Source organism: Verrucomicrobiota bacterium (assembly GCA_039192515.1).
Taxonomy (GTDB): domain Bacteria; phylum Verrucomicrobiota; class Verrucomicrobiia; order Methylacidiphilales; family JBCCWR01; genus JBCCWR01.
Genome location: JBCCXA010000006.1, coordinates 1 through 57,671, shown reverse-complemented (window position 1 = coordinate 57,671; position 57,671 = coordinate 1). Strand labels below are relative to the sequence as shown.

The window sequence follows — 57,671 nt, the reverse complement described above, 5'->3', positions numbered from 1 at the left end:
GATTGATTGAAGCAGCCTCTGTCAATTCATTCACCAGCACTGCTTTAGGGTAATAACCTTTTAAAGTTCCTTGCCAATCAGCCCAGCCCATCGCTTTTGTTTCTCCTCGCTTCCAAATACCAGCCTGTTGTGAGAAACCTTCTCTTCGCAAATCAAAAAACACTTCTCCAGTAACCTCATCAATTCTTAAAAGTAACTCAGGTTTCTTTTTTTCATAGAACTCTCCGTGCACCATCAGCAATAGAGCTGGATTATTAGCTTCTTCAGAAAGCGTTATTGGTTTGCCATCTTTCATTTTGAAATCTGGCCAAAAATCCATCACTTGAATTTCACCTCTCACCTCTGGTGCAGGGATGCTATTTCCCAGTACCTCACTCAGTTTATGCAAGTGTTTGTCTCCAAACTCATCAACATAACTCAGAACCAAATCTTGATTATCCTCACCCTTTTCTAAGAAAAAAGTGTAACCGCTCGATTTACCCAAGGTATTATGAACAATGGGTTGATGAGGCATGCTCGCTATTACCATGTGAGTTTCCCTAAAGACCTCACCTTCAGGCAATTTATCCTTAGGAAACTCCTCTACCCATGCAATTCTAGCCAATCCAAACAAGTCGTATACCCGAGACTCTTGAGGAGAACTCATTAACGGAATTGATAAAGTTTGACCCATCATGCCGCTAAAAAGCTCGAGCTGAATACCCGAGGCAAACGCTTGCTCAGAAGCAACTATCTTTTGAACCGGAATCAATTTCTCAGAGTAACGATCAACGAAAAGAGTCAATCCTTCTTGTTCCGGGACTTCTAACTGCCTGACACGATCTTCACTTGGCGGTATCACTCTAACCTCAAAAGGTGTAGAAAAAATTTCTTTAGAATCAGCCCCTTCAAATAACATAACCATTTCATCTAAAACCAGTCGTTGCTTAGGTGGTTGACCTTTATGCAAATTCACATTCGCATCATAACCCAAAATCATACCGATCATGGAACCTATCAAAAGAATCACTATTCCAGCATGAGTAATCACAAAGCCCGTATGTTTTCTTTGCCATGGCCATCGTGTAGCAGCTGCACAAATTAAATTCACACAAAGAAAGACCAACCAGAAGATAAATAAAGGCGACTTATAAATAAGCGCTTGAGTCATGCGAGTGTCATACTTTGACTCGTAGAATGTGGCGAACGCACATGCGACAGCAATAATTCCAAGCAAAAGAAGTGCAAATTTTAGCGAACCCAAAATATGAACCCATCGCCAAGTGATAGATACCTGCTGCCTCTCTTTAATAAGCTTTTTGCGCTCTACCGCCGAAATAGTAGATTGGCTCAACTCGACTTCGCCTTTCTTAAGATATAGAAATAAGAACGGCAGAAGACGAACATACCAAGCAACATACCCGAGCTCATCGCTAGATAGGTGAGAATGAAATACATTTGGTGATTTGCAATGTTTGTGAGACTCATCAAGACCATTGGAAAGAACATTCCAACTAACATCCCCAAGCAACATATCAATAAATGCCCCCAAGGGCTGGATTCCTTAACACCTTGCTCTATTCTAACCTGACTATCGGTGATCACCAAGACAGGAAAACTCAACAGAACCATAAGTCCCTGCATCCAACTTGGTTGAAACAAAAAGCTAGCGACACCTTCCGTTTTTGTGCATCCGCATAAACAAAGCCCATCCTGAATAACAGGCCCAAAGCCAGAGTCGACAACCCACCCCAACAACATTCCTAGATTCCCTAGAGACAGCATTCCTAGATACAAACCTAGAGTTGATTTCTTAGACCAGGCAGACATGCCTTGAGATAAAACAAAACCCAACAACAGTGCCCCCAAAGACACCATGATTGCTACCTGCCATGAAAATCGCCCCATCCAAGCTAAGAGAGGGCCTTGTAAAAACATACCCAAAGCGCATGCACCTATCAACCATCTAGGCAGTATAAAGGTTGCTGGGGCCTTACTAGATTGAGAGACAGACAAACTTTTTCTACTCCTCTTTTCTGCAAGAAACTCCTTCGCGATTTCATCCTTTGTTTGATCCATCAACCTTTGTCCAAATCTGATAGCTCTCCAAGTAACCAAGAAACTAGAACCCATCATTAGTAGAGCTGCCCATATCGGCTGTATCATTCCAGCCATAGCTAGTGCTATACCTATTGCATTATAGCAAAAAGCAAAAAGAATATTCTGCCGAATCCCTCTCCTAACCTGACGTGCCATACCCAAAAGATGAGGAATTGCCGTAAGATCTGCACCGAAAAGTTGAGCATCTGCAACTTCACGCGTTAACTTAGCTCCGGATGCCATAGCGAGGCTTGCCGATGCCTTAGACATGGCAGCTGAATCATTCACCCCATCCCCTACGAACAATACTTTCTCGTCTTTATTTTCCCATTCCTCTATCAGCTTAACTTTATCTTCAGGTAGCAGCCCTGACCGCACACCTTCCAAATTCTGCAGGCCGAGGCGATCTACACTTTCTTGTTTATCTCCGGTTAGAATGTCGAGCGGCACGCCATAACTCGCTAATTCAGAAATCGCCAACTTTGCAGACTCTCTTAACCCCTCACGAAATAGAGCAAGACCAACTAACTGTCCATTCGCCTTGATGTAAATTTTTTGAGAAGCCCCTTGGTCATCGGCTTTGAGCAGGTTTTGTAGTTGCTCAATTTTAGAGTCATCCTTTTTATTCAATAACCCCTTATTCCCTATCTGTATCAAGCGGCCACTAACTTCAGCTTCTACACCTATCCCAGAAACTGTTCTGACATCACCAACTTCGACTTCTTTATCTCCCTTAACCACCCAAGCGCAGAAAGCTTTGGCAATCGGATGTGAACTTCTTGCTTCAACCATCGCAATCTCTCCCTGCAAAACTTCCCGGTCGACCTCAGGTAAAGTGACAAAGTCTACCAAAGCAAGATTCTCTTCACTTAATGTTCCTGTCTTATCAAACACAACGCGCTTCACCTGCGAAAGCTTCTCGATGAAATCTCCATTCACAGCTGCCACTCCTCGAGCAGCAAATGCATTCAATGCACTCCAAATGGCAATAGGCGTTGCCAAGCCCATCGCACAGGGACAGGCTACTACTAATACCGCGAGTGCATAAAAAAGTGCTGGCTGCCAACCCACCGCTAATGTCCAGCCTACAAATGTTGTTACTGAAAGGATCAGGACAATAGGTAAAAACCAACTGACTAAACGATCTGCTTCGCGCTGAAGCGAACTTGGAGCCGCCGATGACTCTCTTATGACCTGCAATAATGAATCCAATTTACGCTCTTTGCCGCTTGCTTGAGCCTGTATAACTAGAGGCTCATCCAACACTTCCGCCCCAGCTAAGACCTTATCTCCCTCACGCTTGACAACTGGAAAAGGCTCTCCGGTAAGCGGTGTTTCTCTTACAAAGGCGGTCCCCTTTACGACTTGGCCATCCACAGGCACGCCCTCACCCACCGGTACCATCACGCGGTCACCCTTTTCCACCTCACTCACCGCTACCTGCTTTGACTCACCACAACAAGTCAATTTCAAGCACATTTCAAAATCTTTGGCTAAAGCTTCCGCAGCACCTATCGCTGATTTTTGACGACGACGCCCTAGGACAGAACCTAGCGTATAAATAGCTACCAGAACCGCAACCACTTCATAATAGATATCCCCTGTATCAGTAAATGAAGCCTGAACAGAAGCTGCAAAAGCCCCAAAGATTCCTATTAAAAACAATTGCTCTGTAACAATCTTGCCTCGTTTCATTTTGGCAAACGCTTCAGTCGCAATCGGCAGACCAGCCAAAAGAAAAACCATGATGGATGACACTGCAAGAGCCAGGTGCAAGACAATCCTGGACATGCCTTCTGGTGGCGTCTCATTTACCGCAATGCCAATAAACATCGCCTGCATCGCTATAAAAGCCGCTATACCCAGCTTAAACCACTGGACTACTTCTTTTTTTGAAGAAGCGTCACTTGCACATGCATTCTGACAACAAGAAGACATCCAAGAAAAATAGTAAGCTAAAGTAGGACAAACTCAAGTTTATCTCAGCACTCATAAACTCATAAGTGCCTCACCCTTTTCTTCCCAAGCCTCAGAGACTTTATTGAGTTCAATTTGCACCTCATACATTTCTTCGTTTACTCGCTTAGCACGATCGGGTGCCGGATTTTGTAGTTCATCCAGCAACTCTTTCTGGCGGCTTTCTAGATGCAAAATTCTCTCCTCTAGCCGAGCAACTTCTTTTTCTAGATCTTTCTTAATCTTAGACCTAGCCTGACGCTCTTCAGCTTCTTTGCGTTTTTGCTCTTTGGTTTTACGAACTGGCCGGGGTGTATTCTTAGATTTCTCAGGCAATGCAATAGTTTGATTACCACGGTGATCTTCAAGTTTCTCACCAGCCGTTAATGCCACCTTTTCAGACTCAGCCTGAGTCTTCTCTAAATAGTAATCATACCCGCCCGCAAAAGGTGTCACCTTTCCAGCATGGACTTGCCAGACAGTCTCCGCCATCGACTTAATAAAATACACATCGTGACTAATAAAAACGAGGGTTCCCTGATACTGCTTTAAAGCGGAGATAAGTGCCTCAATACTTGCCATATCCAAATGAGTAGTGGGCTCATCCATGAGCAGAAAATTGGGAGGTGCCAGCAGCAGTTTTACTAAGCCTAAGCGACTCTTTTCTCCTCCGCTTAAAACACTTACGGGTTTAAAGACATCATCCCCCTGAAACAAGAAGCTTCCTAAAATGGTGCGCGCGACTTGCTCTGTGACTGGATGCTCCATGGCAGTTGCTTCCTCTAGAACCGTTCGACTTGAATCCAACATCTCCACGCGATTTTGAGAGAAATAACCTACCGTTACATTGTGTCCTACTTTTCGCTCCCCTTTCTCAAAATCCAAGGCACCAGCCATGATTTTCAGCAAGGTAGACTTGCCCGCACCATTAGGCCCTACTAGAACGGTTCTTTGATCTCGTTCTACCTCAGCATTTAAACCTTCATATACCCGAGTTTGCCCATAGGCTTGATAAATGTCCTTGAGTTCCATGACTCGCTGGCCACTACGCTTAGGCTGTGGAAATCGGAAGCCCCTCATAACACGGTCCTCTGCTTCAGGAGCTTCCAACTTATCCATGCGAGCAATTTGCTTTAATTTAGCCTGAGCCTGTGAAGCCTTACTGGCCTTGGCGCGAAAACGATCAGCAAATTGCTGAAGGCGCTCCATTTCTTTTTGCTGGTTCTTATAAGCGGCTAATTGCTGAACAGCTAAAGCATCTTTTTGCTCGAGGTAGTTATCATAATTACCTCGATATTTTTGTAATTTCCTAGCACGCACTTCAACAATGCTTCCCACCAGGCAATTAAGAAATTCACGATCGTGAGAAATCATCAAGATCCCCCCAGGATAAAGCTTCAAATAATTCTGAAACCACATCACCGTTTCCAGATCTAAGTGGTTTGTCGGCTCATCTAACATTAACAAGGTCGGCTCCATTACAAGCAATTTTGCTAGATGGGCTCTCATAACCCATCCTCCACTCAGCTCACGAGCAGGTCTTTCGAAATCGCTATCACGAAAAGCTAACCCCTTCAAAATGCGCTTTGCTTTAGGCTCTAGTTGATACCCCCCGTACTCTACATATTTTTCTTGAGCGATATGATATGTCTCATCCTCTTCTGTACCCTCAGCCTCATGCTTTTTTACGATGCTATAGAGCTCAGCCATTTCCTCATTAATAGACATGGCCAATTCCATAACAGTTTCATTGGCCACGGGAGCCGTTTCTTGCGGCAAGAAACCCACAGTCACTCCGCGTTCAACATTTACAGAACCATTATCAGGTGACTCATCACCCAAAATGATAGAAAATAAAGTGGATTTTCCAGCTCCGTTTGGACCCACTAAGCCGATGCGATCTCCCCTATTCACTTGCAAAGAAGCATCAATATAGAGATCCCTCCCTGCAAAGGATTTAGAAATATTTCCTAGTGTTAACATAAATAAATAACGTGACACCATGCCACAGAATAGGCCATAGGCAAGAGCTTCCACTCTATCTCATTTACAATTTCCTATGAGCTGGCATTTTGTTGCTCTGTTTACTTCATGAAAAACAACGCTAACCTCATACTTCTAGCAAAAAGACTGTGCTTGTACCTCTTCACGGCTCTAGGGTTAGTATGCCTCTTGCTCAGTTGCTCACGTCAACCAGATATCTATAAGTCCGCGGCATTAGTCGAAATCATACAAAACAAACAAAGGACACCTAAACCACTTAATCTGGAAATTGACCGCATTTCTTCTAAGCAAGTGCTACAGCCCGTTATAGAACAAACGGGGTTTATTTACTATAAAGCAAAGCAATTAGGCATTGATGCCCAGACATTTAAGAAAGATGCTTACACCGCACTCATAAAGGACCTTGAGCTGACCATTGATGAAAGAAATGACCAAATCTCTATAGCTATTTACAACGAAAGCCCTACCATGGCGGCTCAATTAGCCAATGCTATTGCTGTGTCATATAAAAGCCTACATTTACAACTCGCTAAAACTAAGTCTAAAGAGTATCTAAAACCTTACGAAGACAAATTGAACGAACACAGAGAGAAGTTTTTAACCGACAAAAAGAAGGTAGCCACGCTCAGCGCTAGCCTAAATCACAAAGTAGGAAAATCCACAAGGGCTGAAGCGATCAAAGAAGTAATGGCTTATGACTCTGCTATTTCCGAACTCAAAACAAGTAGAGCCATTTTTGAGCAATCCGAGTTACGCTTTCAAGAACTACTTAAGAAGACCGAAGACACCCTTGGTGGCGGTCCAATCCTAATCGTTGAGGAAGCTCAAATCCCTCTAGAAAGCGTCAAGAAGACTACCCACTAATTTATCCGTTCGCAGACTACCAGACATTCAATATGAGCGGTTCTGGGAAACATGTCAATTGGCTGCAACCATAGCGGCATCCAGAAACCTTGCATTTTTCTTAGGTCTCTCGCCAAGGTGCTTGGATTACATGACAAATAAATGAGTTGCTGAAAATCAAGTCTAAGCAACTTCTCAATGAGTTCATCACTAAGCCCTTCTCGAGGCGGATCAAGAAAACACCCTACAGGATGTTGATCGCAGATTCGAAATGCCTTCTCAAGATACTGCTCGCAGCTTCCTTCCAGTAATTTTACTCTTCTTGACACACGTTTTTGCGCATCCAAGACTGCACGCACATCTGATTCTATTGTGACGAGATCTTCTACTTCATCCTGTAACACTTCGGAGAAAAAACCTACTCCAGAATACCCTTCCACCATCGACTTCATCCGATGATCAACAGCCCCTCTCACTAAATCTCTTAGCCTTTTCAATAAAAATTGGTTGGTTTGAAAAAAACCGAGTTCCGGGATATTGGACCCTCTTAGCGAATAATGCTCACGATTACCGGGGCGACCTCTTAAATAGGCCAGTTTTTCATTCACTTCATCACTTGCGATTTGACACTTATCAATATCTACAACATCTCTAGAATCTTTTCCATGAAAGCCTATTCGCCAATCTTGTTGATGAACGGTCACGCGGTTTCGATAACCGTAAGGGGAATCAGCCCTTATAAATGGCAAGAACCTAATATGAGAAACTTCTCCAATTCTTTTTAAAAGATCTCTTATCTGCTTAGATTTAATCTCTAGCTCAGCTTCGTACGTAATATGTTGATAATCACATCCCCCGCACAAACCAAAGTACTCACAAACCGGTTCCTCACGATCTTCTGATGCATTTAGCATCTCCATAACAAAGCCGCGATAGAAATGCTTTTTACTCTGAGTTATCTTTATAAGAACACGGTCTCCAACTGCCACAAAGGGAACGAAGATAACCATACCCTCATAACGAGCTACCCCTTCACCTCCAAAGCCCAAATCTATCACCTCTGCTTCAACCACAGACCCTACTCGCAACTCCAATTTTTGCATCAAACTCTCTCTAATTAAGTTCCTCTAATTTTACTGATTTTGACTTTGGACAAAAGAGATTTGCACACTTGCCCGAATTTAGATATTTCGGCATCACGAGACTAAATCTTCTTCTAAAATAAAATTTTGAGGCAGGGTTTAGCTACGATGCGGCAGGGGGCTTGGGAGCTGGGTTAGCTTCTTGAGGTAGCGTGTAACACCGAATGACTGTCTGTTCGCCACACGAACATGTAAATAGCAAATCACATTCCCCATCTTCTCTCTGCACAATTTCTACTTTTGGGTCACATACATTCTCAGTATTGCTAGAAGATCTAAATCTGGGCTTCTTTTTGTGCTGGCCTACTGGCACCATTTTCTTAGAACTAGCGTCCCCCGTGCGTATAACTTTAACAGGCTTTGATCGATCAAAGTCCGAGTTAGCAGCAAGTATCTCACTCCAGTCCATCTGTTATATGCCTTTCTTCTGGTCTTACGATGATTGAGATTCTACGATTCTCCTCATCGTCAGGCCTTGATTCATTAATTGGTTTGCGGTCTGAATAACCAGCAACACGCCAAAATTGCTCAGCATCAACTCCTCCCTCTTCTAATGCTCTTTGCGCTGTAACCGCACGAGCTGAGGATAAATCCCATCCTATTTGACCTTTTTTCTCCAACTGTTCGTCAAAGCCTTTTTGAACATGACCCTCTACCTCTACTTTAAAAGGATAGCGCTCGATCTCCCATGCCACAGTATTCAGCACCCAACTGCCAAAGTTCGTTAAATCTGCGGTCTGAGGATAAAAAAATGGCTTCCTAGATCTATCTAATGCCGTAATACGAATACCATCCGCTAAAAAGTCAAACCGGATCATGTCATCACCTGGCTCTGCACTATTATTAAATTGAATCTGCAGTTTTTCAGTCGCCCTTTTTAGCTGTTGCAGTGCTACTAAGTCATTATGGGCTTGCTGAGAACTTCTTACGGCAAACGGTTTCATATCTGATTGCTGCATAATCCCTTCACTGCCTTGCTCAGTAATCTCACCTCTAAAATACCTCTGCACTTGCTCTCTAGTCACATCGTCACTAGAGATTAGCCATAGAACTAAGAATAAGGCCATCATGGCCGTCACAAAGTCTGCGTAAGCTACTTTCCATGATCCACCTCCTCCCATTTTTGCTTATCCTTTTTTATTCAAGGCTTTCAGTTGCTCCTCTAGAACGTCGCCAGTTAATTGCCGGTCAGCAGGTATTGCTCGCCTCCCAGACTCTGCAGCCATAATGGGCGGCGCACCCGTTGCATAACTTGTGATAATATTAGAAAGCACTTCGTAATAATGCTTTTCATCGTCGTTATTAAATTCAATTGCTGATATGAGAGGCTGGATAAATCCATAACTAATAAAAATTCCTAAAAAGGTTCCTACTAACGCATGTGCGACTTTTACACCAATCGTCGTCTTATCCCCAGAGATATGGGACATGGTGATAATGATTCCTAATACCGCCGCAACAATTCCTATCCCAGGCATCGCATCAGCTGCTTTGGTCGCTACATGGAGCGGATGCTCACTTCGAACAGCAATGCGTTCCATCTCCTCATGAAGTAAATGCTTTACTTGGTCTCCTTTGATACGACCATCGATTATTGGCTTCAGCGCATCCTGGGCAAATGCTACTGCTTCCGCATTATTTAAAAAGGTAGGATATTTTTGGAATACCGCGCTACCTTTCGGATTTACCACATGATCTTCAATGCCGATCACGCCTTGTTCCCGAGCAATCATAAAAAGCTCATAAAAAGCTGAGATAACATCTACAAAAGCTTTTTGGTTATATGGAGACCCCTTGAATGCCGTCATAATTTGACTAAATAGCAGCTTCAAATAAGCCATCGGACACGCAGCAAATAAAAAACCCAAAGAAACCCCAATAATAATGATATACTCGCCAATGACAATCAGATGCGTGGGATTTCCACCTGAGTAAACAAACCCTCCCAAGGTACACCCTAAAACAATCACCCAACCTACAATGACTTGCATAACACCAATCCTATCGCTTAGTATTCACTTCCCCGCCCCTTAGCACCATCATTGCTATTACATTGCCGTCCCTGGAAACTTAACGCTTGCGAACACGCATGAACGCAGCTCGCAGGCGGTTTACCGCCAACGTATGCACCTGTGAAACTCTCGACTCGGTAAGACCGAGGATCTCTGCAATCTCTTTCAATCGAAGGTCCTCTAGATAGTAGAGCGTTAGCACTTGCATTTGCTGCATCGGCAACGTATTCAAAAGCTGTTTTAGAAGATCTTTATCTTCTTCATGCAAAACGATTTCAGAGGCAGCTTGACTTTTAGGATCTGCAACTACTTCTTCATGACATAGTGAATCCCCATCTATTCCATCGCCCACTGTATCTTGCAAAGAAAAGAAACTCACAGGCTTGACGCGGTCAACCAGATCCTCAAATTCCTTGGCTGACAAACCAATTTCTTCTCGAATCTCTTCTTCTGTTGGCTCTCTACCTAATTTCTGAGCTAACTCTTCTTGCACCTTTTGTAAGCGCCTTGACTCACGCACAACAGAACGAGGCGCCCAATTCAGTCGCCTTAGCTCATCCAAGACCGCTCCCTTAATCCTTAAAGAACAGTAAGTCTTTATACTGGTGCCTTTGGTGTGATCATAGTTATCAACTGCATTAATCAAACCAATCACCGCTGCACTTAATAAATCATCTCGAGATAAATATGACGGGAGAAACATAGACATCCTTGATACGATATGATGAGCCAAAGGTAATAAACTCTCTATAGCCTCATCTCGATTCTCAACAGCCTTATGCTCTGTCAAGGGATCCACTTTCGGTTTCTCAGTTTCTTCGACGTTACTCTTCTTTTTCTTTGCGGTTACGATCATTACTATTCTGCCTTGTTAGTTTTCTTTTTCTCCTGCTCCTTTTTCCTAGCTTCCATAAATTCCAGCCTAGCCTGAATCATCTTGTCCATTTGTGTTTCAAGCCAATAGCGAATAAAAATGGTTAAGGCGTATCTTACAATCAAAGCGAAAACTACCCCCATGATTGCTGCTCGCAGAAATGTCCAGGTGAAACCCTCATTGTTCATATACCCAATGATGAGACCTAATATGACACCTAATACGCCTGATATTTGAACACAACGAGATACTGGGATAGGTATTCTCACTAGTCCATTGCTCATGCCTATACATAGTGCATCCTCTGTTCCAACTAACTCGCCACCACTTCTCGAACTACGTAACTAATTCATTATGAAATACTTAAAAAAACAAAAAAGATTTCGGCTATAATTTTCAGAATAGAAATCGGAATTTTTTTCCGCTGATTAGTTTAACCTAATAGGTATATTGTACCAGTTTTTGGCCAACTAAGGATGTCCCTAAGAGAGGATCCGTTCTATTGCTTATACATGGCTTTATAAGGCCATTTAGCCTTTGTTCATCCTTTACTCAAGGGAAGTGCTGAGATTTTATGTCGTTTCTAATGTTATACTTCGACAACACAGGAAAAACTTTAGATGTCCCTATAATAGTTATATATTTAGCCCAAATGCGGAAAATATTGGTTGCCATGTCCGGAGGAGTTGACAGCTCCGTAGCTGCCGCCCTGCTAAAAGAGCAAGGGCATGACGTCAGCGGTGCCTACATGAAAAATTGGATCAACGAACCTAACATTATCGGGAATTGCCCTTGGCAAGAAGATATTGAAGATGCTTCTGCAGTAGCCAAAGAAATCAAGATCGATTTTGAAATTGTCAATCTGATGCAGGAATACAAAGACCGGGTTGTGAAATACCTCATAGATGGCTATGCCGAAGGTATAACCCCCAACCCCGATGTCATGTGTAATCGAGAAATGAAATTTGGCGTCCTATTAGATTATGCATTAGAAAACGGCTTTGAAGCTATTGCTACTGGCCACTACTGCCAAAAATTAGCTTCCAACGATAGCTCAGAGATATTAGAGGGAGCGGACCCGAATAAAGACCAGTCTTACTTCCTAGCTCTACTTAACCAAGAACAAATAGATCGGTCTGAGTTTCCTATCGGACATCTCATCAAGTCAGATGTAAGAAATGAAGCAAAAAGATTTCGTCTACCTAACTTTAAAAAAAAGGACAGCCAAGGTATTTGCTTTATAGGTGAAGTTAAAATGTCAGACTTTCTAGATGCGCACCTTCCGCAAAAGCCCGGTGAAATCATTAGCTTAGATGGTAAACTTCTAGGAGAACACCGTGGACTTCACTACTATACGCTCGGACAACGAAAAGGTATTAGAGTCCCCTCCAACACCCCCAATAAAGCGTATGTAGTTGTTGAGAAGCGTATCAACACCAATCAGCTTGTTATTGCACTGGAGGAACCGAATACCCCTCTCCTTTATGCTGAGGGGGCAAAAATTTGTCAGCTCTCTTTTACCAGTACACCTCTGAAGGAATCTCGAGTGATACAAGCAAGACCACGCTACCGTGCTCCTAGAGTTGATATCAAATATACACCAGAAGAAAGTGCTCATGGGATGATCGCCACCATTCAATTCTCTAGGCCTCAACGTGCACTAGCTCCAGGACAGATCTGCGCATTCTATGATGGTCAGAAACTTCTCGGCGGAGGCATTTTCCAAGAAATATTTCATGCATAACACATCTTTTCGCTTTCCTTCTGATTAAAATCACCTCAAAAAGTTGTGATGCAATGGTTTAGCCTACTGCAAAGCTTTGAGGAAATCGTCTTTCGAATTACTGCCCTTCTTGTTTTTGGCCCTAAAACACTTTTTTACACGATCTTTAAGCCTAAATATATTTATCACTATACTAGTGCTGAACTCAACAAGCCTCAAAATCAGCGCTTTGAATCCCAACTCTCTCCTATTACTTTTCTACTTCTGTTTGGCACCTTATCTACAGGGTTTGGAATAGACCTTGCATCTCAGATTAAAAAAGATCTAGCAGGCCTTTCTTACCTCTTTTCAACTGCTGGTAGTATGACCAGTCCTGAAGCAGTTGGATTACCTTGGTGGGACGAACAACCACTAGATGTAAAAGCACTCATGTCACTTATTATCAATCTAGTAGGAGCCCTTAGTTTTAGCATCATACCAGTCTGGTATAAGACTGGTTCTGTTTCCAAAAATAATTTACGGAGAACATTTGAGTACCAAGGATATATCATGGGCACCTTCTATTTTCTAGTTATGATTTGGTTTGCCCTTTTAATTCTCACTAGCGAAATGAATCTCTCCACCACTTTTAATGCTGTGACAGCTCTATTCTTACTCATATGGTTTACGTTCACACAGTTTTTCTTTCTAAGAAACGAATTAGCCGAACATTGGAGAAAGTCTATAGGTTCCTTTGCCATCTCTTCTATCCTTTTTTGCATTCTTTCCTGGATTACCCTATGGCTATTCTCGTTCCGGTTAAGTACACAAGTTCTAATCGAGAATATTGATTACTTGGACAACTTCTAATGAGAAACTTTGCTGCAATTTTTTGTTCTGTACAAATCTCCGCTAATGGCTAATGCTGAGATTTTATGGCAGCAACAAAAAAAAGCCCTTCTAGAAAACCTGGCGAACCATCACCAACAGAGGGCTCCCCACCCAAGATAACCTCCAAATCATTGCATCTCCCTGAAGGGCCATTTAAAGATCTAATCGACACTAATTTCCTCCAATACGCCTCTTATGTAATCCGTGATCGAGCTATTCCACAACTAGAGGATGGGTTGAAACCTGTGCAACGCCGCATTATGCACTCCCTCAAGGAGAACGATGACGGCAAATTCAACAAAGTCGCCAACATCGTCGGTCACTGTATGCGCTACCACCCTCATGGTGACGTCTCCATTGGAGATGCCTTAGTTGCATTAGTGAACCGTGGCTATTTAATAGAGGGACAAGGTAACTTTGGTAATATTTACACAGGAGACCGCGCAGCTGCCTCACGCTACATAGAATGTCGACTCACTGAGCTTGCTAGAAATGAAATCTTCAGTCCTAAGCTAACCACTTATGTGCCTAGCTACGATGGACGAAATAAGGAACCCGTTACATTACCCTGTAAACTACCACTTCTTCTGATGCTTGGCGCAGAAGGCATAGCTGTCGGATTATCCACTAAGATCTTACCTCATAATTTTATTGAGTTGCTCAAGGCACAAGTTGCTATCCTCCAAGACAAGCGTTTCAAGATCCTCCCTGACTTTCAACAAGGTGGCCTGATGGATGCCTCTGAATACAATAAGGGGAATGGTAAAATAAAGCTGCGAGCCGTTATTACAAAAACTGAAAAAAATAAACTTACCATCAAGGAAATCCCTTTTGGCACAACGACAGATTCATTGGTAATCTCCATTGAAGATGCCGTTCGTAAAAAGAAACTAAAGATAAGATCCATCAACGACTACACCGCAGAAAAAGTTGAGATCGTTCTCACTCTTACGCAGGGAGAAAACCAGGAGCGCACAATAGACGCACTCTATCACTTCACACAATGTGAAGTTCCTATCTCTTGCAGCCTGATGCTGATAAGCGGGGAAAAACCTGTTCAGATGACTGTTGATGAGGTGCTTCGTGCCAATACCGACCAACTCGTTGCACTTCTCAAAGCGGAATTAGAGCTTAAAGAGGGAGAGCTAGAAAACGAACTTCACTACAAATCTCTGGTTCAAATTTTCATCGAAAATCGCATCTATAAAAAAATCGAGAATTGCACAACATACGCTGCCGTTCAAAAAGCAGTCCTCCAAGGTCTAAAGCCTTTCACCCAAAAGTTTAAACGCCCTGTCACCGAAAATGACATTGAAATGCTTTTAGATTTACGGATTAAACGTATCTCTAAATTCGACTTAGAAAAAAATAAAGATGATATGGCTCGCATTGTTAATGAGATCAAGCAAGTCAGGAAAAATCTTCGACAACTCGTTAAATATGCCATTGCTTACTTACAAGATCTGATCACTAAATATGGCAAACAATATAAGCGTCGCACAAAATCAACAACAGCAGAAGAGATCGATGTTCGCGAACTAACTTCTAATCAACTCGCAGTCGTTTATGACAAAGAAAAAGGCTTTATTGGCTGCAATCTAAAGGGAGAAATTGCTTTCCGCTGTTCTCCTTTGGATAAAGTGATCATTATGTGGAATGATGGGCGCTACCAAGTTATGCCTCCACCTGAGAAACTATTTGTTGATAAAAACGTTATCTATTTTGCCCCATTCGATCGAGACCAAGTCTTTACTTTTGTTTTCGCGAACACACAAGCAACCTTCATTAAGAAATTTACCTTCGGCGGTGTCATTATGAATCGTGAATATCATTTAGCCTTGCCTAAATCTCGCGTCCTACTTTTTGAAAAGGGAGAGTTTCCTAAACTCTTTGTCAAGTTTCGCCAGACCAAAGGACTTAAAATTAAAGAACATACCTTCGCCCTCTCAGATATCCCCATTCGAACGGCTAAGTCCAAAGGCAATCAACTGACGAAAAAATCCATCACAAGCGTCAAAGCTGTTAAGAGTTAAGCTGAATGGAAGACTTATCTAGCACCTAACCATCCGCTAAGACCTAAGATTACGTTACCACCTTTGTGCTGCTCTACTTGAAAATGCCTGGTTGCCTGATAAAAATTACGAGTGCAGCCCATCTTAATACGATCATGTAATTCAATAGCTATTATCCCGACCCGGTTCATCCATTCTGATGGCTCTTGAAAAACTTCCTTCTCAGCACCTTCGACATCTATCTTCAGTAAGCTGGTAAAATCAATATCATGTTCTTGCATGAGTTCCTCCACAGTCCACCCTGACACCTCCTGTATACAGCGCTCGCCGGACTCCTCTGAAATAGGTGCCGTCTGATAGCCCCATTCGTCCAAGCCTGAATCAAAAATACTTAACTTTGTATTTTCATTCCATAAGGCCCCCTGGATAGGCACTATATTTTCATACGGCCCTACGTTCTTTTGAAGAAGCATGTAGTTAGACTGCTCAGGCTCCAAAGCCAATATTCTAGCGCTAGGATAACGAGAAGCAAAGTAGACCGAAGTAAGACCAATATTAGCCCCAGCGTCTATGATGCTCTCAACAGGTCTAAGTGTATCTATTTCATAATGCAAATGCTTAAAAACCTGATCATACACCGCAATGTCTGAAGAATGTAACCTCATATAGAGAGGGTGCTTCAAATCTGGAACATGAACTTTAAACTCTGTCCTCTGATCTAGTAATTCTTCACTCATTACACTTCAAAGATAATTACAAACTACCTAAACTTGCGAGAGCCTGCTCAAGAATCCTAAAACACCACGGTTCGATTATCATAAACTAAAACCCTATGCATTAAGTGGGAGTAGACCGCCTTGGCCAGGACTATTTTCTCCAAATCTTGTCCCTGACGAATCAAATCCTCCACAGAATCTTTATGGCTTACGGTAACCACCCCCTGCTCTATAATTGGACCAGCATCTAAATCCTTTGTCACGTAGTGACTCGTGGCTCCGATTATCTTCACCCCTCTTTCATAAGCCGCATGGTAGGGTCTAGCACCAACAAATGCAGGAAGAAATGAATGGTGAATATTAATAATTTGATTAGGAAATGTTTCCACAAACTCTTGGCCAATAATCTGCATATACCTAGCCAGCACTACAACATCTACCTGGTGCTCTTTCAATAGGGTTAGTTGCTTCTTTTCCTGCTCGACCTTATTATCCTTGGTAATTGGAATATGATAAAAAGGAATCTCAAAACCCTTGGCTACTTTTTCTAAGCCAGGATGGTTAGAAATAATAAGCGAGACATCCACCTGCCATTCTCGATCCTGACAACGAGCTAATAAGTCGTAGAGACAGTGCGAGAACTTAGACACAAATATCGCCATCCGAGATCTCTGTTCAGAATAAAAAAGGCGCCAGGACATAGCAAACTTACGCCCAATTTCTAAATCAAAACACGTCTCAATTTCTCCAGGTTTAAGGTCAAAACGCGATAATTCCCACTCAGCTCGCATAAAAAACACACCTTTCTGGCGGTCCACATGTTGGTCTAAATGAAGGATATTCCCACCATGCCGGTTGATAAAATCGGCGACAGTGGCCACTAGCCCTCTCTGGTCCCTACAATGTATCAATAAAATTGCCGACTCGTTAGCACTCACTTTTTCAGCCTATTCTTATTGCCCTAGTAATCAAGATACAAACATCAGGTGAAAAAAATTGCAGGGGGCGAACAACGCTTTGCACGTCATTGGCCCCCTGCGAGGTGTTGTTGCCTTGCTATGTTGGGTAGGTAAATCTTTTCTACTATTAAATACTATATTTTCAATAAATCGATTACTTAACTTAAGATTAATCAGGATCATCTATAATTTCAATAAAAATAACAAGAATCTGAAAATAATTAAATCTTAGATCCAGAAACACTCTCCATTTAGAGAACTTTTTTATGAAATTAACCTAGATTGTGTTATTTCTGGCAAAAGACCATGGGTTAACGAATCAACCTGATGCCTTACAACCGCATTAGCCACATCCATTGCTTATGCTCAGATTTACATAACTAGACCCTGCCTAGGAGACAACACCATAGCAATAGCATTCCTTTATCTCTTGCCTCAACTCCATTTACTATGAAAGATAAAAAATAAATATGGAGTTCGATAATCCAGATACAGCTTGGCGCAGTACTACATTCTCCTGGCTACGCCGCCAGGAATTGATCAACGTATCCAGCAACAAAAACAAGAAGAAGTATTACCCCTTTTAGCCTTCCTTCATTTTCATTATCTAGTAGTTAGAACAGTTATTTGATTAAACAAGGATAGACAAGCGATTTGTGATTATATTTTTTCGACAACGTCTAAAATATAAATTTTCAGACAAAATAGAGGATCTATAGGCCCATAAATCCTCTATTATTAAGTAAAAAAGTAACGGCTATTTAAGCTTCGTATTGCTTCTTATCCCCTACCCAATCGAGGTGGAAGAACTTACCTACTGGTTGATCAACCCGCTCGTAGGTATGCGAACCAAAATAATCGCGCTGCGCTTGCAACAGATTAGCTGGCAAGCGTTCACTGCGATAGCTATCAAAGTATGCCAGTGAGGCTGCGTAAGCTGGAATTGGTATTCCCGACAAAGCAGCTTGAGAAACAATCATTCTCCAGTTCTTCTGGGTCTTTGCGATAATATTCTTGAAATAGGGATCTAGAAGCAAATTCGGAAGACTGGAATCCTTATCAAATGCATCTTTAATACGCTGCAAAAAACGAGCGCGGATGATACATCCGCCACGCCAAATCATCGCAATATCTCCGAATTTCAAATTCCAATTCTCCTGCTCGGACTTCGCCTGCATCAAGGCAAAGCCTTGCGCATAAGAACAAATTTTAGAGGCGTAGAGAGAATCCCTAACGGCTTCGATAAACAGCTCTTTACCCATGCTCAAATCGATTTTGGTGTCAGGACCATCCAAAATTTTAGCTGCAATGACCCGCTCCTCTTTAATCGCCGAAATACAGCGTGCAAAAACAGCCTCTGACATCGTTGAAGTGGGAATTCCCTCCTCTAGCGAGGACATGATAGTCCATTTCCCTGTGCCTTTTTGTCCAGCGCGATCCATAATCACATCTACCATGGGCTGACCGGTTCCTTGGTCCTTAAAGCCTAAGATATTGCCCGTGATTTCCACTAGGAAAGAATCAAGATCCCCTGTGTTCCATTCCTTGAAAATAGACTCGATCTCTTCAACTTCGAGTTGCGCACCGTAACGCAAAATATTATAAGCCTCGCAAATCAACTGCATGTCACCATACTCAATGCCGTTATGTACCATTTTAACATAATGACCGGCGCCATCTGGTCCAATGTAAGCAGTGCAAGGCACACCACCCGTGACAGGCTTGCCTGGGGCGGCTCCTTCCAATGGTTTTCCGGTGGCAGCATCCACCTTAGCGGCAATCGCCGTCCAAATGGGCTCCAACTCTTTCCAAGAAGATTGATCTCCACCAGGCATCAACGACGGACCAAAACGAGCACCTTCTTCACCTCCAGATACTCCAGAACCAACAAATAGGAAACCCTTTTCCTTAAGATCCTTTTCCCGACGAATCGTGTCGGTCCAAAGAGCATTCCCTCCATCAATGATAATATCTCCCTTATCTAAATGCGGAAGCAAGCTCTCTATGACAGCATCAGTAGGACCACCAGCTTTCACTAAGATGATGATCTTCCTGGGACTTTTCAGTGAAGCAACAAACTTCTCTAGTGTAGGGCACCCTTCAAGACCACCCGGCGTGTCAGGGTTAGCTTCTACAAATTCCTGTGTCTTCGACGCAGTCCGATTATAGACCGAAATTTTAAAACCATGGTCGGCTATGTTTAAGGCCAAATTCTGCCCCATCACAGCTAAGCCGACCAATCCGATATCTGAATTAACACTCATACGACGAGCATTTCATAGATTTACCTAACAAATGACAATCTTAATATATCCATAGCACGTAGATTTAATCATTATGCTCTCCTGAGTTGAGAATTTCGCCTCCCTCGAGGCCATTTCATTGATTTTTGACCATTTAATGACTTTTTACCTTGCCCAGCTTGGTTTTTGAAATGATTATCTGATCCGTGGTAGAGTCATTTGGTAAGCAACTTCAAATTTTTAGTGGATCCGCAAATAAAGAGCTTGCTGCTGAAATAGCTAAGTACATCGAAATACCCCTTGGATCTGCGGACGTCTCTTCTTTCCCAGATGGTGAAAGCTTTGTCCAATACCAAGATAATATTCGAGGGAACGATATTTTCATTATTCAGCCGACATGTCCCCCAACAAATCACCACCTGATGGAGCTTTTCATCATGATTGATGCAGCCAGGCGGGCAAGCGCCCAACGCATCACTGCGGTCATGCCATTTTATGGTTATGCTAGACAAGACCGTAAAGACAAACCACGCGTCCCTATTACGGCTAAATTAATCGCTAACCTCCTTACTTCTGCTGGTGCTCACCGGGTCCTCACCATGGACCTACATGCCCAGCAGATTCAGGGCTTTTTTGACATCCCGGTAGACCACCTCTACGCAGCTCCAGTCTTTTACGACTACCTCAAGAAGAGATCTGTCGATAACTTGATCGTAGTATCTCCAGATGTGGGTGGTATGAAAATGGCACAAGCCTACTCGCAGGCTTTAGGAACAGGCCTGGCGATTATTGCGAAACGTCGTGTAAGTGCAACCGAAATCGAGTCCCAGTACGTGGTAGGTGATGTAAAAGACAAAAATGTACTCATCGTCGATGACATGACTGAAACAGCAGGCACCCTAACATCTGCTGCTAAAATTCTTCGCCAAGCAGGCGCAAAAGACATATACGCTGGTGTCTCTCACTCTATATTCAACGATTTGGCTATAGAACGCTTGAGGAACTCCGACATTGCGGAACTCATCACTACAAACTCCACGCCTATCACAAAAATCGATGGGGTACCACTGATAGTACTTAGTATCGCTGAATTATTAGGAGAAGCTATTAAGCGCATCCACTCCGGTGAATCCATTTCGGTTCTATTCAGTTAGCAAACGAATTCCTACATCCTCACAAAGATCTTCCGACTTTCTTCGGAAACTCGTTCGATTTCTACTACTAGCGTTTCTGCAGGCCAATATCCCAGATACCGTTCTGGCCATTCTACTAGGGTAACCCCATCGCAACTTGGCAACTGCTCTGGCAAATCCAAAACTGACCAATCTACCCCCTCAGATAGCCGATACAAATCCCAGTGATAGATGGGCAACCTGCCGCCGGGGTACTCATTCAACAGAGCAAAGCTAGGACTTGTCACCAACTCTCCGCTCCCCATTCCTTGAGCAAAGCCTTTTACCCATTCTGTTTTACCGGAACCTAAATCCCCCTTTAGCTGTACCACTCCACCTAGCGGCATTCCTTTCGCTATGTTTATTGCATGGTCTCGAGTCTCTTGTGGACTCTGGCTAAATAACTCTTGACTTAATTGATCCATCGCAACTCCACTACTTTATAGGAAATGGTCAAAACCCTGCATCTCTAGCCCATGTGTCTTATTCATTTTAGTTTTCAGAACCATTTGCCCAATCTCAGTGAGTCTTGTTGTAAAAGGCCAAACCGCTCGCAACTTTTCCACCTTAACCTCAGGCACAGCCAGAAGGAGCTCGTAATCCTCTCCATCGTTCACTGCCTGACTGGCATTTATACCGCGATACCTTGGCAATAGCGTGGGTTCCACTTCGTATGATAAACCGGATGCTAGAGCCATGCGTGGCAAATCCTTTCCCAAGCCATCACTCAGATCCATCATCGCAGAGGCCATCCTTTTTTCGGCTAGCCAACGTCCCTCTTTCACTCGGGGCACAAAACGCAAATGCCTTTTGGGGAATGAGCCTCCTAGCCGGCCTGTCACAAATAACCTATCACCTGCCCCAGCAGTACTACGCAAAACAGCTCTACCCTTTTTAACTTTACCTATTCCGCAAACATTGACCCATAGATCAGAGCACCGCGTTGTCTCTCCGCCTACTAGTTGCACACTATATTTATCTGCTAGCCTCCCCATCCCTCTATAAAGCCTTCTAATGTAAGATGGTTCGATCTCCTTGGGAATACCTATTGAAACCATTACACTTTGTAACTGCCCACCCATGGCAGCGAAGTCACTCAGGACCCTTCCCAGTGCTTTATAACCCACTTTAGATGGCGCGTCTTCTTGATTAAAATGCCTTCCACAAACCACAGCGTCCGTCTTTAGAAGAGCATCGAATCCTCTTTTCGAACCAGGTAGAACGGCGCAATCGTCGCCTATGTAACTCAAGGCCTCTTTACTCCAAGCTCTGACCCATCCCCGGACTGTTGCATCCTCATCCATTGAGTTAGATGGGTATGATACGCCACTCCATTGTGCCATCGGGCTTTGTTTCAATTTCCGCCATGCTTGGGGGAGCCCCCTTATTAGGCTTACCTATTGTCCCGGGATTTAAAAAACGGACGCCTTCTATCATTTCATCTCTTGGAACATGCGTGTGCCCATGCAGCAAACAATCAACGGGCTCTGAACAAGTATCAGGCGGTATATGCACTAGTAAAAATTTAAACCCCTCAATTTCTTCGGTGAGTGTGATCGGCCACTCCGAATTAAAATCGCAATTCCCCCGAACCACTTTGAGAGGTTTCTCCAGTGCAAGAATGTCATCTAATACGCCAGCATCGCACACATCTCCCAGATGCCATATGAGATCCACATCTTCTAGATGCCATATGAGATCCACATCTTCTAGATGCTCCAATATCTTATCAGGCACTTTATTGTGCGAGTCAGAAATAACGCCTATTTTCATATCTTTGATGATGAAATTACTATAAGCCTATAAGCATACTTCTATAGGTCAAATCATTGCACCTACGCTTAAAAAACGCTATGTACAGATAGATTAAATTACGCTATATAGTAATTTGAGGTAACTCTGCACCACCATGAACGAAACAGACGGATTTGAAATAGTATTTACGCCTGTAAGCTCGGCTGAGATTTCTAGCTTGCCCAAGAAGCTACAGCTTGAAATTTTGGAGCAATTCAATGTCCTACAACCGAACTTCGTAGAAGAAAGCCCTGAGACCTTCGGTCGTATGACCAAAGACACAAGATCTATCTACAGGTATCGGGCAGAGGACTACCGAATCTATTTTGAAAAAAAAGATGATGGCCTTATCATACACCGCGTCATTCACAAAAACACACTGAAGGATTTTCTCTTCCGGTCGAATGTACCCATTGCGGAGGACGAAGAACTACAAAAAAATCCAAACTTCTGGGCCATGATTGATCAACCCGGAAACTGAGAGGTCAGTCAGCATGTTTAGCCTCTCAGACTTTAAGAAACGTGTGAAAGATAAGACCTTTTGGTTAGTATTCGGAGCAAGCTTGGGGGCACACATTTTGATTGTATTTGCGCTTCAAAGCTGGATTCTCTTTTCTCACACTAAGCCTGCAGAACTTGCCCCCAATTTTATTGCCTTTTCTATACCCGAACAAAAAAATGCTACAGGAAAAGTCATCAGAGAGGCTGAGCAACTCTTTACTGTCTCAACTCGATTTGAAGTCGAAGATGTTGCAGATATTGAGCCAGGCACACCAACCTGGGAAGGTAACCCATTTTCAGTTGCAGAACCTCCCATTTCTAATGAAGCTCAGTTAGCTGTAGCAGAATCTCAGGTGGGTATTACACCGCGTAAGGATTTTTTCGGAATTGACATCCATGCCCAAAAAGTCGTCTTTGTTATCGATAGCTCAGGAAGCATGCTTGAGAAGACAGGTCCTCGCTCACGACTCACTCTGGCCTACCAAGGAATTAAAGACGCCGTTAGTGGTTTAAAACCTGAGCAACATTTTAACGTCGTGCTATTCGCTGACCACAACGCCCTTTTCAATAATAGTCTCGTGCCTGCAACTTTTCAAAACAAGGCCAAAGCCTATGCTTTTCTCAATGAAGAAGTCCATGTCGGCGGAACGACCAATCTACAAAACGCCCTCTTCTCTGCCCTACGCATGAATACAGAAGCTATTATTATTCTTTCTGATGGAGAGGCTAACACCGATCCCCAGATTGTCCTAACACAAGTCAGGCATCTTCGATATAAGTTAAACCGTCAGTTGGCCATCTATGCCATCGGTTTTTTTCTCGATCCTCAAAGCCCGGCAGAACACTTTCTTAAAAACCTTACCCATCAAAACAATGGCTCTTATAGCCGTTGGTCAAAGGAAAACCTACCTATCCTGCCCACCAAACTTTCTAGTATAGAAGTGCCTGCGCACCCTTAAAAGGATACTTATTTTCCGAGAAAAAAGTTAAGCTTTAACAATCTGTTTGCTAAGAATAATCTAATTTCTACTTGAGTTCTTACAAAAATAATATCTAATGTATTAGGTAGAATTTAGTTGGTTGCGAAGAATCATCGGGTAACTTGTTGAGATTACTATGAGTCAGATAGCTGATCGTGCTGAAGCTGCACTAAAAATAAAAGCTTCACCTAATCATTATAAGGTTTGCGAATGTTGTGGGTCTATTGTTGTCGCAAAAGCCTACATATGTCCAAACTGTAACGCCTATCGATTTGATGAATCTTCAAGCTCTGTGATTGAACAAGCAGAGTTCTTAGCCAACAGAGATCCTCTTTCTATCGAAAGCAAAGACTATATCTAAGTCTAATTAGAACGCTTATCTATCTACTAGATAAACGCATATTTTACACTTGCCGAAAATTTTCTTTGTAATATCGAGAAACGATTGGATCATTATAGATCGATGAAAATTACTTTAGGCCACAGCCCAGACCCTGATGATGCATTCATGTTTTATGCACTCGCGGAAAATAAGATCAATTCCAATCCCTATGAATTTGAACACATCCTCCAAGACATCCAAACTCTTAACGAACGAGCCCAGCGAGTAGAGCTGGATATCACTGCTGTGTCGATACATGCCTACGCTTCACTTGCCCAAGACTATGCACTTTTAGCTTCGGGAGCCTCTATGGGAGATGGGTACGGCCCTATGATCGTGGGATATGAAAAATTTAACAAAAACGAACTACTTACCAAGAGAATCGCCATTCCCGGCAAAATGACCAGTGCACACTTGGCACTCCAATTATTCCTGGATCAAAGAGATGAAACACTCGATACCATTGTTGTCCCATTTGACGAAATCTTTACGTTTATCAAGGAAGGTCAGGCTGATGTCGGGGTCATCATACACGAAGGACAACTTACTTATGGTGATGAAGGACTAGTGCCCTCTGTGGACTTAGGAGTCTGGTGGAAAGAGGAAAACCAACTTCCATTGCCACTTGGAGGTAATGCGATCCGCCGCAGTATAGGAATGGACCACATCACAGAAATCTCACGTATCCTCAAAGAAAGCATCCAATACGGGCTAGACCATCGAGATGCCGGAGTAGAACATGCTCTTCCTCTCGGCCGTGGACTAGACAAATCCAAGGCAGATCAATTCATCGGCATGTATGTCAATGATTACACCATCGACTATGGAGAAGCAGGCAGACAAGCTGTTCAGCTCTTTCTCGACTTAGGTTACTCCCGAGGTATCCTCCCCGAAAAAATAGAAGTCGAATTCGTTTAGCTGTCAAAATTAAATCCCTTAGGCTACTAAGCGCGCATGAGAGCACGGCGCTTAAATAAGAATTCAAAGAGATTGCCCTCGTGAGGCATTTCCCATTTAACAATACAAGTCGGCATAGGTCCAAAATTGAGCCTGTCTATATGCCGGGTTTGTAAAAGCTCTTTTTTCCAGTGCTCGTCATTCGTTATAGCAGTCGCGACTAAAGTGAAGCCTATGTTATCAATCATTTGAGTCTGAGGCATTTCTACAACACTCACGTATGGAAAGAGAAATTCAGTATTTCCAAGAGGATGTTCCAGGGAATCGCATCGAACAACCGTTGGCAAAAGGTAAGTCATATTTTCTAGTTCGACCTTGCGCGTTCCAGGTCCTCTAAGTTTTGTCGTCAAATCAATTGCACCAGATGTTTCCAAACCTTCATCAATGCTTTGATCAATCCACTCGGCCATAGTTGGATTGGCAAAACCAGCTAGCCCGGCTTCCGGGTCATCCAAAGACTTAGCTTCGATCTTTGCAAAAGCTTCCGCGATGGCTTGAGCAATCTCATCACCATACTTAGGCACCACGATGCATGAAGTATTGATACAACTGCGACCTCCGTTAGCAGCGACTGACTTCACCAAAACATCTAAATAATCCCGCCAATTCTCGATAAGATCCTCCCCAATTAAGATCTTAGAACGTCCTGTGCCGTGAGTCTCAACGTTTGGATTGGATGCATATTTCTTGACAGTCGCATCTCCACCAAAAACGATGGATCTTCCCGATAATTCGACGATGGCTTCACTACCCGCATGGTCCGTGGGATAAAAAGAAAAGACTTCTTTGGGAATACCAGCTTGAACCATGGATTGGATCAGACGATAAGGTGTCCATGGATCTTCACGTCCAGGCTTCAATATAACAGGCACTTTCATGGCTATAGCAGGAATCCAAAGCGCATTCACTCCAGGCGAATTACTTGGAAGAATGACAGCAAGTTCTTCACCCTCTGGATAGATGCATACTGGCACGCCAAGGTGTTCAATCTCATTATTATCAAAAATAGTGAGATCTAAGCCACGACTAAGCCCCTCAATAACACCCTCCACATGTGTGAGCACGTAGTAGACCTTTTCCATGTTAAGAAGGCATAAGCTCTTGGGTAAGCCTGTACTACCAGAGAGCAGCTCAATGTAAGCTTGCGAATCTTGAGCCCCATAGCCCTCGATCTCAATCTCGCCGTTGAGATAAATCTCACCAGCCTGTTTGGTCTTCTCCACAAGCTCTTTCGCCGTAAGACCATTGAAAAAAGTTCTAGGTTTAGCTTTGCCGCGGTTTGACAAAAGCAAGTCTCTTCTGGGAACACCTGCATTAACTTGGCTTACTTCGGCTAGTATTTCACCTGTTCTTACATCTCTGACTTCTGCAACATCTAGACTACTATAGGGAACACCGGACCTTATAGCTTGAAAATGAGGGACTTGCTTACTGGCTTTGGCAATCATATATCTCTTATTTTAATAAACCCCTTCAATGACTTTTTTGGTGGTGGCGCCAAAAGGCCTGACATCACCGACTCCATCCCAAGCGAATTCATGGCAAGGTTCACGTCTGATAGCTTCATCTCTTTCTAAAAAACGTGGCACAAAAAACTCTTTAGTCAACGTGGTCAGTTCCACTCTTCCATAATCGCCATAAGCAACAGTTTCTTTGGTCTTCTCAGGATTTACCACACGCAGAATAGCTCTAGGTTGGGGCGCATAATAAGTGAGGCTATAATTATCCTCAGGAGTCAATTTACGGCTAATGGCTAAACCCATTAAGGTATTACCGTAAGTTGGAGCAAAATTAACTTGGCCCTCCAAGACCTCTTCTATCAAAAAGCGAACATATTGAGGGGTCATAGTTGTTCCACCCGCAAAAACTCCCTTGATGCCCATCCTTGGAAGAGAAACGCGTTCCGCGATTGACTCAAGTAATTTAGGCGTCGTGAAGATAGAACCAATACTGCGCCCCTTAATAATCGTGATGGCTTGATCTACGACGTGCTCTTGGTATTTGCGTGCCATATCATAATGACCTTCACTAATCAAGCGCTTCACCCATCGAGGATCTAAGTCAACAAAGTAACAAGCGCTGCCACGCACATTAGCTAAATGCTCAATCGCTAAGCGCAAGCGTCTAGGTCCAGTAGGCCCAACCATAAGCCAAGACTCTCCTTTAGGGAAAAAATCATCTGAGTAATGATCGGAGAACTCCGAGTAATCTACTTTATAGTCATCCCATCCAACTCTCTGCTTAGGCATACCTGTGGTCCCACCTGTTTCAAAAACATTAAAGGGACGTCCTAGAAAGGCTTTAGGAACAAACTCCTCAGGCTGATGGTCGCGCAGGGTTTCATCAGAAAAGTGATCAAAGCGCATCATGTCTTCATAGGACTTAATCTCTGCAACAGGATCCCAACCCGCTTCCTTTTTCCAATTCAACCAAAAAGGACACCCCGTATCTTCTGAAAAATGCCACTTAATCATTTCTCTGACATACGCATCCAAAACTTGTTTCGCTTTTTCTAAATCCATATCTTTGATTCTCTACCTTATTTTTTGGGGAAAAACTTGCTTAACGTCACTTCACTTGGGGCCCTAGTAAAAAGGGATACAACTACTATAGTCAGGAGACATGCTAGAAAGATAAAAGCCACCGGCTGTGCCCCAAGCACTAGAAATCCTCTCTCTTTACCAAAATCCGAAGCAGCAAAAAGACCGAACCAAACTGAAGCCGTCACTAAAACCGCAGCAATAGCTGCAGTTTTGGTTACTCGCTTCCAATAGACCGCCGCCAAAACCAATGGAAACAGAGAAGCAAAACCACTAAAACACCAAACACCCAGTGAAAAAACAGCTCTCGGTTCTAGCAAGCTAAGTCCATAAGTCACTAAGACAATAAGTATCACAAAACCCCTAGCCATCCACATAATTTGTCGATCAGTAAATCTATCCTTACCAAACTTGTGCACGACCACATCTTGGGTAAACATTGTTCCCAAACAGACGAATTGAGAATCCAACGAAGACATAATAGCTGCTAAAACTCCAGCCGTCACTAGCCCACCCATAATAGGACCAGCGAATTTACCGACCATCATGCCCAATACGGCATTGCTACTTGGAGCATTTGGGAATACACCCGTCGCCCACATACCGATCAAAATACAAGGCACCCAAGTAAGCATGATAAAAATTGGATGTGCCACCAAAGTAAGATGAAAGCTCTTAGCAGACTTGGCGGTTAGCCAATGCTGAAACAAGTGGGGAAACATCCCGACTGACAATGGAATGAAACCATAACTAAAGAATTCCAATTGGGTCATTCGTCCTTCTCTCACCATGGACTCCCGAGTAGCTTGTGCACTTGCTTCAGCAAAGCCTCCTAGGCCCCGAGAAATTAGAAGAAAGGCAACCACTCCCATGATCATGAACACAATCGTTTGAAAGGTATTAGCCCAAGCAGCACTTCTCACCCCACCAATAAAGATATAAGTTAGCACTACTCCACAAATGACTAACCCTGTTAACCAAGTAGGGATGGACCCACCAGACACTTCAAATAATTCAGGAAAAGCTCCACGAGTCACGCCCTTAACGACCGCACCAGCACCCAATAAACCCACCAGCAAATAAGGTATCACCAAACCTACCAAGATTGGAAAAAGCAAATAACCCAAAGCATTACTCTCGAAGCGATCCCTAAAAAACTGAATCTGCGTCATATAATTATGGCGCTTACCAAAGGACCAGAGTTTCAAGCCCACAAAGAAAAAACATGCAGAGTGAATAAGTCCCGAATAGGAGGCTAGCTTGCCGTAGGTGCCAATTCCTATTCTGTAAGCTTCTCCCGTACTTCCAACCATAGCAAAGGCTGTCATAGTTGTGCCAAAGACAGACATCAGCAACATGAAGCCTCCTATAGATCGGCTCGCGACAAAGTAATCCGAACTCGTTCCACGAAAAAAACGGCCGCTAAAAATACCTAAGGCCAATAAAAGAGCCAAATAACCCGAGATAATCAAGACAGTTGTCTGAGCTGGTGTCATAAAATGCAAATCTGTGCTAACTACTACTGAGATTCATCCTCTCCCAAATCTGGCCAAGCAAACTTAATAGCTAGAGCCCACATGCAACCAGCCACAACAGAATACATAATATGGTAAAAAAGGCCTACAGGAAATACTCCAAAAACGAGTGTGGCATCATCCCAAAACCAAAAATCCTGATGCAAAATGAAAAGCACCACAAGACCAACATATATCATCCAACGCTTCATAAAATTCTCAGACCCTACTTGGACTTACTTCCCGACCGCATAGAGGTGAGTTTGGCTGCAAATGTAAAGCACACCATTCGCCACAATGGGACTGTTATAAATGGGTGCTCCAACATGTGTCTTTCCGAGCAACTTCATTTCTTTACCAGCCTGGAGCACAATCAAATCACCTTCTTCTGTTCCTTGATAAACTTTCCCATCTGCAACCAGTGTTGAACCCCATACACGAGCTTTGGAGTCATAAACCCACTGAGTCTCTCCAGTCTTGGCATCGAGGCAATGAATCTTACCAGCATACTCAGTAATATAAATCAATCCATCAGCAGCAGATGGAGTTGATACGGTACGTGCTACAGTCTTATTCACCCACTTCGCCTTCTCATAGGGTATAGTTCCTTCAAGACTCGGATCTATGCAGCTAATAGCACCAATCCCATCACCATGCTCTGGGTCTTGCCCAATGGCCATATAAACTAAACCTTCATAATAGATAGCGGTAGAAATACATTCACTTGGGCCGTTGAATGTTGCATAACGAATAGGCTCACCATCCTTTTCACGATATCCTGGAGGATTACAATCAAACCTCCAATACTCTTTAAAGACATCGAAATCATCCTCATCTTTTTCCGTCTCTGTGCTAAAGGAGTAGAGCCAGCCATCGCCACCACCCCAGAAAATCATGTCCTTCCCATTGACTTTCCCATAAGCGGGAGATGACCAATTACAATGCAAAATTCTTTTGCTCACACCAGATGCTTCTTCACCCAGCAGTTCTCCAGTCTTTTTATCCAATGAAATGAAGGAAGGTGCTTCCGGGGCAGGTATATTTGTATGGGACCAATCCATCCCATTTGAAGTAGCTGTAAAAACTGTGTCATCGATGATTAGCGGCGAGCAGCTGGAAACATTGTGAGGGAAAACCCCTAGATCATCACGCATGTCATAAAGCCAAATGATGTCTGCATCTTTGTCGCCTACTTGAAGAGGCTCTTTACCAGGGCCAGCCATATACTTGCCTTCATCTTTATAGGGCCCATCGTTCCCGTTCTTCATACCATCTACATCAAGACAAGCCACTTCACCTCTATTTGTAATGAGATAGGCACGATTCCCCTCAACGGCTGGGCTAGAACAAATACCAATAAACTCCCAATCACTTACCTTACCAGCACCAAGTTTGGGAACTGCTAATTGCCAAAGATACTCTCCTGTCTTTTCATCAAAACACATGACTATGCCATGATCTCCCTTAATCTTGGGATCCCTTGGCGACTCATTATTGGTTCCGACAAAAACTTTTCCTCCCGCAACACTCGGGTTACCGTAAGTTTGTGATCCTACCTTGGCTACCCACTTGACCCCTTTGGTAGTCGTAAGATCTATCTCTTCACTACCACTTTTCTTTTTACCTGCATCAAAAGTCACCGGAAGATCTTTGGCCGTAGTAGAAACCATGTTTCGCGTTTCATCCCTTCCCCACATGGGCCAATCTTCAGCGTGTAGAGATTGCGCAATCCAAAGGGCGCAAATGATTTGCATAAATAATCTCATTCTTTTTTCCTTCGCTATTTTTTACTCATTTGGTGAGAGCAAAATATTATCAATAAACACTCTCTTCTTAGCCTGAGGTGAAAAGGCAAATATTCCCGGTGCACCCTTCTTATGAGCATTTTTATGCTCTACTTCAATAGTCCAAGCTTCAGGCTCCGTCTCTCCACGCTTCCAAACTTTGCCTCTAATCATTCCCATACCATCAGCGTCAACATTTACCCTAGTTTTGAGGGTGTACCATTCGTTGGACTTCCACGCAAACGGGACAGTAACCTTAAGCCGGTCATGATTCGAGCTAACTTCCAAAGCTTTCCAGTTACCCACTAAATTAATAATATAACGCTGATTAATGAGTCCAATGTCTGACATGATTCTTCTATTACCGTCAGTCATAACGTCTGCCTGTAAATTGTAGCCAGACATATCTGGGTCCCCTATGAAAATTCGTGATCTTTGAAACAACAGCTTATCCAAAGTATTTCCAGCTATTTTGCCTTCTGGTGTATCAATAATTCGCCACTTCAGCCTTGCCGCAAGCCATGATAATGGTGGATAAGCAAACTTCTCATCCCCGCCATCTTGACTTAACTCAAATGACTCAAAATCCTCTGAATAATGAACATTAGAAAGAATCCTACCTCGGGTAACTCCTTCGGCGTTGTCTTGAACGACCTTTAAGGCCCCTGCTGACTGTTTGGCATCATTAGGTGCAATGAGTGTTCCATCCCCTTGCAAAACTGCATCCACCTCCGCCTTGACTTTAGCAGCTGGTGGAATGAATTTCTTCCATTCTCCACCGCTGATTTCTTTTTCAACTAGCAATCCAAGATTATCTAGACCACGCACTTTGAATGATTGCGTATCCCCAGGCTTCATCCGAAACTCATAGGGAACAACTTGCAAACGCTGAATAGGACCGGGCTCTGGGTCTTTGCGCATATAACTTGCTACTAGACCTGGTTTTACCTCTGCAGGACCAAAGCAATAAACGCTCTTTTTACTCTGGAGATAAAGACGCCCGCCCCATACAGAGGGCGCTGCAATACAAGGCGCGTCTAATTGGGTTTCACTCAAAATCTCAGCTTGTTCTTTTGAGACCTTGAGCACGTGAAAACTTCCGTCAAACATGGGCGCGTATATCTTACCCTCCGCATACAAGGGCGAAGCATGTATTTGGTCAGGGGCTAATTTTTCTGACCATAACCTCTCTCCTGTTTTAGCGTCAACCGCCATCAATTCCCCCGTGGCTACGGTTGTGTAAATCACTCCATCATGCACAACGGGAGAACTAGTAAAGGAACGCATGCCTTCTTCATTTCTCCATAGTTCTGCATCAGCTCCTAAAACAACTGGTGTTTGGCCCATCTCTGCAACACTCGTAGGAATCTTCAAACAGATCAGCCGCCCAATAAGTGAACTATCTAGATTCTCCTTACCATGAATGACAATTAGCTTATCCTTACCATACAAAACGGGCGAGGCATTCACGCCGCCAGTAGATACTTGAAAGCGCCAGAGCGCCTCACCGGTTCTGGCATCGGCACAGATCATATTTCCACAGCCTGTTCCCGAATAAAAAACTCGCCTCCCATCTTCAAGATCGTGAAAGACTGGTGTGGAATAAGAACTGTCGATAGGCTGGCCGCCCGGGGTAGATATCCAAATCAAATCTCCATTTCTTTTATCAAAGGCATAAAAACGGTCTCTCGCCGGCCCCTGCCTCCCCCAGGCTGCTGTGATCCCTCTAAAGATCACTCGATCACCATCAATGACGGCAGTGCCAGTTCGGCCATTGGGAAAAGTTAAGCGCCCAAACTCCTCCAGCATAGAATGTTCCCAAAGAAGCTTACCCTCCTGGTTATAGGCCATCGCCAAGCCCGCAGAACTCATCAGGTAGATGTTACCTGTCTCCTCATCTACGAGCGGGGCTCCTATAGCGTAGCGGTTGTAAATAATATCACTTAAATAATCACTAAAGCGTTTTTCCCAAATGAGCTCGCCTGTGTCTGCATCCAGACAGACTAAAGCTTCTTGGACGTCCTGGGTTTCTCCATAGAAACCAAAAATAAAAGCACGTCCATTGGCAATAACTGGCGTTCCACCCCCTTGAATAGCATATTTCCAAAGCGCAGCACTTTCCTCAATTTTATCTGGCAAGCCTGTCTCACCTGATACACCATTTTGATCTGGACCCCTCCAGCTCAGCCAACCCTGATAGGAACTCGAAGGAGACTCATCCGCACTCATCACTTGCTTCTTGTCCTTGGGAAGATCATTGCCGCACCCAACAAACACCACTCCTACTAATAAGCTTAGACTAACTCTGATTACTACTAATTGCTTGGATTTTATCATATAAGTGCTTGCTTGTTAAATTATACCTACACGTATCAATGTCAATGTTTGCTTTCCTCTGTTATGCTACGGTTGACATGCGAAAGGCAGTGCTCGTTTGATAGATTTCCCCCGCTCTCAATACGGTGCTTGGAAAATCTTTATGATTAGGTGAATCTGGAAAGTGTTGGGACTCTAGGCAAAAACCAGCATGCTTTTGATAGTTAAATCCCCCCTTACCTTTTATTGAGCCATCCAAAGCATTACCTGTATAAAACTGAAGACCTGGTTGATCTGTCCAAACTTCTAGCAGACGCTTGCTACCGGGCTCGATTACCTTGGCCGCCAGCTTCATTCCACTGCTCTGCTCGCTGAGAACAAAATTATGATCATAGCCCCCGGCCATGTTTAACTGGCCAAAGTCTTCTTTGAGATCGCTGCAGATAGGCTTTAGCGTCCTAAAATCCATAGGGGTCTTTTCTACATCAGCTAGCTTACCTGTGGGAATGAGCCCCTTCTTAACAGTTGTAAAAGTCTCAGCCGCAATCATCACTTGATGATCGAGTATATCTCCAGAACCATGCCCCATAAGATTGAAATAAGCATGTTGAGTCAAGTTGACAACGGTTCGTTTGCTACTTTCTGCGGTATAGTCAATTCTTAGCTGTCCTTCTTTGTCTAGCGTGTAGGTCACTTGGGTTTTTAGTTCGCCAGGGTAACCTTGATCTTTATCAGGACTTGTCATCTTAAAAACGACTCCTACACGGTCCTCATTTTTAAATGATGCTCCCTGCCAGATTCTTTTGCCAAAGCCATCTAGCCCACCATGAATATGGTGGTTGCCATGGTTCTTTGTCAGTTTATAAATCTTGCCCCCAAGCTTAAATTGCCCTTTCGCTATTCTATTGGCATATCTCCCAACAACCTCACCAAAATGAGGCTCATTATTCTCGTAGTCAGCTAATTGATCAAAACCTAACACGATATCGTCCAGCTTACCTTCTGCGTCCGGTGCAAGCCAGTTGGTGATAATCGCTCCGAGCTCAATAATCCTAACTTCCATACCAGAGTCGTTTTTGAGTATAAATTGCTGAAGCTCTTGCCCAGTTTTAGTCCTGCCATAATAGGTCTGCTCCACACTACAAGATCCTAGCTTTTTGGTAGTCTCACTCGATATGTTCTGCTCTTGCTTACTGTCAGTTTTATTTGCAGATGGCGGACTACCAGGCCCTGGTTTGTAAAGTGTCACTAAGCATCCCCCGACCGCTGCCAGTATAATTCCTAAATAGAAGGGCCACTTGATCACACTGAACCCACCAACTGGCGGATGCAATGAAAGCGCAACTACCGCATTCACAATAGGTGCGCCCGCGAAAATAATCGACATCACTACTGCAGGTGAACCTTTGGCCCCAAACGCCAGCAGAACAAAGAAAGCGCCTAAGGCACCTGCAATACCTGCAATTAAAGACCAACTTACCCCTTTAGCAGGAAAATTCCAAGAAGCTCCATTTAGCTTCAACAAGATGAGAGGAGCTAAGACTGCGGCAATAAAGTAAGCAATTCCGACAAACAAAAAGGCCTTATACCTTCCGTTTACCGAATCCCCCATAGCCATCGATCCCGTATGCAGTAAAATGCCGTAGATACCCCAAAACACTACTGTCCCAAACGCATAGATTAACCATTCCATATTTTTTTGTGATCCCATTATAGGTTCCAATTATTTGTTATTCTCGATTACTCCTATGAACTGTTCAGCCATATGGGCAATATCATATATCCTTTTTGTATTCTTTTTTCCTTGCTCCGCCATTTCTATTACTTTATTGCGCTCACGTAATAATTTTTGCAAGGCATTATTTAAAGTACTCGCCCGGTTATAGTCATAAACCATACCGCCGCCTGTTGAATCGACAATTTCCTGAAAGGCCGACACCTTCGGTAGGACCACAGGTACTCCAGCGGCCATTGCCTCTACCACATATAGCCCGAAAGCCTCACTATAGGTGGCTGGCACAGAAAAAAGGGTAAGTCCTTTGTAAAAATCAATCTTTTCTTCTTTAGTTAAATTAGGGTGAAAGGACACATCCTTAGCATATCCAGAATCCTCTATTTTTCTTTTCTGTGAAGAAACAAATGACTCATCAGCCTCGGTGTAAGCCCCTGCAATCTTTAAGTGAACATCTATGCCTTGCTTCCTCGTAAGCAAAAATGCATCTACCAATATATCCAGTCCCTTTTCCTCACACATCCTGGCTAAATAGCCTATCACTGGTGGATTCCAAGGTAAGGTAGAGGCTTGATAATCACTGGTTTCAATTCCGTTGGGAACTATATTTACCAATTCTTCTTTGAAACCCATTTTCTGAGTCATGGATTTAGCAAAATACTTACTTGGAGCTATTACCCAATCCAACTCTGAACAACGCTCACCCATCAATTGCCAACAATCTTCTCGATAAGGCTCCTCTAGCGAATCCAAAAAATTCTCTTCTCCCTGCAAAAAACAACCCACTGAACAACCCAACCTTTTCTTTAGCATTCGAGCCATTCCCACCAACAAGGAAGTAGAAAATACAATGGCATCCGGTTTAAACTCCTTTTGAACCCAACCAACAAGACGATTTAATTCCTTCGCTTGGTTCCCCTCCTCCCCCTTTAGCATAGAAAGCGTCAGTTTCCCGTGCTCGCTAGCCGAGGTCATACTTTGGAAGCGTGAAACCCATTTCAGTAAATCGTAGCTGCTCAGCCATTTGTCCATCCATTGCGGAAGTGCTCGAAAAAAAGGCAGCTTTTCTTGTAAATAAACATTGATACCACCATAGAAAATTTCACGGGAAGCTTCTCCTTTTTCACCATCATCCTCTGTCACCAAAGGCAAATAGGTCGGCAACATGAGAACCTTATAGTCAAGCTTTTGCAGTGCTTGGACTAAGGCTCTATCACGTAGACAAACGCCACAGTAATACGCTCCTGTCCCAGGCGTGATGAAAAGGATTTTCATGCTGTAGTCCGAATTTAGAAAATTTCTGGAACTATGTCGCGTAAATTAATGGCCTTTTGCGGGCTAGAAAACCGTGTATAGGCTCATGCTGCGTTGAGATATGCTCGGCCATGTTTGAGAGGCTCGGGAGTATTTGCCATCCTTCCAATAGTCTGAAATAAATGTGAGAAATCTCTTTCAAATAAATCTCCTATCAAACAATCCGTTAGGTCGCCGCGTAATTCAGGCTGTTCCTTGAGCAACGTGGCAAAACTGAAGTTAGGATCATAGAACGCATAAACGAGACGACGCATGGATTCAATACCATGACACATTCTTTCACCGTATTCCATGAACTGAGTGGCTTCTACATTTCCGGATTTCAAAGCTTTATCAACAGCCTTAGCTCCGAGCGCACCACTACTTAAGGCGAGGAAAACTCCGGAGCTAAAGACTGGGTCCAGAAAAGCATAAGCATCTCCTACAAGCAGCAGTCCATCTGTAGCGCAATATTGAGAACGGTATGAATAATCGCCTGTTGCCCAGTATTCATTTTCACAGGTGCCTTGTGCTAAATGATCTTTAATCCAGGCATTATTCTCAATCTCACGAGCAAAAATATTAGCAGGGTCCTTTCCATCCCGGTAAAGGTAATCCTTCTCCGCCACAATTCCCACACTTACGCGATTATTCTGAAGAGGTATATACCAAAACCAGCCACGCTCTGGAAGATAGGCTACCGTAGTAGCACCTTCATCTAAACCTTCGTCTCTTTTTGCACCTTGATAATAAGTCCAAATAGCTATTTTATTGAGAACAGGGTCTTTTACTCGCCACCCTGAACGAGACATTGAAAAGACATCGCGACCCGACGCATCTATCACCATTTTTGCTTTTACCTCAAAAGGATCTCCCCCATTTCTAGCAACAGCACCAACAACTTTCCCTCCCACTTTTAAAAGCTTTTCGGCACGCACCCCGTATTTGACTTGAGCGCCTTTTTTTTCTGCATTGTCGAGCATCATGGCATCGAATTCATCTCTTTTGACTTGCCAAGTAGTCGAAGCCTCATGATCTAAGTGCTGGAAAAAATAAAAAGGCTTGGAGAGTTTTCCATCCTCTGTCACAAACTGGACGCTATGTTTTTTAGGGCAAGCTGAATTCTTTAGCCAATCAATTACTCCTAATTGCTCTAGGGTGAAATAGCAGAAAGGCATCAATGACTCACCAACATGATATCTCGGGAATTGCTCTTTCTCTAGCACAAGCACATCCCAGCCTTTTTCAGCTAATAGAGCACTTGTCGTAGCACCAGCTGGTCCTCCCCCAATGACTAATACGTCTACGTCATGATTCATGAATTTAATTTCTCACAATTTAGACACATAGCAAGTGCACGGCATCATTTTAACCCGAATTATGTGGTAGAAGTTGAACCAGATGCTTAAAAGCTCGAGTCACAAGAAAAAGAGAGTCGACCAAGATGTATCAATTAGGTGATTTCTCCAGGAGACTCTAGAAATCATTCGGCTTTAAAGTCGTTTATGGCCTTACAATTTCGACAATATTTGCTATCGCTTCTCCTGAATCTCGTGTGAGCTGGTTACAGCGTCCGAACAGTTCCGTGGCCTCATCAACTCCTAGAGCAGAAGCAATCTTTGCATCTGCCGACAAATGAAAAAACTGGCTTGGACAACTCCGGTAATCCACTTGATGTTTATTTAGTATTTCCCCTAGAGGAATTTTACCTTCTAAAATGACAGCGCTCACTTTTTCTGAGACAGCATTCAAGTAGATCTCAATAGCTCCATATTCCACACATAGACCAGCTTCTTTTGTCACCAAAACAACTTCTCGTGCATACGCTTCTTCACCTTTCCTTTCTTCCAAAACCCTAATCAAAATATCATCTTGATAATTTTCTTTTAAGGTAGAAGTCATATCCCGCTTATGCACTAACAGTTTGTCATAAGGAGCTGTCACATCTTTGGCATTTATCAGGTTTATATCCAACAAATCCACTTCCGTAGTCGTATTAAAATTCAACAGTGGATTCAACTCACATAGCATTACCTTCATATCACTATAATATCGTCCAAGATCACAGATTATTTTGATGTTCGGGTAAAAAGAAACCTGGCAACAATGCATCTACTCGCAACAAGGTATCACTACTCAGAACAAGCCAATCTCCACTGCGATTTAAAAGTTTCTTACGCGTCATAAAGTCTAACTCCTGCGAAAAACGCTCTAATATATTAATAGCAAATTTATTTTCAAAATACTGAATGCTCACCCGTCCTAACTTCATTTGTAACATGAATTCCCTAAGCATTTGCTCCTCTCCAGTGGTTTGCAAAGCTCTGCCAATAGGTAATTTACCTTCTTGCAATGAGTCTAGGTAAGGATCAAAGTGCGTGAGATTTTGAAAATGAACACCCCCTAGATGCGAAAAGGAAGCGACCCCTAATGCCACCATATCAGCACCAGACCAAAGTGCATCACGGTAGACAAATTTTGTCTTTTCTGGATTTTTCACCGCCGTGTAAGCACTGGTGATGGTATAACCTTTTCGCTCTAAATAATCGAAAGCCTCTTGCACCCAGCGTCGCTTTGTTTTCCAATCGGCAACAGGAGCCTTAAGTTGGCTCTCTTGTTTCATACGCTTGAAAATGGTTGTATTGTAGGGAACCTCCATCTGGTAAATGGTCACGCTATCGGGCTCAAGCTCAACGGTTCGCTCAACGCAGCGCTGCCAATTTTTTTCTGTCTCATCCAACATACCTGCAATAAGGTCGATATTGATCTGATCAAAATCCAGTGCCTTGGCTACTTCCATAGCTTTCCAGACCTCCGGACTGCGATGTGCCCGGCCATTAATCTCAAGGACATGATCATCAAAATTTTCCACACCCATGCTCAGGCGAGTCACCCCTATTTCTCGAATCGCATTCAATTTTATGGAATTCAGAGTTCCTGGCTCCCCCTCAAAAGCCACTTCCTCAACCTCATCCCAGGGAATCACCGCTTTCATCTGATCTGTTAAACTCTTAAGTTGCTTTGCGGATAAATACGAAGGAGTTCCACCACCAAAATAAACAAAACGAGGCTTTCGACCTTGGAGAAAGGGCTGCTTGGCATATATCTCCAATTCACGGATAGCAGCACTGATATAGCCATTAACCTCTTTCGAGTTCTTATCCGTGTACACCCTAAAATAACAAAAGTGACAGCGCTTACGGCAAAAGGGAATATGCATATAAAGTCCCAAATCAACACCATCAGGAGCTCGGTTCTGTAAAACACTAGAAACCTTGCTTGACTCGTCGTCCTTCCAATATTGAAAAGGAGGATAATTCGCTAGGAAATAACTGCCACCCTCGGTCTCAGAGTCGACGGTATCCCACAGCTTTTCCAGGAACTCTACTGACATGAATATAATTTAGCCCTAAGACCAAGGCGCGCAAGTTATTATTACGTAAACTTAGTATATTCTCCCTGATTATTCTCCCTCTGCGGCTAAAACAAAGAGTTGTTACGCTCGCCTTCAAGCGCTATGTTTACGCGCTCGAATATTCCTGTGGAGAAGAATTGAAGAATGATGTTACTGGAAGACAAAGATATTATCTACTTGGACAATAATGCTACCACACGTATTGCCCCAGAAGTATTTGAAGCAATGACTCCTTACTTGAGGGATTATTATGGAAATCCTTCCAGCTCGTACTCCTTTGGCAAACAAGTTCACACAGCCGTCGAGCGCGCGCGTGAACAAGTTGCAGCGCTCATATCATGTGAGCCGAAGGAGATTTTCTTCACCTCTTGCGGCACGGAATCCGACAACGCCGCTATCAATGCCGCCCTACAAGTCACGGGACACAAGCACGTCATTACCAGTGGAGTCGAACACTCCGCTGTAAAAAACCATGGAGAATACCTTGAACGACTTGGCTACGCGGTCACTTACTTGCCCGTCTCATCAGATGGAACACTTCAGCTCAAAGAACTGGAAAATGCTATCCGACCTGACACTGCCATTGTCTCACTGATGTGGGCAAATAATGAGACTGGCGTTCTCTTTCCTATTCGTGAAGCGGCTGAAATTTGTCAATCCAAGAAAATCCTTTTTCATACCGATGCCGTTCAATGCCCGGGCAAGATTGATATTTCTGTCAAGGACTCCGGGATCAACTTCCTGTCTCTTTCTGGACACAAACTTCATGCTCCCAAGGGAGTCGGCGTTCTTTATGTCAAACGCCGGACGAAATTTATTCCTTATGTCATGGGTGGTCATCAAGAAAAAGGCAAACGTGGTGGCACCGAAAATGTCGCCTCAATAGTTGGACTTGGAAAAGCTGCTGAACTTGCTTTGGCAAAACTTCAGGAAGAAGCCTCACATACCCGCACACTTCGCAATCAACTCGAGACCGGTATTTTGGAAAAGGTTGCTGAGACTTCTGTCAATGGACATCCCGAATCACGCCTTCCCAATACCACCAATATTAGCTTCCATAGAGCTTCCGCAGAAAAGATTCTCGTAGGTCTAAATGAAAAAGGTATTTGCGCTTCAGCTGGCTCAGCTTGCACCACCGGCTCCATGGAACCCTCTCATGTTCTTACGAATATGGGCTTATCTCAAGACAAAGCATTTGGCTCCGTTCGATTTTCTTTTTCTCGCTACAGTGACGAAGCACAGGTTGCGACGACCTTAGAAGCACTACCCAAAGTTGTAGAACAATCACGCTCGTAATCTGTCATGCAAATTGAGCAAATCATTTCTAACGAAAAACTTCGCCAGGAGCTCTTCCCTATCTGCACAGAGCGGGTGTTTCTAGCTCATGCAGGCGTAACTGCTCTGCCCCAATGCTCTGCGGAGGCTATGAAGGCGTTTTCCTATGAAGGCAGCTTGCAACAACAAGAGCACGCCGGCGTTTGGAAAGATATGTTTCACACACGCCAGGAGGCCGCCACACTCCTCTCTGCTGAAGAAAGCGAGATTGCTCTACTCGGCCCTACCGCTCTGGGACTCAATCTTGTTGCCAATGGCTTGAAATGGCAAAAAGGCGATGAAGTCATTTACTATGGCGATTGCTACCCCGCTGATGTCTACCCGTGGATCAAACTACGCAGCCATGGGGTAGAAGTTGTGCCTCTTGAGCTTACACGGGCTGGAGTTATCCGTTGGGAACATATCGAAGAAAAACTAACTGAGCGAACTCGCCTAGTCTCCTTGGCCTCTGCTAATTTCCTTTCCGGCTACCGAATTAATCTCGAAGAGATTGGTTCCGAAATCAAAAAGCATAACCCCCAAACACTGTTTTGCGTCGATGGCATACAGACCCTTGGAGCTTTCAAGACCACTGTGGAGCATATTGATTTTCTCAGTGCTGACTCTCATAAATGGCTTCTCGGCCCGCTTGGCGCTGGCGTCTTCTATGTTAAGAAATCACTCTTTAATATCTTAGAACCCACTCTCTTGGGTTCATGGAATGTTGTCTCACCTCAATTCATCGCCCAAGATAGAATCGATTACTACGAGGGAGCACGTCGCTATGAACCCGGTTCACTCAATCTTGTAGGAAATGTTGGCATGCTTGCAGGCATACGTTTTCTTTTGGAACTCGGTGTAGAAAACATTTCCAAGCGTATTCGAGACTTAGGAGCTTTCACTACTGTACAAATGCTAGACCTAGGTTATCAGCGCTACGTTGACTTTGATCCGGTTGAAGAGAACGGTCACCAAGCCACCTGTGGTATCTATACCTTCCAACATCCATCTCTCAACATGGAAGAAACCTTCCAGAAGCTCAAGGACCAGAATATCGATATCTCACTTCGCTATAATCGATCCGGCCAGGCGCTCTTTCGCATCTCCCCCCACTTCTACAACACAGAAGAAGAGATCTCCCGCTTCATCGAAGTTCTAAAAAAAATAATTTAGAGCACATGATCATTCTTAAATCCCTTCGCATGCAAAAGCCTGAATCGCGAGAAAAAGAGAGTCCACAAAGATCTATCAATCACACCGTCTGAGCGGAGCTCTTAAAAGCAAGTGAAGGCGAAGCCATCAATCAGGCAGAACGCATGAACCTAAGCGTTCTAAGGTTTGCAACAAAGGATCGACAGCGCAAGCAGTTCATCACCCTTTAGGCTTTACTTACAAAGCGCCATCCCTCTTGCTCAATCATAATCTGAGCTTTTTTGTATTTTACTGTCTTTTCCTCACCATCCTTAGAGATGATGACCATTTCGTTACGGCCGATCTTTTCCATTTCCCTTCTAATGGGCAAATGAAGCTCAGGCTCCTCTTGAGCTTCAGGAGATCCGCCTGCATTGGGATTTTGCGAAGGCAAAGATGAAAGATCAGGCAGACCAGAATCACGAGTGAATTTCTGAGGAATCGCACGAAGAAAGCTCTCGAATGCTGATAAGCTCGTACTCGAACGGAAAACATTGTGCATAATTTCGTTTTTGATGTTCGCCATCAATTCCTGGAACATAGTAAATGCTTCAGACTTGTATTCCACTAAAGGGTCTTTCTGGGCAATTGCTCGCAGATTAATGCTTTGCCTCAATCCGTCGATGGCATACAAATGCTCCTGCCAAAGTCTATCGATGGCACTCATCACGACATAACGTTCCAGAGACTTAACCGCATCCGGTTCTTCAAACTTCACTTTGACATCATAAGCATCACGCACACGGCTTTGTAACTTACTGATTATTTCCTCTTCGGGTGCTTCCCAATTGACGTCTTCGCGGCTCAAACCCAGGGGCATGGCTGAATTGATCCAGCTCACAAGGCCATCTATATCCGGATCTGCACCGTGCAGGCGTTCATTGCATTCTCCAGCAATAAGTTCATCAACCACTTCAAATATTTCTTTGCGAGGATCATCCGTAGTAAGAATGTCATTGCGGTAGTCATAAATCACACCACGCTGCTGATTCATGACATCGTCATACTGCAGAGTGTGTTTACGGATCTGGTAATTTCGTTGCTCAACCCGCTTTTGTGCACCTTCCACCGTTCTATTCAAAAGTGGATGAGCCAGACCCTCTTGATCTTCCATTCCGAGTTTGGTCATCATGCCCGAGATACGACGTGAGTCACCAAAGTTGCGCATGAGCTCATCTTCAAACGAGACAAAGAATTGAGAAGAGCCTGGATCTCCTTGCCGTGCACAACGACCGCGCAGCTGCCTATCAATCCGACGGGATTGGTGGCGCTCTGTCCCAATGACATGGAGACCACCTAAGTCGGCTATTCCAGGCCCAAGCTTAATATCTGTACCACGACCTGCCATATTTGTAGCGATGGTAACTGCTCCACGCTGACCAGCTCGAGCGACAATCTCCGCCTCTTGCTGATGAAACTTCGCATTCAAGACGCTATGCACAATGTTGTTCTTTTTAAGCAAACGAGAAACTACTTCCGAGGACTCCACGGAAGCGGTTCCCACAAGAATCGGTTGCCCCTTGCCATTGCGTTCTTTGATGTCCTCTAAAACCGCATTGTGCTTCTCACGAATACTCTTGTAGATAAGGTCGTCATGATCAATCCGCACACAAGGACGATTCGTAGGCATTTGAATCACTCCTAGTTTATAAATATCTTTAAACTCATTGGCTTCCGTTTCCGCAGTGCCCGTCATACCAGATAACTTGTCATAGAGACGGAAATAATTCTGAATCGTAATAGTGGCTAAGGTCTGGGTTTCTTGGTCGATCTTCACACCTTCCTTCGCTTCAACTGCTTGGTGCAGTCCATCGCTCCAGCGACGACCTGGCATGGCGCGCCCCGTATTTTCATCGACAATTACCACTTTGTTATCCTGGACAATATAGTGTACGTCTTTTTCAAAGACGCAGTAAGCTCTTAGAAGCTGAGATATATTGTGAATCCGTTGGCTCGCGTTTTCATAATCTGCTTGAGCTTGCTGTTTTTTCTCATTTTTTTGTTCAGGTGTTAGACTTGGGTCCGAATCAATATCATGGTGCACCGTAACCAAGTCAGGTAAGACAAACGCATCTGGATCATTTGGATCTAAAAACGATCTTCCCATTTCAGACAAGTCAGCATCACTGCTTTTCTCCTCCACGGTAAAGTGAAGCGCTTCCTTAAGTTTATATAGCTCAGTACGACGAGAATCCTGGTAGAGCAATAGCTCAGCATCATCTATAGCACGAAGCATATCAGGATCTTCCTTGTATTTGAGTAGAAGGGGATTGCGAGGCATGCCCATCTTGACCTTCAATAGCAAGCCAGCTGCTTCAGCGATCTCTCCAGCCTCCGCCTTCTTTTTCGCTTCATTCGCAAAATCATTACAAATCTTATGTTGCTTGCGCACCAACCTAGCCACCATGTCTTTAAATTTATCATACTGGTGAGTGGACACTGTTGCAGGACCAGAAATGATTAGCGGAGTCCGAGCCTCATCAATCAGGATGGAATCAACCTCATCAATAATGGCGTGGTAATGCCCGCGTTGGACCTGATCTTCTGAGCGCGTAGCCATGCCATTATCACGCAAATAATCAAAGCCTAACTCTGAATTCGTTCCATAAACAACATCACACTCGTAGATAGCGCGACGCTCTTCAGGACTTTGACCATGTTGCACACACCCTACGGAGAGTCCTAGGAATCGATGCACCTCACCGACCCACTCAGAATCACGAGCTGCCAGATAATCATTCACCGTGACAATGTGAACCCCCTTACCAGTCAATGCGTTGAGATAGGTAGGCATCGTTGCAACCAATGTCTTACCTTCACCCGTCGCCATTTCAGCAATCCTGCCCTCATGCAAAACCATACCGCCTACTAGCTGCACGTCATAAGGAATCATCTCCCATAAAAGTGGGTGCCCCCTAACTTCTATCTGTCTTTTAGAATTGCTAAAACGCCTACAGGTGTTTTTGACAACGGCAAAGGCCTCTAATTTGATGTCCTCTAAAGTAGCACCCTTTTTAAGGCGCTTCTTGAACTCATCTGTCTTGGCCTGTAATTCACCATCAGAGAGAGACTGCAGTGCTTCTTCAATTTCATTAATTCGATCCGCTTCTTTCATCAAGCGCTTAACTTCTCGTTGACTTTGCGACCCAAAGACTTTCTTAGCTAAAAATCCTATCATTTTACGTTCAAAGCTTAAAATTTGATGGTTGATGGTGTCATTTTCACCTTTTTCCCCACAGCCTTAATGATGTGCCGTAGCCACATTAACTATTCCATGAGAAAGAAGTAAGGCTAGTCGTCCGACTTCAATGGTCAACTCCAATTAGAGCACAGGATTGTAATCGACTAATAAGATTTTGAAATGCAGAGGAACGAGCTTCGTGGTGCTCTTAATTGCAGCCAACATCACTAAGATTGGAGAGAAATTGTGGCATATCGCTCAATTGCCGATCGATCAAGTCTTCAACTTCATCTTCATACATGTACCGATCAGGCCAAGCAAAGGCATCCTCGATGTCACTCATCTGAATTTCGCATTGAACGACTGGGTGGACCTTAGCATTTGTAGGATCCACCTTCTTGAACCCACGCAGTCTCTCAACTAGTAGACCCAAGTGAGGCTGATCATCATTCATGCTAGGGTCTTTTACCACCAAGATGCAGTGACTCTTAGCCTCTTCCTCTGTCATGTTCTGGATTTCAAAAGGTTCCGGAGAACCATCTCTAAGACCAAGATCTATCACAGGAACCTCTATCCCGCAGATATGCGTAACGCCTGCTAAATAAGCCGGCCCCTCTTTTACCATTTCGAGATCGAACATTCGGGTAATGCCCCAAACATGTTGGGCTGGCACGCCAAAACATTTGCCACCAACTTCAAAACTTAGGTAATCTTTTTGCTGCTCGCCTAAGCTTGAAAATACTTTTTCCCAATTGAATGAAGCATCCACGCTTTAGTAAATCGACCAGCCAGATATTTAAATGAGACGGACTTAACAATTTTATCTGTCATTGAATAAAGAATTTATTGTAAGTTTCGCTCAGAACAAGCCATGAGTCGCCTTTTAATCCTCTGTCCATCTCATATGACGCGCCCATTAGGAGGTCCAAAAGGGATACTTGGCGACCGAATTCATCAGCTAGCGGCTTTGCAATCTATCACCTCAATTAACCCAAATCCACTGATTTGGCCCCATGATAACATCACCAAGGATCTTTTTTCCTCCATTTCCGTCGAGTTTATAGAGGGAAATCAGAGCGATTTAAGAGTAGCTTTATCAAGGGAGGATATTTTTGCCGTCATAGGGCTATTTTTTCCCACCCAAAATTGTAGAAAATCGCTCATCTCCGACTGCCATCACCTCATAGAGCTTGAAAATATGGTAAACGAAACAGTTAAAGCTAAATTTCATTTAGCTCAGGATATTCATCCCAGAGGAGAAACCCCTCACTATATACAGTTAATTAAACTAGCCTCGAGGATACTCAAGAAAGAATTGCCCGACATCAGCCTGCCACTAGTCAAATCACCGTTGAACCCAACTCCCTCAAAGTCCCATGGCATTCTATTATCGCCCCTAAGCGGCTCACCAAAACATGCGATCAGTAAGCCGTGGTGGCAAAGCTTTGCCAAGCTAACCGAGCACCAAACTAATCTACTTATCCCTATACTTCCTCAAGAAAGAGAAAACACCCAGCGGATCTTTGAAGATTTTGACCACATCACAATTGTAGAAGCAAGTCTTCTAGAAACTGTCGCCATAGCCTCAGAAGGAATGCCTACCATAGGAATTGATGGCGGAAGATTAAATCTTTTAGCTGCTGGAAGAACCCTAGAACAAAAAGTTGTTGGTATCTATGGTGATTGGCCGGCTTCCGCTTGGGCGCTACCTAATATTATCCCTAAAACTCAGTCTCTCAAGCCTGAAGAGGCCCTAGAGCTGTTGTTATTTTGTTAACTACGGTTATATTTCTTGATGTTTGATAACAAATTTTTAGCCATTATGATATTTTCACTTTTCTCTACTATCACTGGCGTCAAGGCAACGAATTCCCCAGCCATAGGTAGTAAAGCGCCTACTCCTAAATCCATCACTCATGAAGGTAAGCCTTTCGACTTTGCAGAAGCCTATACTAAGGGACTGACACTTGTTTTCTTCTATCCCAAAGCCGATACACCCGGCTGCACCAAACAAGCTTGCTCTCTCCGAGATGAATATGAAAAGCTCCAAGATCTTGGCATTCAAGTCATTGGAGTCAGTAAAGACACGCCTCAGGACCAAGCTAAATTTAGGGAAAAGTACCATTTACCCTATACTTTGATCGCCGATAAGGACGGTAAAGTCATAGAAGCCTTTGGAACCGGCAGTATGATCGGCATGTCGAAAAGGCGGGCCTTTTTGATAAAAGATGGATCCGTTGTATGGCTAGATCTCAACGCCTCTACCAGCAAACAAGCTCAGGACGTGCTAAATTACATGGCTAAAAAATAAGATCCGTTATTCATAAATCCAAAACCAGTGCGCAGTCATATCACTTCGCCTATAGCTTTGTAATAGAAATCTATAGAATATGGTGAAAGATGGCAGGGTCTGGAAGACAAACCTTTTTCCCATAACCCATTCTTGTCCCTAGCAATTCTTGACTCACTCATCTATAATTAAAATTACCTTGTGATTATGAATAATGAGCTTAAGAAAACCGCCAAACGTGGGCATGATGATGGTTATCAAGCAGGTCACCAGTTTGCGCAAAAGTTGATGCAAAATCCAGCTATCAAAAATGCCATATCCTACATGATGCGACCTTTATCTTTGCTTAACAGAGGCGATCAGAATAATATCGCCTATCTATTTGCCAAAGAACTTCATGACGGTAACGCCCAGCATAAAACAGGTTTTTTTGCTTACACCCACCAGCCCGAACTCAATTACTTTTTTGGAGCCAAAGGCAAACTACAGGAATCCAAGGACACTTTCCTATGCCATAAAAGGCCCTCTACACCTTTTCGGAGAGCGTCTGGACAGAATCCTACGCTAGCAACCGATTTACCTCAACTAGACCAAGCCATTCTCACGAATCCCCAATGGCAATTACATCAATATAAAAATTTCACACCAATTGAGGTTATAGCCGCTGAGTTAAATAAATTACCGTTGTAAAATGCCCATAAATCCAGCTAAGTCAAGGGTTTATCAAAAGATCAGAGCGAAGCTTAGAAAGGCACTTTTATATCTATAGACGTAAGTTGTTACTTTTCTGACACTTCCATCATTTGCTATGCAAAGTAACCATTAGGTTAGAAAAGACTAACGCGTGAAAGTTAAGATACGCTTCTTTCTATCTCTTTATGAAAAGTAATAAGCCAGATTATGGAAAGTAGAGACTAAATTTTGGCAGTCTTGAAGCAAGACCGAATGGCTAGTCGCTTAAGATGGTAATTCCATTTTCTTTAAGGAGTAAGCCTTGTGCTCTTTTCAACCGAACAAGGGCTTTATTAAATTCTCGCAAATTTCTTAATTCCGTAGTTTCTGCCTCTTGAGCATCTTGCTGAAGTTCAAGAACTACAAAGGTTGTGCTAGAGCCCTCTGTCAATTTAACCTCTTCAGCAGCGGCATTTTCTTCGGCAAATCTCCTGGCAGTCCGGCTTGCCACTAGCTTCTTCTTGGAGCTGTTGAGTGAGATGAGCGCGTTATCAATCTCCTCAATCACATCCTGCTCTTTGTTTTTGATTTCTAAGATGGTTCGTGCTTTGAGCAACTCGGCCTCACGGAAACGGGCCTTTTCCCTGTAATTCCCCCAGGGAATTATAAAGCGAAACCCAACATTCCAATCTTCATCCCTCGTTTCAGAAATGTTCTTATAGCTTTCTCCTAAATCATCGGACAAGCCGTTGTATCCAAAGCTAGTTGTTAAATCCAATTGAGGAAGTAGTTGCTGCTTCTGAAAAGCTAATCTCAGCTCATTTTGGTCCGCCCTATGTAGAAGGGCTTGATAATCTGAGCGATTAGCTAAGCCCACGGCAATATCATAATTTTGTGGAATTTCTTTGCCTGGCTCATTTAGGGTGTCGGTTAGATCCAACTCGTTTTGCAGCCAGATGCCCATATCACGGGTGATGAGTCGCAGTAATTTATTTTCATTTAGCTGCACGATTTCCTCAGCCTCCACTACTGCATTCTTTCTACCTGCTATTTCTGCATCCGCATTAGAAATATCAAGTTTTGTCATAGCACCCAGCTCATAACGCTTCTTATTATCTCTTGAGAGTCTTTCAGCGAGTTCCATGGATTTCTTCTTAGAAATCACATCAGCACTGGAGAATAATAAATCATAATAGGCAAAGAAAACGTCCTGAATAATAGTCTCAACTTGATTCTGAAATTCAGCTTCGGCGATGATTTTTCCTTTTTCAGCAATACGAATAGAAGCCAAGTTATTATCTGTTCCAAAGCCTTTAAGCAAGGGCTGCGTAGCCTCAACACCAACAAAAGTAGAAAATTCATCTTCAAAATCATTAAAGGTTGTCATCCGATCTCTCGTTCTGGATGAAAGCGAAAGCTCCGTTCCAAGAGAAGTTTTTTGTGATACGGAAACTTGACCCGTGGCTGTTCTACTTTTTGTAGAAGCTCTTCCATCTGCAGCTTGTTGTTCGGCAGATCTTGGCGAACTATTTTCCCCATAATCTAGAGAAATGTCTAAGGAGGGATCAAAGGCATCGCGCTCACTCAAAATATTGGTCTCTTCAATAGCTGGAGTGATTCGGCCGATAGCTACATCTAAGTTTGATTCTAGAGCCATCTTCAAAGCTTCAGGCAGACTTAAGCTCACTTCATTTCCCAACAATTCTGATTCCTGCTTTAAGATCTCTTCATCCTGAGCGAAGATGTTATGAGCACAGGCCAAGCCCATGATCAAAAAAGCAAAATAGGTCTTAAGCGGTCTCATGAATTTCATTTGTAAGTAGCTAATTTTTTTTTCAAATCCTTGAGCCCTTGCTCTTGCTTAGCAGAGATTCCAATCACATCATGATCAAAGCGACTTTTAAAGGTTTCCAGGTTTTCTTCTGCTTCCGGTAAATCCATTTTATTGGCGACAACAATAAAGGGACGCTGTTTAAGCTCCTCATCATATAAAGAAATTTCCTGGCGTAGCTTCATGAAGTCATCAACCGGATGCCTACCTTCTGTCCCCGCCATATCCAAGACCATAGCCAGAACGCGACAGCGTTCAATATGCTTCAAAAAATCATGCCCTAGACCAACTCCTTCATGTGCACCTTCTATTAAACCAGGAATATCAGCCATGACCAAGCGCTCATAGCCATTTAAATCAATCACACCTACGATAGGGCGTAAGGTTGTAAAAGGATAGGAAGCCACCTTCGGTTTTGCCGCAGATAAAGCGCCAATCAAGCTAGACTTTCCCGCATTGGGAAATCCCACTAAGCCTACGTCAGCGATTGATTTTAATTCGAAGACATACTGGCCAAATTCACCCAACTTCCCTCTCGTGACTTTAGTAGGAGCCTGGTTAGTAGAACTCTTAAAATTTTGGTTGCCTAGGCCGCCCTTACCACCAGCACATAAAACCACTTTTTGCTCATCTTCAACAAGATCGTGAACGAGTATCATGCCCTCTTCATCTGCAGCTCTTTCAAAATTCTCCTCCTCAACTTCTAACTCATATATGACCGTGCCTGGCGGGACATCAATGGTAATACTCTTCCCACCTTTGCCCGAGCGCTTCCATCCCTTTCCGGGTTTCCCATTTTCAGCAAATTGGTGAGGATGATACTTGAGGTGTGTCATATTGTTCATATGTGGATTCACACGAAGAATGATATCACCTCCCTTCCCTCCATCTCCACCATCTGGTCCACCCATAGGCACGTACTTTTCCCGACGAAAACTCGTGCAGCCGTCTCCGCCTTTCCCGGCGCGCGCCCAAATTCTTACTCGATCCACAAACATAGACAGTTGCAAGCTAGCAAACTTTTAATACCTATACACATAAAATATACTACTTGTTATTTTTCTTCCAGGCATGCAAGCGCATCTGCAAAGCTGTTACAACTAAACTTAAATCCCTCTGCCAGTAGTTTACCTGGTATAACCCGACGGCTTTTTAGTACTAACTCTGTCTCTGTACTCAAAAGGAATGCACCTAATTCTAGCATGTCATGAGTTACTGGCAGGCCAAAGGGCACTTTAAAGTTTTGCCTTAGCTGTCTCATCATTTCTTTGTTAGTGAGTGGACTCGGAGCAGCAAGGTTATGTATTCCATGACAGTTAGGCTTTTTTAATAATCCATTTCATTGCCCGACAAAAGTCTTTTTCATAAATCCAAGAGACATACTGTTCCCCATGTCCCATTTGACCTCCTAGGCCCAAGTAAACCAATCTCTTTAGGACGGGATAGAAACTATTGGGACCATTTCCCAAAACCATTGCTGTTCTTTTTGTGATAACGACAGTTGACAGAAACACCGGCTAGATTGATCAGCACTTCCGCATTTTCTAATTCCTCTTTCCATTCTCCTAGCCGTTCGCGATCCCAGCAAACTATCTTCACCCCGGCCAAATCTATACTACTTCTACTTAAGACAACTATTTCATCAAACCTCTTTGAAAACCATTCAATCAAGACTTTACCTAAAAAGCCTGTTCCTCCAGCTATGACTATCTTCTTGCATTCCACTTCCTCAGCTCAGTTTTAATCCAAGCTTAAAGAAGGACGATAAATTCAATAAAAATAAAGCTGCTGTCTGCTCCCAATGATTTCTAGTAAGCGCATGATAAACGAGCATTCCCCCAGCTAATGCCAAAATCATAAAAATAAGCATGCACTGACTTTTCTCTATCGAATGAATTTAAGATAATTTGGCAAGCCCTTTATTGCTTCGTATGAATTATGATTGGATTCCTTCACCCGGCAGACGCAGGTGAAAGTGTTTTTCCATCTCGGTAATGGTAGGCTTCTTGGTTTTGGGTTTGGCTCCTGACTTACGAAGTTTTTCATCGCGCAAAGCCTGAGCTTTGACTTGATGGCGTGTCTTACCCTTTTCACGAGCTTCTAGCTCCTCAACCAGAATCCTCCTCGCCAGAAAGCGATTGATCCCTTGGCTTCTTTCTCTTTGGCAACGGACTCGAACACCAGTTGGTAGGTGCAGCAGAGCAACCCCAGAAGCTGTTTTAGCACGCTTCTGACCGCCAGGTCCTGAGCCCGCATAGAACGTTTCCTGAATATCTTCTTCCTTTAGCTGAAGAACGTTCATTCGCTCCAATAAATTTTTAAGTTTAAGAGCGGACACAGGAAAAGTTAATCTCTGGGACTTCACTATGATAATATGTAAAAATTATTTCATTGGCACTTGAGCTCAATAGTCTCTGCTTTACTATATAAGATTTATCTTATTTAGCTAGACATGTCTGATTCGAAGAAAATATTTGTTGCGGGCCATCGGGGGCTTGTAGGTAGCGCTATCATTCGCCATCTTGAGGCTGATGGTGGATGGACAATCTTAATGCGAAGTCGCGAGGAGCTAGACCTGACCCATGAGTCAGCTCTTAGAGATTACTTCAAAATAGAAAGACCGACACATATTATTGACGCAGCGGCAAGAGTAGGCGGCATTAAGGCAAATAATGAGTACCCTGTGGAGTTTTTATTGGATAATTTAAGTATCCAGAACTCACTGATCAAATCGGCCTATGATACAGGTGTGGAAAAACTTCTATTCCTCGGCAGCTCTTGCATCTACCCAAAGCTAGCCCCCCAACCTATCTGTGAAGAACACCTACTAACGGGCCCCTTAGAACCTACCAATGATGCTTATGCCATCGCCAAAATTGCCGGTATCAAGTTATGCCAGTCTTATCGACGCCAGTACGGTGCTCATTATATTTCTGCTATGCCTACCAATTTATATGGGCCAAATGACAATTTTGACCCAATCACTTCCCACGTTCTCCCCGGTCTTATCTATAAAATGCACTATGCAAAAATAAATGAAAAGCCCACAGTAACACTATGGGGAACAGGCTCACCTAAACGTGAATTTCTTCATGTAGACGACATGGCTGCTGCTTGCATTTTTCTATTAGAGAACTATGACTCAGAAGAAATTATCAATATCGGTTGTGGAGAGGACGTTTCTATTAAGCAACTGGCTGACATGATTCAAGCTACTGTTGGTTTCAAAGGCAAAATCGTTTGGGATACTTCGCAACCAGATGGCACACCCCGAAAGCTTCTCAATGTGAATAAGATTAAGTCCCTGGGCTGGGCACCAAAGATCTCGCTTGAGGATGGCATTGCTTCCGCTTACAAATGGTTTCTTGAAAATAAGACTTAGAGCCAAATTATACAGTAAGCACCTTAAGGTCTACCGAACTATTCATAGTAAGGCTGAATCAAGAACGTTCTTTTGTGCATGAAAAAGAATACGTTTCTACATAAAAAGGTGCTTCCACCACTTGGTGCATTTCTCATTCGCGCACTTTGCTGGACACTGCGGTTTGAGCTTGAGGATCCAGGCAATGTAATCGACTCATCTAGGAATGATTCGTTTCTATTTGCTTTTTGGCACAACCGAATCCTCATTACTCCCTTTCTCTATAGACGCTACCTTTCACCCCAACCCTTAGTTGTTATGATTAGCACCAGTAGAGACGGGGAACTGATTACTAAGATAGCTGAACGCTTTGGTGTTCGAGCAGCTAGAGGCTCTTCTTCTAAAAGCTCCAAGGGAATTCAAGCATTCTTGAGGCTAGTCCGAGAATTGAAAGAGAATAAAGGCCATGTAGCACTAACTCCAGATGGTCCACGAGGGCCACGCTATGAGATTCACCCAGGTATTATTCACTTGTCTCAAGCAAGCGGTGTCCCAATCATTCCTCTCAGTTGTCAATTTTCAAAGAAGTGGGAACTTAATAGCTGGGATAAATTTCAAATCCCCAAGCCATTTAGCACATGCAAGCTTTGTTGTCATCATCCTATAGCCATCCCCAAAGAAGTGAGTGAAAGAGAGCTGCAGGCACTTACCCAAAGATTAAGAGAAGAATTAGGCTAAGAGTCTCGATTGTATTTATTTACATTGATCCCCTTGTTTTTGTTGCATCCATCCAGATAGATATTCATTATCTTTTCTCTGTTATGGCTAATATCGTATTTCACTCCAGTATCGAAGGCGCTCAGCATGGCGCGAAATCCCTAGATCAATTTTTAGCTTTTGCCAAGGGCTCTGGAGCCGTTGGAGCACAACCCTCAAACTATCTGGTCCAACAAGGTGCAAGCTTTATGCAAGCTAAAGAGATCAAAGATATTTTTGAAAAGCATGCATTGAAGCTAGATGGTCTTTCTGCGCATTGCCCTTTTTGGGTTCACACCACCGCTTGGACCCAAAGCCCTACTATTAAACCTTTTTTACCGCCCGAGATCGCAAGCAAATCTCCTGAAGAAATTGAAACTTGGGCTGAGAAGTATGTCTTAAGTTTTATGGACCTTTGCGTCGAGCTAGGAATCAAAGTCATTCCTATGTTCTGGGGTGTCACCTACGGCTGGGAAATAGCTACTGGTTACCCCTGGGGATTTTGGGCTGGAGAAGATTTTGATCTAGTCAAAGAAGGTGATGAGCGCTTCGTCACAAAGACTGCAAAAATCCGTGAGCACGCTAATCGTCTCGGCATTTACCTCGCGCATGAGATTCATCCCGGAACAGCTGCCATGTGCGCTGATGATTTTTTACAATTAGTAGATGCCTGTGATGGTGACAAATCCGTAACTGTTAACGCTGACCCATCTCACTGCTGGGAAGGAGAATCTTGGGAAGATCGCTTCCGCAAAGTCGGTTCTAGGGTCGTGGCTGCTCATATTAAGAATCACACCGTTCGTTCTGGATATCCATTACGTGGCATGGCTCCGGAATGGTCGGACCGCGCCATGCAGTTCACTGACTTATCGACTGGCGATTTAAATATGCCTAGATATGCGGAGATGCTTATAAATATTGGCTATCCTCAACGCTATTGTAAGATCATGGGGACCAAGACAGCTCCTCTAGTTACTGAAGCAGAAAGTGCTTATAGAGATCTTGATGCATGTGGAGCGGATGCCATTAATTATGTCAACAAACAGCTTTGCTTCCCAGTCGCTGGAGGCTCTTTTGAGGAAGGCATGGGCGCATAAACCTTTGCCATAACAGTTCTCTTGCCTCAATCGTATTTAATTTGAGTTCCATTTTGCACCTTACTTTAGAGAAAATAGAAACCTCTTAACTATCTACGAGATTGATTGCAAAAGCATGAGTCTGTTGTTGCATCCTATTGAAACATCCTTTAGAGCAAATTCTATGCTACAGAAAAACCGCTAAGTCCTTAGGTCTTTCGCTTAGGTACCATAGAATATGGCCTTTATAATACTCATAAGATCTAATGCTCTAGATGATTATTGTGAAAAGTGATGATTAAAAAGTCGTTCATTTAGATCAATTTTGATAGCTGCCTCTTGACTTGATGGTGATCAAATCTAATATGAAATTTATTCTATTAAAGGGTCCTACAATTATGAAAGAAAATATCAGACAGACATCTACTAACAACTCTACTGGTTCCCTCAATAGCAGAGGGCGCCTCCGCCGTAACATCCGAAGAACATATAAATTAGATATTCTATCATTCGGTGCGTTAAAGCCGTTTTTATGTTCCCATGTTGTTGAAACGGGGCTTATTGAGCTCGAATCTAAGAAATCATTTGTTACTAGAAGTTCAGATGACACCTGTAGCATACAAGATGGAGTTATTTATATCTCCGACCCGTCCATCTCTCACCAACATTGCTCGATTGAAGTAAATGAAGACACATTAATCGTCCGAGATCTTCATTCTGAAAACGGAATCTATACCTATAACTCTATAGGCGAGCTCGAGCGATCTGAAGTCATTCGCGTGCGTGAAAAAGAAGAGTTTTTCATTGGACATATACCCATGTTCTTTCATCTACGTCGAACAACTCCCCAGCTCTCAGCTACTCCTTTGGCCCCAAGTCCAGAGGGTAGTGCTGATAAACCTTATCGCATTAATAGAGCCTCAATTGGCACTAAATTACTAAGCGCTATTAATATTCTAAAAAGATAGTTGAATTCAAGAGTCCGCTGGCAATTGATTACTAATAGATCTCGTTGGTCTATGCCAGATTTAGTGCTGGAAAGATTCTCTGTTGCCAAGTTTGATCCGGAAGGCTAGTACCCAAGATGCTAACAACTTCTGAGGCCACAACGGAACCATAATCCCCACATTCTTTTAAAGGTCTACCTTTTAGCCAACCGTATAGAAACCCCGTTGCCCAAAGATCTCCAGCTCCCGTGGTATCAATCGCTTGCGCTTTAACTGGTTCTATCTTGATCAAATCACCATTGTTAAAAATAAGTGATCCATCTTTTCCTAATTTCACAACGGCAATCTCACACTTACCACCTAATTGCCTAACTGAGTCTTGATCAGAAACTTGTACCCCAGCATAAGCAGCCGCTTCTTCTTCATTAGCAAATACCACATCAATGTACTGGTCCAAAATAGAGTCTAAAATATCCTTAGCAGCACCAACGACTTCAAAAGAGGCTAAATCCAAGCTAATGGTGCAGCCCGCTTCTTTTGCTGCTTTCAAAGTGGCCATCATTAAGTCCCGATTAAATAAAACATAGCCTTCCACATGCACGTGCCTTGCATCTGCAAAGTCTTCGGAAGAAAGCTCATTGGCAGCTAACATGGCAGAAGCTCCTAAATCAGTCCTCATCGTCCGTTCTGTATCGGGGGTAACTAACGACAAACATCTGGCGTTTGCAATATCACCGATCTTAAAGCGGCTACTATCACCACCTAACTTTTCGAACTCTGTTCTATAAAAAGCCGCGGCTTCACAGTTACCCAACTTACCAACAAAGGCTGATTTCAGGCCCAATTTTGCTAGACCAAAAACAGTGTTACCAGCAGACCCTCCCGCGGCCTGAAGCACTTCACCATCTATATTGTTTATCATGTTTGCCATTTGCTCTGCAGATACTAATTCCATTCCACCCTTTTCACCGCTAATACCAGCAACAAAATCCTCACTAACGTGAGCTAAAGAATCAACTACTGGCGACCCTACTCCAATGATATCAAATTTCTTCTCCAACATAAGGGTGAGAGTCTCTATGAAATAACAGTAAACTCAAGATCTTATCGAATATAATTAGTCGGCACTGAAAAAAGGTATTTTTAAGTATATTGGATACTCGAGGTATGACTTTGGGGTAATGGAGCAATTCTTGTAGCAAAGTAGAGTCTGATTTCTTGAGGCATGTGTGATATGGC

General features: G+C 43.4%; 52 protein-coding genes (1 of these 52 running past the window's edge). 18 read left to right on the top strand and 34 right to left on the bottom strand.

Features of this window, described 5'->3' with window-relative positions; translation table 11 throughout:
• The 3 genes in view from AAGA18_04400 to AAGA18_04390 are tightly spaced (at most 51 nt apart) and all read right to left on the bottom strand, a layout consistent with a single transcriptional unit that may run on beyond the window.
• A protein-coding gene (locus AAGA18_04400; protein MEM9444574.1) for a cytochrome c biogenesis protein ResB crosses the window boundary here: on the bottom strand, positions 1–1,333 show its 5' portion. It extends 512 nt beyond the left edge of the window; only the first 1,333 of its 1,845 coding nucleotides appear in the window; the start codon lies at positions 1,331–1,333; its stop codon lies off the left edge, out of view.
• A complete protein-coding gene (locus tag AAGA18_04395; protein ID MEM9444573.1) occupies positions 1,330–4,017 on the bottom strand; it encodes a cation-translocating P-type ATPase in 2,688 nt (895 codons plus the stop codon). The genes AAGA18_04400 and AAGA18_04395 overlap by 4 nt, the downstream gene beginning before the upstream one ends.
• A 51-nt stretch (positions 4,018–4,068) precedes the next feature.
• Positions 4,069–6,039, bottom strand: coding sequence for an ABC-F family ATP-binding cassette domain-containing protein (locus AAGA18_04390; GenBank protein MEM9444572.1), 1,971 nt, complete (start codon positions 6,037–6,039; stop codon positions 4,069–4,071).
• A gap of 87 nt (positions 6,040–6,126) precedes the next feature.
• On the opposite strand from AAGA18_04390, the gene AAGA18_04385 reads away from it, so the two are divergent.
• Positions 6,127–6,903: a hypothetical protein gene (locus AAGA18_04385; protein ID MEM9444571.1), complete on the top strand. Its 777-nt coding sequence runs from the start codon at positions 6,127–6,129 to the stop codon at positions 6,901–6,903.
• Here the strand turns inward: AAGA18_04385 and AAGA18_04380 are convergent.
• From AAGA18_04380 to AAGA18_04355, 6 genes are all read right to left on the bottom strand, one after another.
• Positions 6,900–7,985 (bottom strand): TRAM domain-containing protein, encoded by a 1,086-nt coding sequence (locus AAGA18_04380; protein ID MEM9444570.1) that lies wholly within the window; start codon positions 7,983–7,985, stop codon positions 6,900–6,902. The genes AAGA18_04385 and AAGA18_04380 overlap by 4 nt on opposite strands.
• Positions 7,986–8,127: 142 nt before the next feature.
• A complete protein-coding gene (locus AAGA18_04375) occupies positions 8,128–8,433 on the bottom strand; it encodes a hypothetical protein (protein ID MEM9444569.1) in 306 nt (101 codons plus the stop codon).
• On the bottom strand, positions 8,420–9,145 hold the full coding sequence (locus tag AAGA18_04370) for a flagellar motor protein MotB (GenBank protein ID MEM9444568.1): 726 nt from the start codon (positions 9,143–9,145) through the stop codon (positions 8,420–8,422). The genes AAGA18_04375 and AAGA18_04370 overlap by 14 nt, the downstream gene beginning before the upstream one ends.
• A 6-nt stretch (positions 9,146–9,151) precedes the next feature.
• Positions 9,152–10,015 (bottom strand): motility-associated protein, encoded by an 864-nt coding sequence (locus AAGA18_04365; protein ID MEM9444567.1) that lies wholly within the window; start codon positions 10,013–10,015, stop codon positions 9,152–9,154.
• A 79-nt stretch (positions 10,016–10,094) separates the two neighbouring features.
• Positions 10,095–10,892, bottom strand: a complete 798-nt coding sequence (locus AAGA18_04360; protein ID MEM9444566.1) for a FliA/WhiG family RNA polymerase sigma factor — start codon at positions 10,890–10,892, stop codon at positions 10,095–10,097.
• 2 nt (positions 10,893–10,894) lie between these two features.
• Positions 10,895–11,194 carry a hypothetical protein gene (locus AAGA18_04355; GenBank protein ID MEM9444565.1) on the bottom strand — a complete coding sequence of 100 codons (300 nt, stop codon included), beginning with the start codon at positions 11,192–11,194 and terminating at the stop codon, positions 10,895–10,897.
• A 368-nt stretch (positions 11,195–11,562) separates the two neighbouring features.
• Here AAGA18_04355 and mnmA point away from each other — a divergent pair, with 368 nt between their 5' ends.
• The 3 genes from mnmA to AAGA18_04340 all read left to right on the top strand — a co-directional run bounded on the left by mnmA (position 11,563) and on the right by AAGA18_04340 (position 15,536).
• Positions 11,563–12,654, top strand: a complete 1,092-nt coding sequence (gene mnmA / locus AAGA18_04350; protein MEM9444564.1) for a tRNA 2-thiouridine(34) synthase MnmA — start codon at positions 11,563–11,565, stop codon at positions 12,652–12,654.
• Positions 12,655–12,702: 48 nt separating this feature from the next.
• Positions 12,703–13,482 (top strand): hypothetical protein, encoded by a 780-nt coding sequence (locus AAGA18_04345; GenBank protein ID MEM9444563.1) that lies wholly within the window; start codon positions 12,703–12,705, stop codon positions 13,480–13,482.
• Positions 13,483–13,547: 65 nt separating this feature from the next.
• Positions 13,548–15,536: a DNA topoisomerase IV subunit A gene (locus AAGA18_04340; protein ID MEM9444562.1), complete on the top strand. Its 1,989-nt coding sequence runs from the start codon at positions 13,548–13,550 to the stop codon at positions 15,534–15,536.
• A 14-nt stretch (positions 15,537–15,550) separates the two neighbouring features.
• On the opposite strand, the gene AAGA18_04335 is transcribed toward AAGA18_04340, so the two are convergent.
• The 3 genes from AAGA18_04335 to gndA all read right to left on the bottom strand — a co-directional run bounded on the left by AAGA18_04335 (position 15,551) and on the right by gndA (position 19,454).
• A complete protein-coding gene (locus tag AAGA18_04335) occupies positions 15,551–16,252 on the bottom strand; it encodes an FkbM family methyltransferase (protein ID MEM9444561.1) in 702 nt (233 codons plus the stop codon).
• A gap of 56 nt (positions 16,253–16,308) precedes the next feature.
• Complete coding sequence (purU, locus tag AAGA18_04330; GenBank protein ID MEM9444560.1) at positions 16,309–17,169, bottom strand: formyltetrahydrofolate deformylase; 861 nt, start codon at positions 17,167–17,169, stop codon at positions 16,309–16,311.
• Between the two features lie 782 nt (positions 17,170–17,951).
• The gene (gene gndA, locus AAGA18_04325) at positions 17,952–19,454 is read right to left on the bottom strand and encodes an NADP-dependent phosphogluconate dehydrogenase (GenBank protein ID MEM9444559.1); all 1,503 of its coding nucleotides are present in this window, start codon (positions 19,452–19,454) and stop codon (positions 17,952–17,954) included.
• 185 nt (positions 19,455–19,639) lie between these two features.
• Here gndA and AAGA18_04320 point away from each other — a divergent pair, with 185 nt between their 5' ends.
• Positions 19,640–20,587 (top strand): ribose-phosphate pyrophosphokinase, encoded by a 948-nt coding sequence (locus AAGA18_04320; protein ID MEM9444558.1) that lies wholly within the window; start codon positions 19,640–19,642, stop codon positions 20,585–20,587.
• 11 nt (positions 20,588–20,598) lie between these two features.
• On the opposite strand, the gene tsaE is transcribed toward AAGA18_04320, so the two are convergent.
• Genes tsaE through AAGA18_04305 form a run of 3 tightly spaced genes read right to left on the bottom strand, consistent with a single transcriptional unit; the run spans position 20,599 to position 22,378 of the window.
• Entirely contained in the window at positions 20,599–21,030 is a 432-nt protein-coding gene (tsaE, locus tag AAGA18_04315) for a tRNA (adenosine(37)-N6)-threonylcarbamoyltransferase complex ATPase subunit type 1 TsaE (protein ID MEM9444557.1), read from the bottom strand.
• Positions 21,031–21,045: 15 nt separating this feature from the next.
• On the bottom strand, positions 21,046–21,948 hold the full coding sequence (locus AAGA18_04310) for a thiamine-phosphate kinase (GenBank protein ID MEM9444556.1): 903 nt from the start codon (positions 21,946–21,948) through the stop codon (positions 21,046–21,048).
• Positions 21,914–22,378: a metallophosphoesterase family protein gene (locus AAGA18_04305; protein ID MEM9444555.1), complete on the bottom strand. Its 465-nt coding sequence runs from the start codon at positions 22,376–22,378 to the stop codon at positions 21,914–21,916. The genes AAGA18_04310 and AAGA18_04305 overlap by 35 nt, the downstream gene beginning before the upstream one ends.
• A gap of 136 nt (positions 22,379–22,514) precedes the next feature.
• Between AAGA18_04305 and AAGA18_04300 the strand changes: the two genes are divergently transcribed.
• From AAGA18_04300 to AAGA18_04285, 4 genes are all read left to right on the top strand, one after another.
• A complete protein-coding gene (locus AAGA18_04300; GenBank protein MEM9444554.1) occupies positions 22,515–22,880 on the top strand; it encodes a hypothetical protein in 366 nt (121 codons plus the stop codon).
• 13 nt (positions 22,881–22,893) lie between these two features.
• The gene (locus AAGA18_04295; GenBank protein ID MEM9444553.1) at positions 22,894–23,859 is read left to right on the top strand and encodes a VWA domain-containing protein; all 966 of its coding nucleotides are present in this window, start codon (positions 22,894–22,896) and stop codon (positions 23,857–23,859) included.
• Between the two features lie 157 nt (positions 23,860–24,016).
• A complete protein-coding gene (locus AAGA18_04290; protein ID MEM9444552.1) occupies positions 24,017–24,241 on the top strand; it encodes a hypothetical protein in 225 nt (74 codons plus the stop codon).
• A gap of 102 nt (positions 24,242–24,343) precedes the next feature.
• Complete coding sequence (locus AAGA18_04285) at positions 24,344–25,180, top strand: MqnA/MqnD/SBP family protein (GenBank protein ID MEM9444551.1); 837 nt, start codon at positions 24,344–24,346, stop codon at positions 25,178–25,180.
• 26 nt (positions 25,181–25,206) lie between these two features.
• Here the strand turns inward: AAGA18_04285 and AAGA18_04280 are convergent, their stop codons facing one another.
• The 11 genes from AAGA18_04280 to AAGA18_04230 all read right to left on the bottom strand — a co-directional run bounded on the left by AAGA18_04280 (position 25,207) and on the right by AAGA18_04230 (position 39,792).
• Positions 25,207–26,667, bottom strand: a complete 1,461-nt coding sequence (locus tag AAGA18_04280) for an aldehyde dehydrogenase family protein (GenBank protein ID MEM9444550.1) — start codon at positions 26,665–26,667, stop codon at positions 25,207–25,209.
• A gap of 12 nt (positions 26,668–26,679) precedes the next feature.
• Positions 26,680–27,741, bottom strand: a complete 1,062-nt coding sequence (locus tag AAGA18_04275) for a hypothetical protein (protein MEM9444549.1) — start codon at positions 27,739–27,741, stop codon at positions 26,680–26,682.
• Positions 27,742–27,758: 17 nt separating this feature from the next.
• Positions 27,759–29,255, bottom strand: coding sequence for a sodium:solute symporter family protein (locus AAGA18_04270; protein ID MEM9444548.1), 1,497 nt, complete (start codon positions 29,253–29,255; stop codon positions 27,759–27,761).
• 23 nt (positions 29,256–29,278) lie between these two features.
• Positions 29,279–29,485 carry a DUF3311 domain-containing protein gene (locus tag AAGA18_04265; GenBank protein ID MEM9444547.1) on the bottom strand — a complete coding sequence of 69 codons (207 nt, stop codon included), beginning with the start codon at positions 29,483–29,485 and terminating at the stop codon, positions 29,279–29,281.
• 24 nt (positions 29,486–29,509) lie between these two features.
• Positions 29,510–31,039: a PQQ-binding-like beta-propeller repeat protein gene (locus AAGA18_04260; GenBank protein ID MEM9444546.1), complete on the bottom strand. Its 1,530-nt coding sequence runs from the start codon at positions 31,037–31,039 to the stop codon at positions 29,510–29,512.
• A gap of 21 nt (positions 31,040–31,060) precedes the next feature.
• Positions 31,061–33,394 (bottom strand): PQQ-binding-like beta-propeller repeat protein, encoded by a 2,334-nt coding sequence (locus tag AAGA18_04255; protein MEM9444545.1) that lies wholly within the window; start codon positions 33,392–33,394, stop codon positions 31,061–31,063.
• Positions 33,395–33,455: 61 nt separating this feature from the next.
• Positions 33,456–35,084, bottom strand: a complete 1,629-nt coding sequence (locus AAGA18_04250; GenBank protein MEM9444544.1) for a galactose-1-epimerase — start codon at positions 35,082–35,084, stop codon at positions 33,456–33,458.
• Between the two features lie 12 nt (positions 35,085–35,096).
• A complete protein-coding gene (locus AAGA18_04245) occupies positions 35,097–36,380 on the bottom strand; it encodes a glycosyltransferase family 4 protein (GenBank protein ID MEM9444543.1) in 1,284 nt (427 codons plus the stop codon).
• Between the two features lie 83 nt (positions 36,381–36,463).
• Entirely contained in the window at positions 36,464–37,717 is a 1,254-nt protein-coding gene (locus AAGA18_04240; protein MEM9444542.1) for an NAD(P)/FAD-dependent oxidoreductase, read from the bottom strand.
• Between the two features lie 184 nt (positions 37,718–37,901).
• On the bottom strand, positions 37,902–38,438 hold the full coding sequence (locus AAGA18_04235) for a hypothetical protein (protein ID MEM9444541.1): 537 nt from the start codon (positions 38,436–38,438) through the stop codon (positions 37,902–37,904).
• Positions 38,439–38,460: 22 nt separating this feature from the next.
• Positions 38,461–39,792: a coproporphyrinogen-III oxidase family protein gene (locus AAGA18_04230; GenBank protein ID MEM9444540.1), complete on the bottom strand. Its 1,332-nt coding sequence runs from the start codon at positions 39,790–39,792 to the stop codon at positions 38,461–38,463.
• A gap of 165 nt (positions 39,793–39,957) precedes the next feature.
• Between AAGA18_04230 and nifS the strand changes: the two genes are divergently transcribed.
• The gene (gene nifS, locus AAGA18_04225) at positions 39,958–41,109 is read left to right on the top strand and encodes a cysteine desulfurase NifS (GenBank protein ID MEM9444539.1); all 1,152 of its coding nucleotides are present in this window, start codon (positions 39,958–39,960) and stop codon (positions 41,107–41,109) included.
• 6 nt (positions 41,110–41,115) lie between these two features.
• Positions 41,116–42,300, top strand: a complete 1,185-nt coding sequence (locus AAGA18_04220) for an aminotransferase class V-fold PLP-dependent enzyme (GenBank protein MEM9444538.1) — start codon at positions 41,116–41,118, stop codon at positions 42,298–42,300.
• Between the two features lie 205 nt (positions 42,301–42,505).
• Here the strand turns inward: AAGA18_04220 and secA are convergent, their stop codons facing one another.
• Both secA and AAGA18_04210 read right to left on the bottom strand, forming a co-directional pair.
• Complete coding sequence (gene secA / locus AAGA18_04215; GenBank protein MEM9444537.1) at positions 42,506–45,496, bottom strand: preprotein translocase subunit SecA; 2,991 nt, start codon at positions 45,494–45,496, stop codon at positions 42,506–42,508.
• A gap of 211 nt (positions 45,497–45,707) precedes the next feature.
• A complete protein-coding gene (locus AAGA18_04210; protein MEM9444536.1) occupies positions 45,708–46,268 on the bottom strand; it encodes a chemotaxis protein CheW in 561 nt (186 codons plus the stop codon).
• A gap of 102 nt (positions 46,269–46,370) precedes the next feature.
• Between AAGA18_04210 and AAGA18_04205 the strand changes: the two genes are divergently transcribed.
• The 3 genes from AAGA18_04205 to AAGA18_04195 all read left to right on the top strand — a co-directional run bounded on the left by AAGA18_04205 (position 46,371) and on the right by AAGA18_04195 (position 48,479).
• Entirely contained in the window at positions 46,371–47,276 is a 906-nt protein-coding gene (locus AAGA18_04205) for a hypothetical protein (GenBank protein ID MEM9444535.1), read from the top strand.
• Between the two features lie 45 nt (positions 47,277–47,321).
• Entirely contained in the window at positions 47,322–47,810 is a 489-nt protein-coding gene (locus AAGA18_04200; protein MEM9444534.1) for a peroxiredoxin, read from the top strand.
• A 186-nt stretch (positions 47,811–47,996) separates the two neighbouring features.
• The gene (locus AAGA18_04195) at positions 47,997–48,479 is read left to right on the top strand and encodes a hypothetical protein (protein ID MEM9444533.1); all 483 of its coding nucleotides are present in this window, start codon (positions 47,997–47,999) and stop codon (positions 48,477–48,479) included.
• A gap of 259 nt (positions 48,480–48,738) precedes the next feature.
• Here AAGA18_04195 and AAGA18_04190 read toward each other — a convergent pair whose 3' ends face one another.
• From AAGA18_04190 to AAGA18_04170, 5 genes are all read right to left on the bottom strand, one after another.
• Positions 48,739–50,265, bottom strand: a complete 1,527-nt coding sequence (locus AAGA18_04190; protein ID MEM9444532.1) for a TolC family protein — start codon at positions 50,263–50,265, stop codon at positions 48,739–48,741.
• A 5-nt stretch (positions 50,266–50,270) separates the two neighbouring features.
• On the bottom strand, positions 50,271–51,290 hold the full coding sequence (gene obgE / locus AAGA18_04185) for a GTPase ObgE (GenBank protein MEM9444531.1): 1,020 nt from the start codon (positions 51,288–51,290) through the stop codon (positions 50,271–50,273).
• A 56-nt stretch (positions 51,291–51,346) separates the two neighbouring features.
• On the bottom strand, positions 51,347–51,556 hold the full coding sequence (locus tag AAGA18_04180) for a DUF1731 domain-containing protein (GenBank protein ID MEM9444530.1): 210 nt from the start codon (positions 51,554–51,556) through the stop codon (positions 51,347–51,349).
• A 185-nt stretch (positions 51,557–51,741) separates the two neighbouring features.
• A complete protein-coding gene (locus AAGA18_04175; GenBank protein ID MEM9444529.1) occupies positions 51,742–52,017 on the bottom strand; it encodes an NAD-dependent epimerase/dehydratase family protein in 276 nt (91 codons plus the stop codon).
• Between the two features lie 211 nt (positions 52,018–52,228).
• Positions 52,229–52,657, bottom strand: a complete 429-nt coding sequence (locus AAGA18_04170; protein ID MEM9444528.1) for a peptide chain release factor-like protein — start codon at positions 52,655–52,657, stop codon at positions 52,229–52,231.
• An 87-nt stretch (positions 52,658–52,744) separates the two neighbouring features.
• Between AAGA18_04170 and AAGA18_04165 the strand changes: the two genes are divergently transcribed.
• The 4 genes from AAGA18_04165 (at position 52,745) to AAGA18_04150 (ending at position 56,453) form a co-directional block, all read left to right on the top strand.
• Positions 52,745–53,674 (top strand): GDP-L-fucose synthase, encoded by a 930-nt coding sequence (locus AAGA18_04165; GenBank protein MEM9444527.1) that lies wholly within the window; start codon positions 52,745–52,747, stop codon positions 53,672–53,674.
• 78 nt (positions 53,675–53,752) lie between these two features.
• Complete coding sequence (locus AAGA18_04160) at positions 53,753–54,391, top strand: lysophospholipid acyltransferase family protein (protein MEM9444526.1); 639 nt, start codon at positions 53,753–53,755, stop codon at positions 54,389–54,391.
• Positions 54,392–54,474: 83 nt separating this feature from the next.
• Entirely contained in the window at positions 54,475–55,506 is a 1,032-nt protein-coding gene (locus AAGA18_04155) for a sugar phosphate isomerase/epimerase (protein MEM9444525.1), read from the top strand.
• A gap of 377 nt (positions 55,507–55,883) precedes the next feature.
• On the top strand, positions 55,884–56,453 hold the full coding sequence (locus AAGA18_04150) for an FHA domain-containing protein (GenBank protein ID MEM9444524.1): 570 nt from the start codon (positions 55,884–55,886) through the stop codon (positions 56,451–56,453).
• 49 nt (positions 56,454–56,502) lie between these two features.
• On the opposite strand, the gene AAGA18_04145 is transcribed toward AAGA18_04150, so the two are convergent.
• Positions 56,503–57,495: an adenosine kinase gene (locus AAGA18_04145; protein ID MEM9444523.1), complete on the bottom strand. Its 993-nt coding sequence runs from the start codon at positions 57,493–57,495 to the stop codon at positions 56,503–56,505.
• Between the last annotated feature and the right edge of the window lie 176 nt (positions 57,496–57,671).

What these genes read in the sequence shown, in the direction of transcription:
- nifS (MEM9444539.1), top strand. Translation starts at nt 39,958, where the DNA reads ATGATGTTACTGGAAGACAAAGATATTATCTACTTGGACAATAATGCT.
- obgE (MEM9444531.1), bottom strand. Translation starts at nt 51,290, where the DNA reads ATGTTTGTGGATCGAGTAAGAATTTGGGCGCGCGCCGGGAAAGGCGGA.
- AAGA18_04370 (MEM9444568.1), bottom strand. Translation starts at nt 9,145, where the DNA reads ATGGGAGGAGGTGGATCATGGAAAGTAGCTTACGCAGACTTTGTGACG.
- AAGA18_04355 (MEM9444565.1), bottom strand. Translation starts at nt 11,194, where the DNA reads ATGAGCAATGGACTAGTGAGAATACCTATCCCAGTATCTCGTTGTGTT.
- AAGA18_04310 (MEM9444556.1), bottom strand. Translation starts at nt 21,948, where the DNA reads ATGGCACAATGGAGTGGCGTATCATACCCATCTAACTCAATGGATGAG.
- AAGA18_04395 (MEM9444573.1), bottom strand. Translation starts at nt 4,017, where the DNA reads ATGTCTTCTTGTTGTCAGAATGCATGTGCAAGTGACGCTTCTTCAAAA.
- AAGA18_04360 (MEM9444566.1), bottom strand. Translation starts at nt 10,892, where the DNA reads ATGATCGTAACCGCAAAGAAAAAGAAGAGTAACGTCGAAGAAACTGAG.
- AAGA18_04165 (MEM9444527.1), top strand. Translation starts at nt 52,745, where the DNA reads ATGTCTGATTCGAAGAAAATATTTGTTGCGGGCCATCGGGGGCTTGTA.
- AAGA18_04295 (MEM9444553.1), top strand. Translation starts at nt 22,894, where the DNA reads ATGTTTAGCCTCTCAGACTTTAAGAAACGTGTGAAAGATAAGACCTTT.
- AAGA18_04305 (MEM9444555.1), bottom strand. Translation starts at nt 22,378, where the DNA reads ATGAAAATAGGCGTTATTTCTGACTCGCACAATAAAGTGCCTGATAAG.
- AAGA18_04145 (MEM9444523.1), bottom strand. Translation starts at nt 57,495, where the DNA reads ATGTTGGAGAAGAAATTTGATATCATTGGAGTAGGGTCGCCAGTAGTT.
- AAGA18_04190 (MEM9444532.1), bottom strand. Translation starts at nt 50,265, where the DNA reads ATGAGACCGCTTAAGACCTATTTTGCTTTTTTGATCATGGGCTTGGCC.
- AAGA18_04265 (MEM9444547.1), bottom strand. Translation starts at nt 29,485, where the DNA reads ATGAAGCGTTGGATGATATATGTTGGTCTTGTGGTGCTTTTCATTTTG.
- AAGA18_04270 (MEM9444548.1), bottom strand. Translation starts at nt 29,255, where the DNA reads ATGACACCAGCTCAGACAACTGTCTTGATTATCTCGGGTTATTTGGCT.
- mnmA (MEM9444564.1), top strand. Translation starts at nt 11,563, where the DNA reads ATGCGGAAAATATTGGTTGCCATGTCCGGAGGAGTTGACAGCTCCGTA.
- AAGA18_04285 (MEM9444551.1), top strand. Translation starts at nt 24,344, where the DNA reads ATGAAAATTACTTTAGGCCACAGCCCAGACCCTGATGATGCATTCATG.
- AAGA18_04155 (MEM9444525.1), top strand. Translation starts at nt 54,475, where the DNA reads ATGGCTAATATCGTATTTCACTCCAGTATCGAAGGCGCTCAGCATGGC.
- tsaE (MEM9444557.1), bottom strand. Translation starts at nt 21,030, where the DNA reads ATGGATCAATTAAGTCAAGAGTTATTTAGCCAGAGTCCACAAGAGACT.
- AAGA18_04255 (MEM9444545.1), bottom strand. Translation starts at nt 33,394, where the DNA reads ATGATAAAATCCAAGCAATTAGTAGTAATCAGAGTTAGTCTAAGCTTA.
- AAGA18_04340 (MEM9444562.1), top strand. Translation starts at nt 13,548, where the DNA reads ATGGCAGCAACAAAAAAAAGCCCTTCTAGAAAACCTGGCGAACCATCA.
- AAGA18_04235 (MEM9444541.1), bottom strand. Translation starts at nt 38,438, where the DNA reads ATGAAGGTAATGCTATGTGAGTTGAATCCACTGTTGAATTTTAATACG.
- AAGA18_04245 (MEM9444543.1), bottom strand. Translation starts at nt 36,380, where the DNA reads ATGAAAATCCTTTTCATCACGCCTGGGACAGGAGCGTATTACTGTGGC.
- AAGA18_04390 (MEM9444572.1), bottom strand. Translation starts at nt 6,039, where the DNA reads ATGGTGTCACGTTATTTATTTATGTTAACACTAGGAAATATTTCTAAA.
- AAGA18_04290 (MEM9444552.1), top strand. Translation starts at nt 24,017, where the DNA reads ATGAGTCAGATAGCTGATCGTGCTGAAGCTGCACTAAAAATAAAAGCT.
- AAGA18_04375 (MEM9444569.1), bottom strand. Translation starts at nt 8,433, where the DNA reads ATGGACTGGAGTGAGATACTTGCTGCTAACTCGGACTTTGATCGATCA.
- AAGA18_04300 (MEM9444554.1), top strand. Translation starts at nt 22,515, where the DNA reads ATGAACGAAACAGACGGATTTGAAATAGTATTTACGCCTGTAAGCTCG.
- AAGA18_04220 (MEM9444538.1), top strand. Translation starts at nt 41,116, where the DNA reads ATGCAAATTGAGCAAATCATTTCTAACGAAAAACTTCGCCAGGAGCTC.
- AAGA18_04380 (MEM9444570.1), bottom strand. Translation starts at nt 7,985, where the DNA reads ATGCAAAAATTGGAGTTGCGAGTAGGGTCTGTGGTTGAAGCAGAGGTG.
- AAGA18_04240 (MEM9444542.1), bottom strand. Translation starts at nt 37,717, where the DNA reads ATGAATCATGACGTAGACGTATTAGTCATTGGGGGAGGACCAGCTGGT.
- AAGA18_04195 (MEM9444533.1), top strand. Translation starts at nt 47,997, where the DNA reads ATGAATAATGAGCTTAAGAAAACCGCCAAACGTGGGCATGATGATGGT.
- AAGA18_04150 (MEM9444524.1), top strand. Translation starts at nt 55,884, where the DNA reads ATGAAAGAAAATATCAGACAGACATCTACTAACAACTCTACTGGTTCC.
- AAGA18_04365 (MEM9444567.1), bottom strand. Translation starts at nt 10,015, where the DNA reads ATGCAAGTCATTGTAGGTTGGGTGATTGTTTTAGGGTGTACCTTGGGA.
- AAGA18_04205 (MEM9444535.1), top strand. Translation starts at nt 46,371, where the DNA reads ATGAGTCGCCTTTTAATCCTCTGTCCATCTCATATGACGCGCCCATTA.
- AAGA18_04250 (MEM9444544.1), bottom strand. Translation starts at nt 35,084, where the DNA reads ATGGGATCACAAAAAAATATGGAATGGTTAATCTATGCGTTTGGGACA.
- AAGA18_04275 (MEM9444549.1), bottom strand. Translation starts at nt 27,741, where the DNA reads ATGGATTTAGAAAAAGCGAAACAAGTTTTGGATGCGTATGTCAGAGAA.
- AAGA18_04230 (MEM9444540.1), bottom strand. Translation starts at nt 39,792, where the DNA reads ATGTCAGTAGAGTTCCTGGAAAAGCTGTGGGATACCGTCGACTCTGAG.
- AAGA18_04200 (MEM9444534.1), top strand. Translation starts at nt 47,322, where the DNA reads ATGATATTTTCACTTTTCTCTACTATCACTGGCGTCAAGGCAACGAAT.
- AAGA18_04160 (MEM9444526.1), top strand. Translation starts at nt 53,753, where the DNA reads ATGAAAAAGAATACGTTTCTACATAAAAAGGTGCTTCCACCACTTGGT.
- AAGA18_04180 (MEM9444530.1), bottom strand. Translation starts at nt 51,556, where the DNA reads ATGATGAGACAGCTAAGGCAAAACTTTAAAGTGCCCTTTGGCCTGCCA.
- AAGA18_04260 (MEM9444546.1), bottom strand. Translation starts at nt 31,039, where the DNA reads ATGAGATTATTTATGCAAATCATTTGCGCCCTTTGGATTGCGCAATCT.
- gndA (MEM9444559.1), bottom strand. Translation starts at nt 19,454, where the DNA reads ATGAGTGTTAATTCAGATATCGGATTGGTCGGCTTAGCTGTGATGGGG.
- secA (MEM9444537.1), bottom strand. Translation starts at nt 45,496, where the DNA reads ATGATAGGATTTTTAGCTAAGAAAGTCTTTGGGTCGCAAAGTCAACGA.
- AAGA18_04385 (MEM9444571.1), top strand. Translation starts at nt 6,127, where the DNA reads ATGAAAAACAACGCTAACCTCATACTTCTAGCAAAAAGACTGTGCTTG.
- AAGA18_04345 (MEM9444563.1), top strand. Translation starts at nt 12,703, where the DNA reads ATGCAATGGTTTAGCCTACTGCAAAGCTTTGAGGAAATCGTCTTTCGA.
- AAGA18_04335 (MEM9444561.1), bottom strand. Translation starts at nt 16,252, where the DNA reads ATGAGTGAAGAATTACTAGATCAGAGGACAGAGTTTAAAGTTCATGTT.
- AAGA18_04280 (MEM9444550.1), bottom strand. Translation starts at nt 26,667, where the DNA reads ATGATTGCCAAAGCCAGTAAGCAAGTCCCTCATTTTCAAGCTATAAGG.